The sequence below is a fragment of the Micromonospora sp. NPDC002575 genome, from assembly GCF_042889525.1.
In the GTDB taxonomy this organism is placed as follows: Bacteria; Actinomycetota; Actinomycetes; order Mycobacteriales; family Micromonosporaceae; genus Micromonospora; species Micromonospora carbonacea.
On sequence record NZ_JBIARA010000002.1, the window covers coordinates 1 to 49,637 of the forward strand.

At 74.3% G+C, this 49,637-nt stretch carries 45 protein-coding genes; 22 read left to right on the plus strand and 23 right to left on the minus strand.

The features are described 5' to 3' along the window. Window positions 1–266 precede the first annotated feature (266 nt). Together ACFYWL_RS03550 and ACFYWL_RS03555 are read right to left on the minus strand one after the other, a co-directional pair. Entirely contained in the window at window positions 267–1,634 is a 1,368-nt protein-coding gene (locus ACFYWL_RS03550) for a cytochrome P450 (protein WP_386966798.1), read from the minus strand. Further along, complete coding sequence (locus tag ACFYWL_RS03555) at window positions 1,631–2,617, minus strand: DUF1702 family protein (protein WP_386966800.1); 987 nt, start codon at window positions 2,615–2,617, stop codon at window positions 1,631–1,633. Before ACFYWL_RS03555 ends, ACFYWL_RS03550 begins: the two co-directional genes overlap by 4 nt. Window positions 2,618–2,851: 234 nt before the next feature. Between ACFYWL_RS03555 and ACFYWL_RS03560 the strand changes: the two genes are divergently transcribed. Further along, window positions 2,852–3,943, plus strand: coding sequence for an SDR family NAD(P)-dependent oxidoreductase (locus tag ACFYWL_RS03560; RefSeq protein ID WP_386966802.1), 1,092 nt, complete (start codon window positions 2,852–2,854; stop codon window positions 3,941–3,943). Next, window positions 3,940–4,638, plus strand: a complete 699-nt coding sequence (locus ACFYWL_RS03565; RefSeq protein WP_386966805.1) for a maleylpyruvate isomerase family mycothiol-dependent enzyme — start codon at window positions 3,940–3,942, stop codon at window positions 4,636–4,638. Before ACFYWL_RS03560 ends, ACFYWL_RS03565 begins: the two co-directional genes overlap by 4 nt. Window positions 4,639–4,845: 207 nt before the next feature. On the opposite strand, the gene ACFYWL_RS03570 is transcribed toward ACFYWL_RS03565, so the two are convergent. After that, window positions 4,846–5,625, minus strand: a complete 780-nt coding sequence (locus tag ACFYWL_RS03570; RefSeq protein ID WP_386967751.1) for a helix-turn-helix transcriptional regulator — start codon at window positions 5,623–5,625, stop codon at window positions 4,846–4,848. Window positions 5,626–6,078: 453 nt separating this feature from the next. Continuing rightward, window positions 6,079–7,152: a carboxymuconolactone decarboxylase family protein gene (locus ACFYWL_RS03575; protein ID WP_386966808.1), complete on the minus strand. Its 1,074-nt coding sequence runs from the start codon at window positions 7,150–7,152 to the stop codon at window positions 6,079–6,081. Window positions 7,153–7,478: 326 nt separating this feature from the next. On the opposite strand from ACFYWL_RS03575, the gene ACFYWL_RS03580 reads away from it, so the two are divergent. Together ACFYWL_RS03580 and ACFYWL_RS03585 are read left to right on the plus strand one after the other, a co-directional pair. Continuing rightward, window positions 7,479–8,078, plus strand: a complete 600-nt coding sequence (locus ACFYWL_RS03580; RefSeq protein ID WP_386966811.1) for a carboxymuconolactone decarboxylase family protein — start codon at window positions 7,479–7,481, stop codon at window positions 8,076–8,078. A gap of 25 nt (window positions 8,079–8,103) precedes the next feature. Continuing rightward, window positions 8,104–8,979 (plus strand): SDR family NAD(P)-dependent oxidoreductase, encoded by an 876-nt coding sequence (locus tag ACFYWL_RS03585; protein ID WP_386966813.1) that lies wholly within the window; start codon window positions 8,104–8,106, stop codon window positions 8,977–8,979. Window positions 8,980–9,058: 79 nt separating this feature from the next. Here the strand turns inward: ACFYWL_RS03585 and ACFYWL_RS03590 are convergent, their stop codons facing one another. The 3 genes from ACFYWL_RS03590 to ACFYWL_RS03600 form a co-directional block, all read right to left on the minus strand. Then, complete coding sequence (locus ACFYWL_RS03590; protein ID WP_386966816.1) at window positions 9,059–9,664, minus strand: copper resistance protein CopC; 606 nt, start codon at window positions 9,662–9,664, stop codon at window positions 9,059–9,061. Then, entirely contained in the window at window positions 9,654–10,244 is a 591-nt protein-coding gene (locus tag ACFYWL_RS03595; protein ID WP_386966818.1) for a hypothetical protein, read from the minus strand. The genes ACFYWL_RS03590 and ACFYWL_RS03595 overlap by 11 nt, the downstream gene beginning before the upstream one ends. Before the next feature lie 170 nt (window positions 10,245–10,414). Next, complete coding sequence (locus ACFYWL_RS03600; RefSeq protein ID WP_386966821.1) at window positions 10,415–11,761, minus strand: carotenoid oxygenase family protein; 1,347 nt, start codon at window positions 11,759–11,761, stop codon at window positions 10,415–10,417. 96 nt (window positions 11,762–11,857) lie between these two features. Between ACFYWL_RS03600 and ACFYWL_RS03605 the strand changes: the two genes are divergently transcribed. Together ACFYWL_RS03605 and ACFYWL_RS03610 are read left to right on the plus strand one after the other, a co-directional pair. Then, window positions 11,858–12,508, plus strand: a complete 651-nt coding sequence (locus ACFYWL_RS03605; RefSeq protein ID WP_386966824.1) for a TetR-like C-terminal domain-containing protein — start codon at window positions 11,858–11,860, stop codon at window positions 12,506–12,508. A gap of 146 nt (window positions 12,509–12,654) precedes the next feature. After that, window positions 12,655–14,196, plus strand: coding sequence for a GMC family oxidoreductase (locus ACFYWL_RS03610; RefSeq protein WP_386966826.1), 1,542 nt, complete (start codon window positions 12,655–12,657; stop codon window positions 14,194–14,196). A gap of 600 nt (window positions 14,197–14,796) precedes the next feature. Here the strand turns inward: ACFYWL_RS03610 and ACFYWL_RS03615 are convergent. The 4 genes from ACFYWL_RS03615 to ACFYWL_RS03630 form a co-directional block, all read right to left on the minus strand. Then, on the minus strand, window positions 14,797–16,266 hold the full coding sequence (locus ACFYWL_RS03615; RefSeq protein WP_386966829.1) for an MFS transporter: 1,470 nt from the start codon (window positions 16,264–16,266) through the stop codon (window positions 14,797–14,799). Window positions 16,267–16,468: 202 nt separating this feature from the next. After that, window positions 16,469–17,269, minus strand: a complete 801-nt coding sequence (locus ACFYWL_RS03620) for an SDR family NAD(P)-dependent oxidoreductase (protein ID WP_386966832.1) — start codon at window positions 17,267–17,269, stop codon at window positions 16,469–16,471. A gap of 95 nt (window positions 17,270–17,364) precedes the next feature. Further along, window positions 17,365–18,624, minus strand: a complete 1,260-nt coding sequence (locus ACFYWL_RS03625) for an RNA polymerase sigma factor (RefSeq protein WP_386966835.1) — start codon at window positions 18,622–18,624, stop codon at window positions 17,365–17,367. Further along, the gene (locus tag ACFYWL_RS03630; RefSeq protein ID WP_386966838.1) at window positions 18,621–18,959 is read right to left on the minus strand and encodes a YciI family protein; all 339 of its coding nucleotides are present in this window, start codon (window positions 18,957–18,959) and stop codon (window positions 18,621–18,623) included. The genes ACFYWL_RS03625 and ACFYWL_RS03630 overlap by 4 nt, the downstream gene beginning before the upstream one ends. Before the next feature lie 109 nt (window positions 18,960–19,068). On the opposite strand from ACFYWL_RS03630, the gene ACFYWL_RS03635 reads away from it, so the two are divergent. Next, complete coding sequence (locus ACFYWL_RS03635; RefSeq protein ID WP_386966841.1) at window positions 19,069–19,953, plus strand: alpha/beta fold hydrolase; 885 nt, start codon at window positions 19,069–19,071, stop codon at window positions 19,951–19,953. 129 nt (window positions 19,954–20,082) lie between these two features. Continuing rightward, complete coding sequence (locus ACFYWL_RS03640; protein ID WP_386966844.1) at window positions 20,083–20,970, plus strand: helix-turn-helix transcriptional regulator; 888 nt, start codon at window positions 20,083–20,085, stop codon at window positions 20,968–20,970. Window positions 20,971–21,117: 147 nt separating this feature from the next. On the opposite strand, the gene ACFYWL_RS03645 is transcribed toward ACFYWL_RS03640, so the two are convergent. Next, window positions 21,118–21,867: a DUF899 domain-containing protein gene (locus tag ACFYWL_RS03645; protein ID WP_386966847.1), complete on the minus strand. Its 750-nt coding sequence runs from the start codon at window positions 21,865–21,867 to the stop codon at window positions 21,118–21,120. Window positions 21,868–22,094: 227 nt separating this feature from the next. Here ACFYWL_RS03645 and ACFYWL_RS03650 point away from each other — a divergent pair, with 227 nt between their 5' ends. Then, entirely contained in the window at window positions 22,095–23,279 is a 1,185-nt protein-coding gene (locus ACFYWL_RS03650; RefSeq protein WP_386966850.1) for an acyl-CoA dehydrogenase family protein, read from the plus strand. A 96-nt stretch (window positions 23,280–23,375) separates the two neighbouring features. Here ACFYWL_RS03650 and ACFYWL_RS03655 read toward each other — a convergent pair whose 3' ends face one another. After that, entirely contained in the window at window positions 23,376–24,158 is a 783-nt protein-coding gene (locus ACFYWL_RS03655) for an inositol monophosphatase family protein (protein ID WP_386966853.1), read from the minus strand. Window positions 24,159–24,358: 200 nt separating this feature from the next. Here ACFYWL_RS03655 and ACFYWL_RS03660 point away from each other — a divergent pair, with 200 nt between their 5' ends. Beyond that, a complete protein-coding gene (locus ACFYWL_RS03660) occupies window positions 24,359–25,429 on the plus strand; it encodes an aminotransferase class V-fold PLP-dependent enzyme (RefSeq protein WP_386966856.1) in 1,071 nt (356 codons plus the stop codon). Between the two features lie 259 nt (window positions 25,430–25,688). On the opposite strand, the gene ACFYWL_RS03665 is transcribed toward ACFYWL_RS03660, so the two are convergent. Next, entirely contained in the window at window positions 25,689–26,594 is a 906-nt protein-coding gene (locus tag ACFYWL_RS03665; RefSeq protein WP_386966859.1) for a bile acid:sodium symporter family protein, read from the minus strand. Between the two features lie 349 nt (window positions 26,595–26,943). Between ACFYWL_RS03665 and ACFYWL_RS03670 the strand changes: the two genes are divergently transcribed. Both ACFYWL_RS03670 and ACFYWL_RS03675 read left to right on the plus strand, forming a co-directional pair. Continuing rightward, window positions 26,944–27,162 (plus strand): hypothetical protein, encoded by a 219-nt coding sequence (locus ACFYWL_RS03670; protein ID WP_386966862.1) that lies wholly within the window; start codon window positions 26,944–26,946, stop codon window positions 27,160–27,162. A 51-nt stretch (window positions 27,163–27,213) separates the two neighbouring features. Continuing rightward, window positions 27,214–27,642, plus strand: coding sequence for a YkvA family protein (locus ACFYWL_RS03675; RefSeq protein WP_386966865.1), 429 nt, complete (start codon window positions 27,214–27,216; stop codon window positions 27,640–27,642). Here the strand turns inward: ACFYWL_RS03675 and ACFYWL_RS03680 are convergent. Together ACFYWL_RS03680 and ACFYWL_RS03685 are read right to left on the minus strand one after the other, a co-directional pair. Next, window positions 27,631–28,473, minus strand: coding sequence for a TrmH family RNA methyltransferase (locus ACFYWL_RS03680; RefSeq protein ID WP_386967753.1), 843 nt, complete (start codon window positions 28,471–28,473; stop codon window positions 27,631–27,633). The two genes, ACFYWL_RS03675 and ACFYWL_RS03680, sit on opposite strands and share 12 nt — an antisense overlap. Before the next feature lie 38 nt (window positions 28,474–28,511). Then, a complete protein-coding gene (locus ACFYWL_RS03685; protein ID WP_386966868.1) occupies window positions 28,512–29,282 on the minus strand; it encodes a phytanoyl-CoA dioxygenase family protein in 771 nt (256 codons plus the stop codon). 178 nt (window positions 29,283–29,460) lie between these two features. Here ACFYWL_RS03685 and ACFYWL_RS03690 point away from each other — a divergent pair, with 178 nt between their 5' ends. Continuing rightward, entirely contained in the window at window positions 29,461–30,414 is a 954-nt protein-coding gene (locus ACFYWL_RS03690; protein ID WP_386966871.1) for a cyclase family protein, read from the plus strand. Window positions 30,415–30,581: 167 nt separating this feature from the next. Here the strand turns inward: ACFYWL_RS03690 and ACFYWL_RS03695 are convergent, their stop codons facing one another. Beyond that, the gene (locus ACFYWL_RS03695; RefSeq protein WP_386966873.1) at window positions 30,582–31,475 is read right to left on the minus strand and encodes a hypothetical protein; all 894 of its coding nucleotides are present in this window, start codon (window positions 31,473–31,475) and stop codon (window positions 30,582–30,584) included. Window positions 31,476–31,760: 285 nt separating this feature from the next. Here ACFYWL_RS03695 and ACFYWL_RS03700 point away from each other — a divergent pair, with 285 nt between their 5' ends. Both ACFYWL_RS03700 and ACFYWL_RS03705 read left to right on the plus strand, forming a co-directional pair. Next, window positions 31,761–32,033, plus strand: coding sequence for a hypothetical protein (locus tag ACFYWL_RS03700; protein WP_386966876.1), 273 nt, complete (start codon window positions 31,761–31,763; stop codon window positions 32,031–32,033). A 666-nt stretch (window positions 32,034–32,699) separates the two neighbouring features. Further along, a complete protein-coding gene (locus ACFYWL_RS03705; protein ID WP_386966879.1) occupies window positions 32,700–34,097 on the plus strand; it encodes a hypothetical protein in 1,398 nt (465 codons plus the stop codon). A gap of 86 nt (window positions 34,098–34,183) precedes the next feature. On the opposite strand, the gene ACFYWL_RS03710 is transcribed toward ACFYWL_RS03705, so the two are convergent. After that, on the minus strand, window positions 34,184–34,687 hold the full coding sequence (locus ACFYWL_RS03710; RefSeq protein ID WP_386966881.1) for a hypothetical protein: 504 nt from the start codon (window positions 34,685–34,687) through the stop codon (window positions 34,184–34,186). A gap of 186 nt (window positions 34,688–34,873) precedes the next feature. On the opposite strand from ACFYWL_RS03710, the gene ACFYWL_RS03715 reads away from it, so the two are divergent. The 7 genes from ACFYWL_RS03715 (at window position 34,874) to kynU (ending at window position 42,321) form a co-directional block, all read left to right on the plus strand. Next, a complete protein-coding gene (locus ACFYWL_RS03715; protein ID WP_386966884.1) occupies window positions 34,874–35,806 on the plus strand; it encodes an STM4015 family protein in 933 nt (310 codons plus the stop codon). 7 nt (window positions 35,807–35,813) lie between these two features. Then, window positions 35,814–36,761, plus strand: coding sequence for an STM4015 family protein (locus ACFYWL_RS03720; protein WP_386966886.1), 948 nt, complete (start codon window positions 35,814–35,816; stop codon window positions 36,759–36,761). A gap of 1 nt (window position 36,762) precedes the next feature. Further along, entirely contained in the window at window positions 36,763–37,884 is a 1,122-nt protein-coding gene (locus ACFYWL_RS03725; RefSeq protein ID WP_386966889.1) for an STM4014 family protein, read from the plus strand. Beyond that, window positions 37,872–38,675 carry an STM4013/SEN3800 family hydrolase gene (locus ACFYWL_RS03730; protein WP_386966892.1) on the plus strand — a complete coding sequence of 268 codons (804 nt, stop codon included), beginning with the start codon at window positions 37,872–37,874 and terminating at the stop codon, window positions 38,673–38,675. The genes ACFYWL_RS03725 and ACFYWL_RS03730 overlap by 13 nt, the downstream gene beginning before the upstream one ends. After that, window positions 38,672–39,997 carry an STM4012 family radical SAM protein gene (locus ACFYWL_RS03735; protein WP_386966895.1) on the plus strand — a complete coding sequence of 442 codons (1,326 nt, stop codon included), beginning with the start codon at window positions 38,672–38,674 and terminating at the stop codon, window positions 39,995–39,997. Before ACFYWL_RS03730 ends, ACFYWL_RS03735 begins: the two co-directional genes overlap by 4 nt. Next, window positions 39,994–40,896, plus strand: coding sequence for an STM4011 family radical SAM protein (locus ACFYWL_RS03740; RefSeq protein ID WP_386966898.1), 903 nt, complete (start codon window positions 39,994–39,996; stop codon window positions 40,894–40,896). Before ACFYWL_RS03735 ends, ACFYWL_RS03740 begins: the two co-directional genes overlap by 4 nt. A gap of 165 nt (window positions 40,897–41,061) precedes the next feature. Next, a complete protein-coding gene (gene kynU / locus ACFYWL_RS03745) occupies window positions 41,062–42,321 on the plus strand; it encodes a kynureninase (RefSeq protein WP_386966900.1) in 1,260 nt (419 codons plus the stop codon). Between the two features lie 5 nt (window positions 42,322–42,326). Here kynU and ACFYWL_RS03750 read toward each other — a convergent pair whose 3' ends face one another. From ACFYWL_RS03750 to ACFYWL_RS03770, 5 genes are all read right to left on the minus strand, one after another. Next, window positions 42,327–43,721 carry a sensor histidine kinase gene (locus tag ACFYWL_RS03750; RefSeq protein WP_386966903.1) on the minus strand — a complete coding sequence of 465 codons (1,395 nt, stop codon included), beginning with the start codon at window positions 43,719–43,721 and terminating at the stop codon, window positions 42,327–42,329. Further along, window positions 43,718–44,413 (minus strand): response regulator transcription factor, encoded by a 696-nt coding sequence (locus ACFYWL_RS03755; protein WP_386966905.1) that lies wholly within the window; start codon window positions 44,411–44,413, stop codon window positions 43,718–43,720. The genes ACFYWL_RS03750 and ACFYWL_RS03755 overlap by 4 nt, the downstream gene beginning before the upstream one ends. Window positions 44,414–44,424: 11 nt before the next feature. Continuing rightward, a complete protein-coding gene (locus ACFYWL_RS03760) occupies window positions 44,425–46,605 on the minus strand; it encodes an MMPL family transporter (RefSeq protein ID WP_386966908.1) in 2,181 nt (726 codons plus the stop codon). Next, the gene (locus tag ACFYWL_RS03765) at window positions 46,605–47,354 is read right to left on the minus strand and encodes a DUF2993 domain-containing protein (protein ID WP_386966910.1); all 750 of its coding nucleotides are present in this window, start codon (window positions 47,352–47,354) and stop codon (window positions 46,605–46,607) included. The genes ACFYWL_RS03760 and ACFYWL_RS03765 overlap by 1 nt, the downstream gene beginning before the upstream one ends. Window positions 47,355–47,463: 109 nt before the next feature. After that, on the minus strand, window positions 47,464–49,479 hold the full coding sequence (locus ACFYWL_RS03770; protein WP_386966913.1) for a beta-galactosidase: 2,016 nt from the start codon (window positions 49,477–49,479) through the stop codon (window positions 47,464–47,466). Window positions 49,480–49,637 lie beyond the last annotated feature (158 nt).

Genomic DNA, 49,637 nt, shown 5'->3' on the forward strand with positions numbered 1-49,637 from the left:
GGGGGGGGGGGGGGGGGGGGGGGGGGGGGGGGGGGGGGCCCGGGGCCCCCCCCCCCCCCCCCCCGGCGGCCGGGGCCCCCCCCCCCCCGGGGGCCCCCCCCCGGCCGTCGCCGTCGCCGGACGACTCGGTGCCGCTGCCGACTCGGCGGACACCCGGGCGGGGCAGCGCCACGAGGGACGGTGGGAGCCGACGAGTGCCCCGGGGCACACGACGAGGCGCAACCGGCCGGGGGCACCGGTTGCGCCAGGGTCGCAGTGCAGGCGGGTCAGGCCTCGTGGACGTGCATCGGCAGGCCGCCACGGACCCGCAGGGTCAGCATCGGCTCCGGCGTCACCGGATAGCCGGGTTGCAGCGACAGCCGCAGCTGCCGGGTCACACAGGCGAGGACGAACACCGCCTCCATCAGCCCGAGGTTGTTGCCGACGCAGAAGCGCGGGCCGGCGCCGAACGGGATGTAGGCGTACCGCGGCCGGTCGGCGCGCCGGTCGGGGTCGAAGCGGTCCGGGTCGAAGCGGTCGGGGTCCGGCCAGAACTCCGGGTGCCGGTGCAGGGTGTACGGGCAGAGCACCACGTCCGCGCCGGCGGGCACGTGCCAGCCGCCCACGACGTCGTCGCCCTGGGCGATGCGGGGCAGCAGCCACACCGGCGGGTACAGCCGCATCACCTCGTCGACCACCATCGCGGTGTACCGCAGCCGGTGCAGGTCCTCGTACGTCGGATTGCGGTCGCCGAGCACCTCGACGGCCTCGGCGTGCATCCGCTCCCACACCTCGTGGTGCCGGTCGAGCAGATAGAACGTCCAGGTCAGGGTGCTGGCGGTGGTCTCGTGCCCGGCCAGCAGCAGGGTGACCAGCTCGTCGCGCATCCGCTGCCGGGCCACCCGGGGGTCGGTCTCCCGGCTGGTCGACTCGATGAGCCGGGACACCACGTCGTCGCGGCCGGCGATCCCGCCGGGCTGGGCCCGCCGGTGCGCCACCAGCCGGTCGACGATCTCCTGGAGCTCGACGCGGGCCCGGCGGAAGCGCCGCTGCCGGGGCAGCGGCACCCACGGCGGCACGGCACCCAGCGACATCATCTCGAAGATGGCCTGGTCCTGCACCGCCTCGAACGCCGCGCCGATGCCGCCGAACTCGCCGAGGTCGGCGTCGAGCAGCGTGCGCCCCAGCACGCCGAGGGTCAGCTCGGTCATCTCGTGGCGGATGTCGACGGGGCCCGCGCCGACCGCGCGTTGCAGCCGGGCGGCCATCCGCACCGACTCCTCGGCGACCGCGTCGGCCTGACGGGCGATGCGGCGGGCCTGGAACACCGGCTGGATCACCTTGCGCTGCTTGGTCCACAGCTCGCCCTCGCTGGTGAGCAGGCCGTCGCCGAGGGTACGGCGGGCGTGCACCAGCCCGATGCCCTTGTGGTAGTTGCCCGGGTTCTCGGCCAGCACGTGCTTGGCGTGGTCGGGGTGGTTGAAGAACCACAGCGTCTTCGGCCCCAGCGGCAGCCGCACCGCGTCGCCGTGCCGGGCGGCGACCGCCCGCATGACGTCGAGGCGGTTGCGGGCCATCCGCCCGAGCAGCACCGGGGCGGTCCACGGCGAGGGGCCCGGCGGGCGCACCCGGGCGGGGTCGGCGACGGCGGTCACGGCTGCACCCGGGCGTCGGCCCGGAACCGCGCGGCCACGGCGCGCCGCCACACCTCGTACGCGGGCAGGCCGGAGGCGTCCGGGCCGGCGGGGATCAGCTCGTCGGTGACCCGGCCCGCGTCGGCGGCCGACGCCCGGCAGAACACCTGCGTGGCCAGCTCCGTGTGCGGCACCAGCAGCCCCGCCCGCAGCCGGGCCTGCGCGGCGAACGCGCTGGCCTGGGCGACGAACGGGGCGTGCTCGCCCGAGCGGGCCAGGAACAGCCGCAGCTCGTCGGCGGTGCACCCGCCCGCGTACGTCGCCGCGAGCCCGGCCCCGCTGTAGAGGTCCTCGTGCCGCGCCGCCGGGAACCGGTCGATCAGGTCGGCGGCGACCGTAGGGTCGCAGCCGGCGACGAACCAGGTGGCCCGGCCGATGCCCTGGTCGATGGCGCGGGCGGCGTACGCGGTGGGGCCCTCGGGCGGCCACGGAAAGTCGGTCACGGCGCGCTGGCCGTGCACGTACTCGGCGGTGTGGAAGTACGCCTGGTGGAAGCCGTAGCCGTCGTGCACGAGCCAACGCAGCAGCGGATCGGTGGCCGCGGCCAGGGCCCGCCGCCACAGGAACCTCGGCAGCCGGGCGAGGGCCCAGCCGATGCCGACGTACGCCATGTAGACGTGCCGGTCGCCGGTGCCGGCGAGGAACTCGGCGCTGCGCCGGGGCGTGCCCGGGGTGAGCGCGTCGACCAGCGCGAAGCCCATGGCCGCGCCCTCGTAGGCGAACCCCTGGAAGCGGGTCGGCAGCGGGGCGAGGTCGGTGTCGACGTCGGTCACCCGGCGGGCGCCGGCGGCCGAGGAGAGCCCGGTCAGGAACGACGAGCCGACCGTCTCCAGGATGGTGCGTGACTCCGGGTTCTTGACGTGGAACCCCCGGGTGGAGACGAGGGTCTCCTTGACGTCGGGGGTGAGGACGCGACGCCTGAGCGCGTAAATGGTGCCGGCCACCTGCTGCTCCCATTCATCGGAGGATCGACGATCCAACTGCCCCATCCTCCCGGCCGCCCGACGCCCGCAGCCACTTCCCGATTGCCCTCTGAGCTGCGGCAAAGCGGCCGGGACAACGGCACGCTGGGAGTAGTGCGCCGCCGCCGCGCGGGACACGATCGAGCCGCCCGCCACCCCGGCGGCGGCGTCGCGCCGCGCGGCACCGCGCCGGTCGCGGGCGGAGAGGAGCTCGCGATGTTGGTGCTCGTGACGGGCGGTACGGGGTTCGTCGGCGCGCACACAGTGGCGGCGCTCGTCGCCGCCGGGCACCGGGTGCGGGTGCTGGCCCGCGACCCGCGCCGGGTCGCCCCGGCCCTGACGCCGCTGTCGGTGCCGGACGACGCCGTGCAGGTCGTCGACGGCGACGTCGTCGACGAGACGGCGGTGGCGCGGGCGGTCCGCGGCGTGGACGCGCTGGTGCACGCCGCCTCGGTCTACTCGTTCGACAGCCGGTCGCACGAGGCGACCCGCCGGACCAACGCCCGCGGCACGCAGGTGGTGCTGGCGGCGGCCCGCCGCCTCGGGGTGGGGCGCTCGGTGCACGTGTCGACGTTCGGGGCGCTGGCGCCGTCCCCGGCCGGGACGGTGGGCCCGCAGTCGCCGCCGACCACGGCCCGGGAGACGTACCTGGCCAGCAAGGCCGCCGCCGAGCGGATCGCCCGGGGCCACCAGGCGCACGGCGACCCGGTGGTGATCGCCTACCCGCCCGCCCTGCTCGGGCCGCACGATGCGAAGCTCGGCGACCAGAACGCCCGGCTGCGCAACGTGCTGCGCGGCCTGATGCCCGTGTGGCCCACCGGCGGCTTCCCGGTCGGCGACGTCCGGGACACCGCCGCCCTGCTCGCGGAGCTGGCCACCGCGCCGGCCGAGGACGGCGGGCGGCACCTCGGCCCGGGGCGCTACCTGAGCACCCGCGACTACGTGCGGGCCGTGCGCGAGGCGACCGGTCGCCGGCTGCCCACGCTGTTCCTGCCGGCCCGGGCGATGCTGCCCTTCGCCTACGCCACCGACCTCGTGCAGCGGGTGTGGCCGTGGCACATCCCGGCCGAGTACGGTGCCTGCTACGTCTGCGCCGCCGACGCCCGCCCGCAGGACGTGGCCCGCTCGGCGGGGCCGGTGCCCCGGCCGATCGGCGAGACGCTCGTCGACACCGTGCGCTGGCTGCACCGCATGGGGCTGCTCACCGCCGGCCAGGCCGGCCGGGCCGGCGCGCCTGTCGTACCCGCCGCGCCCGCGGCGGGTCCCGTCGAAGCCGCGGCGCCGCCGCGCAGGGAGGCACGATCATGACCATCGTCGAACCGCACCCGTCAGGCTCCGCCGGGACCGTCGTGGCGGCCTACCGGCAGGTCCGGGAGGCCACGGCGCGGCTGCTGGCCGAGGCGTCGCCCGACGCCGACGCGCTGCCGGTGGCGCACTGTCCGGACTGGACCGTACGGGACCTCGTCGCGCACCTCGTGGAGGTCTGCGCGCGGGTGCACGGCCGGGTCACCGGCGGCGTCCCCGGCCCGACCCCCGACGGCCGGGCGTCGGAGCTGTTCGCCGAGTGGGAGCGGCTGAGCGGGCCGGTGGAGGAGTTCCTCGCCGGTCCGGGCTCGATGGACGGGCACATCCTGGTGATGGACGCGTTCACCCACGAGCTGGACCTGCGTCAGGCGCTCGGCGTCGCCCCGCCGGTCGAGCACCCGGCGTTGCCGGTGGCCTCCGGCGTCCTGCTGAAGGGGTTGTCCGCCTCGCTCGACGGTCACGGCCTGCCGCCGCTGGCGGTGCGGACCGAGCACGGCACGGTCGTGGCGGGGACGGGCGAGCCGACGGTGACCGTGGCTGGCCCGTGGCACGAGGTCTACCTGTCGCTGGCCGGCCGCCGCAGCGCGGCGCAGATCCGGGCGTTGCGGTGGAGCGCCGACCCCGGGCGCTGGCTGCCGGCCTTCACCTGGGGGCCGTTCCGGGTGCCGGAGTCGCCCGTCGCCGGCTCCGTGGCCTGAGCTCACACACCGCTGTCGGCCGCCGGCCGGTGCCCCCACGGCACCGGCCCGCCGCCTTCTTCCGAGAGGGATCGAGCTGGGCGCGTCGCCGGGTCCCGTTCGGCGCGCGCCCTCATCCCCCGTCAGCGGCTGCGCCGCCCGATCCGCGGCCCCGTCGCGCCGGGCCGTGGCCCGGGGTCCGGGGTCGCCGCCGCGCGGGGGCGGCGGTCACGACTTGGCCCGGTGCAGCACCCGTGACGGCCGGGCGGTACGCCGGTCGTTGCGGGCGAAGCCGCGCCGGTTGCGGCCGGCGGGGTCGGTGCTGTCCAGCTCGGGCAGCGCGATCAGGATGGGCAGGTCGAACACGCCGGTGTGGTGCAGCTCCAGGTCCACCGTGAGGTTGACGCCGGCGGCCACGGGGAGCGCGTCGTACGCGCCAACGGCGAGGGGGCGGCGCATGGACGGGCGGGCCGCGATGTCACCGAGCGCGATCGCGGCGGCCCGCAGGTACCACTCGCCCTCCGGCACGTCACGCAGCACGTACTCGCCGGAAGCCTCCAGGATGTCGCAGGAGGCGGGCAGGCCCTGCACGATGGGACTGTCGAAGACCCCGACGTACACCTTGACCGGCACGTCGACGGGCGGCAGGACGAGGCGTCCGGAGATGGTGGCCCGGCGGCGTGGGCCGGCCGTGCGGGTGCGGGAGAGCTGCGGGATGCCGTTCTCGGCGAGCCAGCGGTAGCGGGCCGGCGAGATGCCCACGCTGCGGGTGAACCGGCTGATGAAGGTGCCCAGGCTGTTGTAGCCGACGGCATACGCGATGTCGGTGACGCTCATGTCGGTCTCGAGCAGCAGGTTCTTGGCCTTGTAGAGCCGGATCGCGGTCAGGAAACGGCCCGGCGAAGTGCCCGTCTTGGACCGGAACAGCCGAGAGAAGTAAAAGCGGCTGAGAAAGGCGGAATCGGCCATCGCATCGAGTGACAGGGGTTCGTGGTAACGATCCCACATGATCGAGATGGCTCTTTCGACGGCGTTGTGCACGGCCAATCACTCCATTCGGTGAACACGTTGGGGACACTCGGCCATAGCCGGGCACGACCTGCCCGGGTATGGTGCCGCCGGTCGCGGGATGCATCCCGCGACCGGCGGCGTGGCCCTGTCCAGGGTCGCCACGACATCGTCGTCGCACCGTGACGGAACAGGTGTTCGATCACCCGGCTTGAATTGTGGAGAAATGCCAGTCCACCGGCCTGTTCGGGTGGTGCAAGCGCGGGCAGAAAGGCATCGGGCCGCGCTTACTGTGAGTGTCCTAAGTGGTCCGGATGGAGTAGGACGATACCATGCATGGAGATCAATAAATACGGGACTTTCGAATGTTCCCACAGGCGGCGAGGCGATTTAATCTGACAGACGCAGCGATTATCCGAATTGGTCGGCGATGCGAGCCCTGTCCAAGGTTGATCACCGCGGGCCCGTGAGCTGGCCGCCCAGCCACCGGGCGGCGGCCATCGCCGACCAGGCGGCCACCTCCACCAGTGTCCGGTCGTCCACGCCGGCCAGCCGGCAGGCCCGCACGACCGTCGGGTCCACCTGGTAGGACGCGAAGGCGACCAGCAGGGCCAGCCGGGCGACGGGCCGCTGGGGCTCGGGCAGCCCCTCGACCAACCCCTCCACCCAGGCCCGGCTGATCCCCCGCGGACCGCCGTGCCAGCCGACCAGGTTGACCAGCACCAGGTCGCGGACCGCCTCCGGCACCGAGCGCCGGCCCGCCTCCTCGATCGCGGCGCAGGCCCGGCCGAACGCCTCCGCGATCGTCGGGCTGCCGGCCGCCCAGGACAGGTCCGCCGGCAGCGGCGCGGCCGGCAGCAGGTCCAGCGAGAGGCCCGGCCCGTGCGGACGCCGCGACGCGCCCAGCATGGCCCAGCCGAGCACCCGCAGCACCATCGGCAGCGCCATCTCCGGCACCCCGGGCGGCAGCGGCACGTCGCGCAGGAACACGTTCACCACCCGGTTGAGGTAGTGCAGCAGCACCGCCACCCCGACCAGCTCCGGGGTCTGGGCGGCGGGGAACGGCGGCGGCTGCGGCGGGCTCCCGCCGGCCGGCATCGCCCAGCCGACGATCCCCTCCAGCTCCGCCGAGCCGGGGCCGGACCCGGGGTCGGGCCGGGTACGGCCGTCCGCGCCGACGCCGACCCCGACGCCGGTGAGCAGACCCAGCGCGTTGTTGTGGATGGTCGCGCAGTACGGGCAGGTGTTGCCCAGGGAGACCGCGGTGGCCACCGCCTCCTTGGCCGCCCGCGAGGCGGCCCCGGGAACGACCAGCGTCTCCCGCAGCAGCAGCCACGCGGCGGCCAGCACCTCCGGTGCCGGGGCGTGCAGGGCCATCGGCGGGGCGAGCACACCGAAGTCCCGTTCCACCTGCCTGTACACCTCGGCCACCAGGCCACTGGCCCGCCCCCGACGCACCGCGTCGACGTAACGGATCTGCGTCAAACCGAGCGCGCCCAGCACCGGTCGCAGAACACTTGCCGGCATCACGTACCTCATCCGTCTCTGTGAATTGTAAACAGGTTATCGGCGAAAAGTGCCTTCAGCCAGTAGGCAGTACGGGCCAACGGTGCCGTCGGTTCAACCGCGGGACAGTTCCCGCAGTAGGCAATCTGGGAGAGCACTCCAGCTGCGACGACGTGCCATCATGGGCCAGCGGAATCGCTGCCCGACCGCCGTCGCCAGCGTTTCCGTGTCGCCCCGCAGCCCCGTCGGATATTGCTGCGGCCAGCACCGACAGCGGCCCTACTTCGTCGTGGAACGCAACGTCGTCCGCCTGGCCCCAGATCGCCCGAGCAACGAGGAGATGGCTCATGGAAACGACGACGAGACAGCCGGGAATCAGAGTCCCGCTGATTGACGAGGATCAGGCGCGGGGCCGCACCGCCGAACTCTACGAGGAAATCAAGGCGGTCACCGGGCTCCCATTCGTGCCCGACATGTTCCGGCTCACCTCCACCAATCCGCGGCTGCTCGCGGTGGTGGTCGCCGGATACGGCGGCATCTTCGGCGGGGACACCCTGCCCCGACAGCTCAAGGAGCTGATCTCGGCCTGGACGTCCAAGCTGAACGGCTGCCCGTACTGCGTCGGGACGCACAGCTGGTTCCTGAGCCAGTTCGGCGGCAGCGACGAGCTGCTGGAGGCGGTGTCGGACGCCGACAGCGTCGAGGACCTGCCCGTCGACGAGCGCACCCTGCCGCTCATGCGGCTGGTGACGAAGGTGAGCACCGGCGCGTACAAGATCACCGACGCGGACTGGGAGCAGGCCGCCGCCGCCGGCTGGAGCGACGCCGAGATGCTGGAGGCGGTCTTCTGCGCCTGCCTGTTCGCGTTCATCAACCGGCTGGTCGACGCCACGGGGCTGGGCTCGTCGGTCGACCGCAGCCGCATCGCGCGGCTCGGCGACGAGTGACCCGCGGCCGGGAAGGGACGCCATCATGACCCAGTCACGCGCCATCCTGCTGACCGGCGCCTCGTCGGGCACCGGCATGTCCTCGGGCAGCGGCAAGGCCACCGCGCTGCGGCTGCACCGGGCCGGCTGGCCGGTCTACGCCACCGGACGCAACGTGGCGGCCCTGGCCGACCTGGCCGCCGAGGGCATCACGGTGCTCCACCTCGACGTCAACGACGAGGAGTCGATGGCCGCGGCGGTCAAGCGGATCACCGACGAGCACGGCGCGGTCGGCACGTTGATCAACAATGCCGCGTACAGCCTCAACGGCACCATCGGCGAGACCCCGATGGACGAGGTCCGCGCCCAGTTCGAGACGAACGTCTTCGGGCTGTGCCGGCTCACCCAACTGGTGCTGCCCGGCATGCGGGAGCAGGGCGGCGGCCGGGTGATCATGATGTCGTCGATCTTCGGCATGTTCGCCACCCCGGGCCGGGGCTACTACCAGGCCACCAAGCACGCGCTGGAGGCCATCAGCGACTCCCTGCGCCTGGAGGTCGCCCCGTTCGGCATCAAGGTGGTCGTGCTCCAGCCGGCGCCCATCCTGGGCGGCTTCGTCCCCGACAGCGTCGCCGACCTCGGCATGGACTCCCACGACAACCCCGCGTTGTACCGGGACTTCTGGGAGCACTTCGTCGACTGGCACCAGGCGTACCGCCTCAGCGACAACCCGCCGCTGCGCGGCAAGATCGCCGTCCGCGCCGAGAACGTCGCCAAGGTCCTCGAGACGGCGGTCTCCACCCCGAACCCGCGCATCCGCTACCGGCTCGGCATGCCGCCGCGCCTGCTGCCGAAGATGCGGGCGATGATCGGTGAGCGCGGGTGGGAGAAGTTCGTCCGCGCGTTCTTCCCCATCCCCTGACCGCCCGCACGAGCGGCGCCGACGGATCTCGTCGGCGCCGCTGCGCGTTGCCCGGGCTGCCGTCACGTGCGCTCGCCCGTCAGGCCCGGGATTCGTCGATGCGCAGGGACCCCGCCCGCCCGCCGCGCGGGCGCAGCCACAGCAGGGCGACGACCACGGCCAGGACCGCGCCGTCGACGAACAGCAGGAAGGCGCTAAAGCCGTCGATGCCGTGCCCGTGCGCGTCGACCACCACGTCGGTGCTGGCCCGGCGCGCGGCGTCGTCCAGGGGGGCCGGCGCGACGCCGGTGCCCACGCTGAACCGGTACGCCCCGGTGCTGGTCGTGCCGTCGGCGAAGGTGACGTGGTAGGCGACCGTGTAGTCGCCGGCGGCGTCGACGCGCAGCGGCAGCCGCAGCCGGGTGGCGCCGACGCGGGTCGGCTCGGCGTCGGTGAGCCGCCCGCCCGAGGCGTCGAGCACCGCGACGTGCGACTGTCCCTCGTCGACGCCGGCGGCGAAGCCCAGGGTCACCTCGGCCGGCGCGGTGGTGAGCACCGCGCCGGCCGAGGGCTCGGCGGTGACCGGGCCGTCGGCGGCCCGGGCCGCGCCGGGGGTGAGCGCGAGCAGCCCGGCGACCGCCGCCGCCACGGCGGTGGCCGCCGCCCGGCGACGGCCACCGGGCGGGCGGCTCAGCTCACGCGGCATGGGGCGCGAGGGACCGGCTGGTGACGCGGTGCCCGACGCAGCTGCACGTCATCAGCTCCTGCTCGCGCCGGTTCGGCCGCAGGTGCAGGTACATCGCGATCACCATGGGGATGAAGACCACGGAGTTGTAGAACAGGTGCAGCTCCACCCGCGGCAGCACGAGCTGGAGGATGCTGGTCGGCACCTTCTGGCCGAAGAAGACGGTGCCGGACTGCGCCTGCCACAGCAGCAGGAAGTGCTCGATGTGGTGCCAGAACTGGATGGCCAGCGCCACGGTCCACCAGGTGCGGGCGCGGCCGACGAAGCCCCGCCGCAGCGCGAAGAGGAAGACCAGCATCACGATGGCGTAGCCGTAGTGCAGCCACTCGGAGGAGACCAGCCACGGGTAGAACTGCCCCAGCACCCCCCGCGCCTTCGGCCGGGGCAGGCCGAGCACCCAGATCTGGTACGCCTGCACCAGGTGCTCGGCCCAGTGCGCCAGCACGACGAGGAGGAAGGCGTTGAGGGCGGCCCGGTGGTGGGCCCCGTTGAGCCGCGCGAGCAGCCCCGGGGACGCGGCGGTGGAGAGGGGTTGGGACATCTTTTGCACCTTCCGTGAGGACGCGGGAGAGTGGGATCGCGGGAGAAGTGCCATACGGCCCGTGGGAAACGAGACAGCGGCTGCCGCGAAGCTAACCGGTCGACCCGCGCCGCAGTTCCTCCAGATTGCCCAGGTGCTGTCGGAAACCCGTCCGTTGTCCGGGCCGCTGCTCAGGAGCCGATCCAGTTGGCGTGGAAGCCGCTGGGCACCCGGCCGGGCAGGTGCACGACGGCCACCGGCTCGCCGGTGAAGTCGCCGGCGTCGAGCACGACCAGGTCGCTGCGGCCGGTGCGCCCGTCGTGGACGTACGTCAGCAGCCAGCCGTCGTCCTCGGCCGAGAGCGGCCCGCGCGGGACGAACACCGCCTCCCCCGCCTCCCGGTGCGGCCCGAAGTCGTGCACGGCCACCTCCCGGCGCAGCAGGTCGTGGCGCAGCAGCGCCGAGCCGCCCAGCACCCCCGCGCCGGACTGCATGGCCACCGTGTAGGCGTACCGGTGCCGGGTCGTCTTGCGGCGCTCGTCGATGCGGGGGAACTCCTGGGGGATGTCGTCGAGCTGCTCGGCGGCGACGGCGCCCCGGGTCAGGTCCAGCGTCCAGCGCCACAGGGTCGGCGCGGACTCCCCCGGGGCGTGCAGGTCGCGGTCGAAGACCCGGTCGTGGCGCACCACGTCGACCACGCAGGTGTCGTCGACCTCGTAGGCGTTGACGGGGTGGAAGACGTAGCAGGGGTCGACGTCGAACCAGCGCACGTCGGCCCCGCGCCCCTCGCGGGGCAGCAGCCCGAGCCGCGCCGCGCGCCCGGGCTGCCAGGCGTACGGGAAGCGGGAGCCCGCGCGGGCCAGCGCCGGCGAGAAGGTGACCGGCAGGTCGAACAGCACCGAGTGCCGGTCGGTCAGCGCCAGCGAGTGCATCAGCGGCGGCCCGGAGACCTCGATCCGCTCGCTGCGGCGCACCCGCCCCTCGGGGGTCAGCACGAGGTGCTCGACGTAGGGCAGCTCGTGGTAGTAGGCCACCGCGAACAGCTCGCCGGTGACCGGGTCGCACTCGGCGTGGGCGGCGAAGCCGTGCGGCAGGGTGGCGTCGAAGTCGATGCGGGCCACGGAGCCCAGCTCGTCGTCCAGCTCGACCGGCAGCACGCCGGCCTCGCCGAGGGCCAGGGTGCGCCCGCCGTGCCGGATGACGTTGGCGTTGGCGTTGTCGGACAGCCCGTGCCGCGGGCCGGGCAGGGCGAGCTCGCCCAGGGCGCGGGTGGTGCGGTCGGTGCGGATCCACCGGTTGCGGTACCACAGCGCGCGGCCGGAGCGCAGGCGCACGCCGTGCACCATGCCGTCGCCGACGAGGGCGTGGCCGGGCCGCTCGCCGCCCATCGGGTTCGGTCCGATGCGCACGAAGCAGCCGTCCAGCTCGGCGGGCAGCCGCCCGGTGACCGTCAGGTCGAGCTCCGTCGCCTCGGTGGCGACGGGGCGCCGGTTGTCGTTCCGGGAGAGGGTTCTGGGGGCGAGGGCGACGACGCTCATTGCGGCCTCCACGAGCTGGGACGATCCTTTTGCGTATCGCAGTTACGTAACAGCGTTACTTCATCGAAGGTACGCCGGGCGTGAGATCATGTCAACGTGAGTCCGCGCCGCATCGACCCGACCCTGGCGACCGCCCTGCTGGAGGCCGCGGCCCGGCTGCTGGCCGAGGAGGGCGCCGCCGGCCTCACCACCCGCCGCCTCGCCGCCGCCGTGGGCGCCTCGACCACGGCCGTCTACACGCACTTCGGCGGCATGGACAACCTGGTCCGGGCGATGGTGCACGAGGGCTTCGCCCGCCTGCACCGGCGGATGTCGACCGTGCGGGCCACCTCCGACGCGGTCGCCGACGTGATGGCCCTCGGGTACGCGTACCGGGCCAACTCCCTCGACCACCCGCAGCTCTACCAGGTCATGTTCGGCAGCGCCGCGCTCGGCGGGTTCGCCCTGGCCGACGGCGACCGGCAGCACGGCAAGTACACGCTCCAGCCGCTGGTCGACGCGGTGGCCCGGGCCACCGAGCAGGGCCGGTTCCGCGCCGGGGACCCGCTGCTGGTCGCGCAGAACATGTGGATCGCCCTGCACGGGCTGGTGAGCCTCGAACTCGGCGGCTACCTGATCGACCCGTACGACGCCGACGTCTGCTTCGAGGCGCAACTGCGCTCGCTGATGGTCGGCGCGGGCGACGACTACGAGGCGACCGCCGCCTCGCTGGCCCGGGCCCGACGCCGGCGCTCCCTGCGCGCCTGACGGCGCACGGCAACGGCGGAGAAGCGAGGCGCATCCCCCGGTGTGATGCTCAGGACGGGTCCCGAGCACGTCCGCAATGGAAGCGCATCCACTCCTGTCCGCCCAGGCGACAGGATCGCCCATCCCCCACGCACCGAAGGACGCCGATGATGCACGGAATCGATTATCTGGTGGTCGGATCCGGCTCCGCCGGAGCGGCGCTGGCTGCCCGGCTCAGTGAGGACCCCGCCCGCCGGGTGCTGCTGCTGGAGGCGGGCCCCGACTTCGCGACGGTGGCCGAGACCCCGACCGACCTGCTCGACGGCAGCGCCATGTCGATGGACCGCCACGACTGGCACTTCAAGGCCGAGATCACCGACCGCCGGCGGATCATCTTCCCGCGTGGGAAGGTCACCGGCGGCTCCTCCGCCGTCGGCGCGACCATCGCCCTGCGCGGCACCCCGAACAACTTCGACGAGTGGGCCGAGCTGGGCAACCCGGCCTGGGCCTGGGACGAGGTGCTGCCGTTCTACAAGCGGCTCGAGGACGACCAGGACTTCGACAACGAGTACCACGGCAAGGGCGGCCCCATCCCGATCCACCGGTTCACCCACGACGAGATGACCCCGGTGCAGCACGTGTTCCGCGACGCCTGCGTCAAGGCCGGCTTCCCCGAGGTCGAGGACCACAACCACCCGGAGGCCACCGGCGTCGGCCCCGTCCCGTCCAACCGCCAGGGCAGCCACCGGTTCTCCACCGCGATGGGCTACCTGGCCGAGGCACGGGGCCGGGAGAACCTGGAGATCCGCTCCGGGGTCCAGGTCAACCGGGTGCTGTTCGCCGGCAACCGGGCGCGCGGCGTCGAGGTCGCCAGGCCCGGCGGCGGCACCGAGGTGATCGAGGCCGCCACCGTCGTGCTGGCCGCCGGGGCGGTCAACTCGCCCGCCATCCTCATGCGCTCGGGCATCGGCCCGGCCGGGGACCTGCGGCGGCTGGGCATCGACGTGCTGCTGGACCGGCCCGGGGTGGGCGCCGACCTGATCGACCACCCGCGCACCGGCGCGTTCATGGTGCCGCAGGAGGGCAGCTTCAGCCCCGAGGACCCGTTCCTGCAGACGATCCTGCGGACCACCGCGCCGGGGTCGACGGAGTTCAACGACCTCCAGTACTACATGATCAACCACTTCGACCTGACGCTCTTCCCGGAGCTGCAGATGCTGGCCGCCGCGAAGACCATCTTCGGGGTGATGGTCGTGCACCAGCGGCCCGAGTCCCGGGGACGGCTCACCCTCACGTCCGCCGACCCCACCGCCCCGCCGGACGTCGTGCTCAACTTCCTCGACACCGAGCGCGACGTCCAGATCCTCGTCGACGCCGTGCGCCAGTGCTGGCAGTTCATGCAGACGGCGGGCATCCAGGACCAGGGGCAGCGGTTCGTGGTGCTCGGCGAGGACATGGTCGCCGACGACGAGCTGATGCGCCACTACGTCAGGCTCAGCCTCGACAGCGGCTACCACCCCGTCGGCACCGCCCGGATGGGCGCGGCCGGCGACGAGGGGGCGGTGGTCGACGAGCGGCTGCGGGTGCACGGCACCGAGAGCCTGTACGTCTGCGACGCCTCCGTCATGCCGTCGATCGTCAACTGCAACACCAACCTCACCTCCATCATGATCGGTGAGCGGCTCGCCGACTGGCTTCGGCAGTCCTGACCGGTCCCACCGACACGGGCGTCCCGCGGTGCGAAACCCCGCGGGACGCCCGTCTCGTCGTGCGCCCTGGGGCGTGCCAGGGGCGTGGGGCGTGCCAGGGGCGTGGGGCGTGCCAGGGGCGTGGGGCGGCCCGGGGGCGAGGCACGGCCCGTCCTGCTCCCCGACACCCCTCATGCGCCGCCTATGGAGCTGACTCGCCTACGACATCACGCCGGCCGCGTCGACCACGCGCCCACCGCCACGACGGACCCGGGCCGGTCCGGGGCCCGAAGGGTCCCGGGAGCAGTCGGAGCCGCGATGGGCCGGGGCCGGGTGCACGGCGGACGGCGTGATGTCGTAGGCGACTCAGCTCCATAGGCGCCGGCAGGGACGACCGCTGCGGCGGGTTCCCCGCGCGCCTCCGACCGGTGCCGTCAGCAGGCCCGGCACCGCCAGCAGGCCAGGCCAAGCGGTGCGCGGGACAGCCGGCCGCCCGACGTGGCGCGGGCCGCCCGCCGGGTGGCGGACGGCCCGAGACGCGGACATGCGGTGTACGGAGCGCCCAGGGGGGTGTGGGACCGACGCTCCGTACACCGCGGCCGACAGGCGCGCTGGGGGCGCCTAGACCGTGTTCTCGCTGACCTTGCGCGGCACCGGCACCGGGGCCGGCTGCTGCGCCTCGGCGGTGGGCGCCGGCTCCTGCCGGTCGGCGGCGGACGGCGACGGCCCGGCCGGGACGCCCCGGTCCCGCAGGCCGACCCAGATCAGCGCCACGGACACCAGGATCACCACGATCTGCACCTGCATGGCGAAGTGCACGCCGTCCAGCACGTCCGTGCGGGCGGCCACGAGCGCCCCGAAGATCGGGATGCCGATGGTCACCGCGATCTGCTGGGCCAGGGTGGCCAGGCCGGTCGCCAGGCCCTGCTGCGAGTCGTCCAGGCCGGAGGTGGCGGTCACCGTGTAGGCGACGACGGCCGTGACGTGCCCGAAGTACATCAGGAACAGCGACGGCACGATCAGGGCCAGGCTCGGCGTGGTCGACGTGCCGGTCAGCAGCAGCGGGACGGTGGTCAGGCCCTGCGCCAGCAGGCCGACGGCGAGGACGTTGCGGTAGCCGTACCTGCCGATCATGCGGCCGGCGATGACGCCGGCCACGACGGCGACCAGGCCCGGCCCGCCGAACACCAGACCGGTGGTGAACGGGGCCATCTTGAGCACGTCCTGCATGTAGAGGGTGAGGCCGAAGTTGACGCCGCTGGCCATCACGAAGGCGACGATGCCGCCGTAGTTGCCCCACTTGATGTTCGGCCGGTTGAGCAGGGTCAGCGACACCAGGGGCGCCTTGGCCCGCAGCTCGACGAACCAGAAGGCCGCGATGAGCACCGCGCCGACGACGAGGGCGATCCAGCTCTGCATGCTCACGCCGTAGACCAGGGCGAGCAGGCCGGCGGTGACCGTGACGGCGCCGGGCACGTCGAGCTTGACGCCGGCGGGACGGACGCTCTCCCTGATCACCAGCGGGGTCAGCACCATGATGGCGACCGCGACCGGCACGTTGATCCAGAACGCCCAGCGCCAGTCCAGGGCGCTGACCAGGCTGCCGCCGACCAGGGCGCCGACGGTGAAGCCGCCGGAGAGCAGCGCGCCGTTGAGGCCGAGCACCCGGGCGCGGGCCCGCTCGTCGGAGACGGTCGTGATCAGCAGCGCCATCGCGGCCGGGATGGCGATCGCGTTGGCGAAGCCCTGGAGCACGCGGGCGCTGAGCAGCATCGCCGCGTTGTTCGCGAAGCCGCCGAGCAGCGAGGCCACGGTGAGCAGCGCGATGCCGGTCAGGAACAGCCGCCGCCGGCCGAACAGGTCGGCGACCCGGCCGAACAGGAGCGTGAAGCCGGCGGCGGGCAGCGCGTACGCGCTGGCCACCCACGGCAGGTCGGCCAGCGAGAGGCCGACGCCCTCGCCCATCCGGGGCAGCGCCACGTTGAGGATGGAGAAGTCGACCGACAGCATGAACTGCGCGCCGAGCAGGACGAATAGGGCAAGTTTCTGCGCGGAGCTGAGCTGCTCCGACGTGCTCTGGTTCTCCGCCATGACCACGAACCCTAGGTAGCCACGGCCCCGCTACCCATCTCCCTGCCATGCGTACCACTGGCAGTGGCACCCTCGGCCCCCGCCGTGCCGGCCCCGCCCCACGCTACCCGGTCGGCGCGCTCTTCGAGCTTGCTCTATTTCCTGCCCGCCGTCGAGGGGCGCCGGCCGCCCGGGGACCGCGCCCCGGGCGGCCGGCGGGCGATCAGTCGACGAGCACTCCACACCCGACGGTGGTGATCGAGCCGGTGAGGCCGCTGGACAGGTCCGAGGCCAGGTACACGGCGGTGCCGGCCACGTCCGCCAGGGTCACCGCCCGGCCCAGCAGCGGGTTCGGCATGCCCGGCTTGGCGGCGAGCATGTCCTCGAGCGTCGCCCCGTTCGCCTCGGCCGCGCGCCGCCACGTCTCGCGGACGTACGAGCCGTGCTGCACGCTCTCCGGGATCGCGTCGGGACGCAGGCAGACCACCCGCACCCCGAACGGGCCCACCTCGCCGGCCAGCTCCCTCGCCAGCGACTCGATGCCGGCGCAGGCCACGCCGAAGCCGCCCGAGGGCATGGGCGCCCGCGCGGCGGACGTCGACAGCACCACGATGGCCCCGCTGCGCTGCTCCACCATGCGCCGCGCCGCCGCCGTGGTGGTGAGGAACTGGGTGCGCACGAAGGTGTTCATCGGCAGCAGGAAGTCGTCCAGGCCCAGCTCGCGCAGCGGGACGCCCTGCACGTGGTCCAGGCCGACGGCGTTGAACGACACGTCGATGCTCCCGGCCCGCTGGGCGACCAGCTCCGCGTGGGCGTCGACCGCCTCCGGGTCGAGCGCGTCGACCTGGTGGGCGTACGCCCGGCCCCCGTCGGCGGCGATCTCCTTGGCGAGCATCTCGACCCGGTCGAGGTGGTGGCCGGCCAGGTGCACGGTGGCGCCTTCCCGGGCGTAGGCGCGCGACACGGCGCTGCCCAGCGCGCCCGCGGCGCCGTAGACGATCGCCGTCCTGTTCTCCAGCAGCATGTCTGATCCCCTCGTCGTGGGCGGGTCCGGCGACGCCGGACCGGGTTCGTCAGACCGACGGGCGACCCTCGGGGAAATATACATTTGCTGCCGATTTATTTGGCTTGATCCGCAGAGCTGCCGGTGACCTCCGCCAGCCGGTCCCGCAGGTAGCGGCGTTCGACGTCGTTGCCGGCGAGCTCCAGCGCCCGCCGGTACGCCCCTGCCGCGTCGTCCCGCCGGTCCAGCCGGCGCAGCAGGTCGGCGCGGACCGCCGGGACGAGGTGGTGGCCCGCCAGCTCGCCGGAGCGTTCCACCTCTTCCAGCAGCTCCAGGCCCCGCTGCGGGCCGTCCGCCATCGCGACCGCCACCGCCCCGTTGAGCCGCACCACGGCCGACGGCGTCAGCTCGGCCAGCTCGGCGTAGAGCCCGGCGATCTGGGCCCAGTCGGTGCGCGCGGCGTCGGGGGCGTCCGCGTGGCAGGCCGCGATCGCCGCCTGCACCTGGTAGGGGCCCGGCCGCCCGTGGCGCAGGGCCCGTTCCAGCAGCCGCGTCCCCTCGGCGATGCGGCCCCGGTCCCACCGCCGGCGATCCTGCCGCTCCAGCGGCACCAGGTCGCCGTGCGCGTCGGTGCGGGCGTCGCGCCGGGCGTCGTGCAGCAGCACCAGCGCGAGCAGCCCGAGGGTCTCCGGATCGTCGGGCAGCAGCCGGGCCAGCAGGCGGGCCAGCCGCACGGCCTCCGCGCACAGCCCGTGCCGCAGCAGGTCCGCGCCGGCCGTGGCCGCGTACCCCTCGGTGAACAGCAGGTACACCACCGCGCGCACCGCGGCGGCCCGGCCGGGCAGCTCGGCGGCCGGCGGCAGGTCGCCGCGCAGGCCGGCCGCGCGGACGGCACGCCGGGCCCGCGCCAGCCGCTGCGCGAGGGTGCCCGGCGGGACCAGCAGGGCACGGGCGATCTCGGCCGGGCCGAGCCCCACGACGGTACGCAGGGTCAGCGCGACCTGCGACGTCAGCGACAGCGCGGGATGGCAGCAGGTGAAGATCAGCCGGAGCTGGGCGTCGCGGATGACCGGCGGCAGCGGCGGGGCGTCGTCGTACGCCGGGAGGGTGGCCGCGGCCTCGCGCAGCCGGGCGGCGGCCACGCTCTCGTGCCGCAGCCGGTCGACGGCCCGGTTGCGCGCCACGGTCGTCAGCCACGCCCCGGGCCGGCGCGGCACGCCCTCGCCGCGCCAGCGTTGCAGCGCGGCGGCGAACGCGTCCTGCACGCAGTCCTCGGCCAGGGCCCGGTCCCCGGTGAGGGCGACCAGGGTGCCGACGAGCTGGCGGTATTCCCGGCGGAACGCGCCGGCCACGGCGGCGTCGACCGGGAAGGTCACCGGGTCCAGACCGGCCTCACCTCGATGACGCCCAGCTCGGCGAACGGGTGCAGGGCGGCCAGCTCCGTCGCCTCGTCGAGGTCGGCGCAGCGCAGCAGGACGAACCCGCCCACCTGCTCCCGGGCCTCGACGAACGGCCCGTCGCAGACCAGCGCGTCCCCGGCCCGGGAGCGCACCGTGCGGCCGGCGCGGCCGGGGCGCAGGCGCTGCCCGCCCGCGAACGCCCCGCGGCGGCGCACCTCGTCGAGCCAGGCCCGGTGCCGGGGGTCCTCGTCGATCTCCGCGGGGCTCAGCTCGCCGGCCTCGTCGTGATAGATCACCAGTGCGTACTCCACCGTCGCCTCCCGGGTCCGCGCGTTACAACGAGGCAGCACGCAGGAAGAAGCGGGGGGTCGCCGGCTCGGCCAGTCTTGGTGCAATCCATGCCCGCCGAGGAGGCATCCCATGCGTCAATCTCAGGTCACCGTCAACGGGGTCGACATCGCATACCGTGAACTGGGCGAGGGCCCGCTGGCCCTGCTGGTGCACGGCTTCCCGTTCACCCCCAACTCGTTCCGGCACCTGGTGCCGGTGCTGGTCGACGCCGGCTACCGGGTGGTGACGCCGTGGACCCGCGGCTTCGCCCCCAGCTCCGTCCCGCCGCCCGGCCGCGAGCACATCCGCGACATGGTGGCCGACGTCAACGCCCTGCACGAGGTGCTGGGCGGCGACGAGCGGGCGGTGCTGATCGGGCACGACTTCGGGGCCGCGGTGGCGTGGGCCGCGGCCGTGCAGGCGCCGCAGCGCTGGTCGCGGCTGGTCGCCTGCGACGTGCCGCCGTTCCAGTTCTTCGGCGAGTATCTGCTCGACCCCCGGGGCATCAACGTCCAGGCCCACTTCTGGTTCTTCCAGATGGCCGCCGCCGACGAGCTGGTCGCCGCCAACGACCTGGCCTTCCTGGAGTTCATGCTGCACAAGTACTCCCGCGACGGCTACGACGTCACGCAGGACCTGGCCGACATCCGGGCCGCCCTGGGCCGGCCGGAGAACCTGCGCGCCGCCCTGGGCATGTACCGGACCAACTTCCCCCCGGCGACGTTCGGCACGCCGGAGTGGGCGGCCGAGCAGGGTGCGCTGTGGGGCGCCCTGCCGACCCAGCCGACGCTGAACATCTTCGGCGTGCAGGACGTCGCCTTCGCGATGAACGAGGAGAAGCTCGCCCGGATCGTCGAGGCCCTGCCGAAGGGGTCGGCCGGCGCGCTGGTCCCCGACTCGCGGCACGTCCCGCTCACCGAGCAGCCGGAGATCACCAACGCCCACATCCTGCGCTTCCTGGCCGAGACGGCCTGACCGTCCGATCAGGACACTCGTCCGGCTCCGGCCGGGCCCGGCGCGATCCGCCCGCCCGGCCGGAAACCGTTGGTACTCCCACGGTGGGTACCACTGACAGTGTCATGCTCGTCGGCCATACTGAGTCGCATGAATCCGCTGGGCGAGTTTCTCCGATCGCGTCGCGGCGTCATCCGCCCGCAGGACGCCGGCCTGACCCGCTACGGCGAGCGCCGGCGGGTCTCCGGGCTGCGCCGCGAGGAGCTGGCCCAGCTCGCCGGCGTCAGCGTCTCCTACTACACCCGGCTGGAGCAGGGCCAGGCGCACAACGTGTCCGACGAGGTGCTCGACGCGGTCGCCCGGGCGTTGCAGCTCGACGGCGACGAGCGGGCCCACCTGTTCGTGCTGGCCCGCCCCGGCCGGGCGGCGACCGACCGGCCCGCACCGGCCCACGCCGCGCCGCCGGCCCTGCGCCAGATGCTCGCGATGATGCCCGACGTGCCGGCGATGGTGCTCGGCGCCGCGACCGACGTGCACGCCTGGAACCCGCTGGGCCACGCGCTGCTCGCCTGGCACCTCGACGAGGCGCCCAACATGAGCAGCTCGGTCTTCCTCGACCCCCGGATGCGCGAGCTGTACGCCGACTGGCCGGGCAAGGCCCGCTCGGTGGTGGCCTACCTGCGGATGGCGGTGGGTCGCTACCGGGGCGACCGCCGGGTCGTCGGGCTGGTCGAGGAGCTGCTGTCGCGCAGCCCGGAGTTCGCCGGCATGTGGGCCGAGCACCCGGTGAGCACCTGCGAGTCGATGACCTACGACATGGCCCACCCGGTCGTCGGGGCGCTGACGGTCAACCAGCACACGCTGCGGCTGGAGGAGACCCCCGACCTGATGCTGGTCACCTTCACCGTCGAGGCCGGCTCGCCGTCGGCCGCGGCGCTGCGCATGCTCGGCGGCATCCCCCGCCGCGCCCCCGCCCCCGCGTCCGCCCCGGCCCCGGCCCCGGTGCCCACGCCCCGGCACAGCGTCGCCATCCCCTGAGCCGCCCGGCCCCGCGAAGCCGCCGCGCCCGCCCGGCGCCTCCCGCGCACACGGCGGCGGCCGGCTCCCCGGGGGCGGCCCGCGCCGCCCGGCCGGGAACCGGCCGCCCCGACGGGTGGAGCGCCGCCGCGCCCCACCGCGCCGGCGTCACTGCGTCCCGGCCTCCGCCGGCTGCGCGGGCGCGCCGTCCTGGCGCACCCGGAACTTGTTGACCCCGGTCCACCAGTTCTCGCCCGGGTTGGCGGCCTCGTCGGAGTCGTAGCGGTCGTGGTGACGCCACCAGTCCCACGGGTGCGCCAGCCCCTCCTCCTGCCGCCCCAGCGGGGTGACGTCGAGGTAGTTGTAGGTGTTGATGAACACCTCGCCGCCCCGGTCGAACACGGAGCTGGCGTGGTAGATCTTCTCGCCGTCGCGGATGAACGAGCTGACCGCCGGCAGCTCGCCCTTCTCCATGGAGACGTTGAAGTCGTAGTTGAAGTCACTGCCGAACGACGAGACCCACGGGATGTGGCTCCAGCCCATCCGGGCCTTGAACTGCTCGATCTTCTCGATCGGCGCGCGGGCGATCATCACGAACGAGGTGTCCCGGGCGTGCATGTGCGACAGGTTCCCGACGTTGTCGGCCTGCATCGAGCAGCCGACGCAGCCCTCCTTCGCCTCGGGAGCGAACATGAAGTGCCGCACGACGAGCTGACGGCGGCCCTGGAACAGGTCGAGCAGCGTCACCCGCCCCGACGGCGAGTCGAACACGTACTCCTTCTCCACCGGCACGACGGGCATGGCCCGGCGGGCGGCGCTGAGCTTGTCGCGGGCGCGGGTCAGCGCCTTCTCCTCCTCCAGCAGCTTCTCCCGGGCCGTGGTCCATTCCTCACGCGAGACGATCTGCGGAAAACTCATCGTTCCTCCCTCGACGGTCGCCGCCTGGCCGCGGGGAGGCCGGGCGACACCTGCGAGCCTGGCACGGGCCCCGCCTGCCGACTTCTCCTCTCGTGCCCTCCCACCGCCCGTCCTGTGTGGACGCCGGGCAATCCGGAAGAGGCTATGGCGCACGAGGTGTGACAGCGTCGATGGCGCCTGGCCGACACGACCCCGGTCGATCCGGTCGCCTGCGTTGAGGAGGACACGTGTCCACGACCACCGAAGCACCCACCCGCGAGGAGCTGGTCCAGCGGGCGGCGGGTCTCGTCCCGCTGATCCGCAAGCACGCGGCGTGGCAGGAGGAGAATCGTCGGCTGCACGACGAGACGGTAGCCGCGATCGAGGAGGCGGGGCTGTTCAGGCTCCGCACGCCCCGCCGCTACGGCGGGTACGAGGTGGACGCCCGCACGCTCGTGGCGGTCGCCACCGAGCTGGGGCGGGGCGACGCCAGCACCGCCTGGGTCACCTCGGTGCTGTGGATCCCCACCTGGATCGCCGGCCTGTTCCCCGACGAGGCCCAGGACGAGGTGTTCGCCGTCCCCAACGCCCGGGTGTGCGGCACCAACAGCGTCGGCGGCACGGCGGTGCCCACCGACGGGGGCGTCGTCGTCAACGGCAGCTGGCACTTCATCAGCGGGGCCCACCACGCGCAGTGGCAGGAGATCGCGGTGGTCGTGCTGCGCCCGGACGCCGAGCCGGAGCCGATCATGGCGCTGGTGCCGATCGGCAGCCTGGAGATCGTGGACGACTGGTACACCACCGGCCTGACCGCCACCGGCAGCGTCACCACCGTGGCCCGGGACCTGTTCGTCCCGAACAGCCACATTATCCCGATGAGCGCGGCGATGATCCCGCAGGGCCTGTCGCAGGGCAACGCCGACTCCCCCGTCTGGCGTACCCCGGCGGCGCTGAACGCGGCGGCGTCGGGCGTGGGGGCGGCCGTCGGCGTGGCCAAGGCCGCCCGCGACGAGTTCTTCGACCGGCTGCCCGGCCGGAAGATCACCTACACGGAGTACGAGAACCAGAGCGAGGCCCCGGTCACCCACCTGAAGGTCGGCACCGCGCTCATGAAGATCGAGCAGGCCGAGTTCCACGCGTACCACGCCGCCGACCTCGTCGACACGAAGGCCGCCACCGGCGCCGAGTGGACCCTCGAGGAGCGGGCCCGGGTGCGCGCCGACCACGGCTGGGCGACCCGGCTGGCCAAGGAGGCGGTCGACCTCTTCGCCTCCGCCAGCGGCGGCACCTCCATCTACCGCGACGTGCCGATCCAGCGGATCGTCCGCGACGTCAACGCGATGAGCCTGCACGGGCTGATCAACCCCGACACCAACACCGAGCTGTACGGCCGGATCGCCTGCGGCCTGGGCCCGAACACCCTGTTCGTCTGAGCCTTCCCCGCACGTGGCGGGCCGCCCGGCGCACCCCCTCGCCGGGCGGCCCGTCGCACCTTGCGGGCGCCGGGGAGGCCGGCTCCGCGGCGGCGGTCAGCCCAGCGCGGCGACCCGGGGCCGCAGCCCGTCGATCAGCTCCGGCGGGGCGGCGAGGACGCGGCTGCCGCTCACCTCGACGGCCGCGCCGGCCTCGACGGCGATCACCAGCCCCGCCGCCCAGTCCCACCGGAAGGTGCGGTCCTCGACGTACGCGTCGCAGCGGCCCGCCGCGATCCAGGCCAGGGCCAGCGCGGTGGAGCCGAGCATCCGCACCCCGCGCACGTCGCCGGCCAGGTCGGCGACCACGGCCGCCTGCACCTTGCGGTGGGCCACGTCGTAGGCGTACCCGGCGGCGAGAATCACCTCGTCGAGCGCGACGCCGGCGGGCCGGGCCAGCGGAACGTCGTCGCGGTACGCGCCCCGGCCCCGGACGGCGTGGAACAGCTCGTCGTGCACCGGGTCGAGCACCACCCCGAGCACCGGCCGCCAGCCGTCCGGCGTCTCCTCCTCGCAGGCCACGCTCACGCACCAGAACGGGATTCCGGAGACGTAGTTCACGGTGCCGTCGAGGGGGTCCAGCACCCAGCGCAGCCCGGAGCTACCGGTGCGGCCGCTGCCCTCCTCGGCGACGATGCCGTCGTCGGGCCGGCGGGCGCGCAGCAGCTCCACGATGCGCGCCTCGCTGGCCCGGTCCGCCTCGCTCACCAGGTCGGTGGAGGCCGTCTTGTGGTCGACCCGGCCGTGGTCGCCGAAGCGCCGCAGCAGCTCCCGGCCGCCGAGCCGCGCCGCCTCCTCGGCGACCCGCCGGCAGTCGTCCAGCTCGGCACCGCTGACCATCGCGTTCTCCTCGTGTCGGCCGCAGGGACGGTCGTGATCGTCGCACCGGGACCCGCCCCGGCACCAGTCGCGCGACGTCCGAGCGCCATGCCCGGAGCCGGCCCTCCCGGTCGGTTCGGGCACACTGGGGACCGACGCCCGGGGCATCGACGCCCGCCGGCCTGCCCCGACGCCGTCGCGCCACGGGCAGGCAGCGCCCCATGGACACATCGGGCACTCCGGGCACGGCCGAACGGCTGTTGACCCGGATCCGGGACGGGATCATCGGCGAGGGCGAGGTGCTGGACGGGCCCTACGGGCCGCGGCGGATCAGCTACGCCGACTACACCGCCTCCGGGCGGGCACTGGACTTCGTGGAGGACGCCGTCCGGGACTGGGTGCTGCCCCGCTACGCCAACATTCACACGGGGAGTTCCGCCACCCGCCTGGCCACGGGGCGGCTGCGCGAGGACGCCCGGCGGATCGTCCACGACGCCGTCGGCGGGAGCGACGAGCACGTCGTCGTCTTCCGCGGTTCGGGGGCCACGGCGGCGGTCGACAAGCTGGTCGGGATGCTCGAACTACGGCTGCCGGACGGGCCGGCACACCGCCACGGCCTGCTCGACCGCATCTCGCCCGGGCAGCGGCCGGTGGTGTTCGTGGGCCCCTACGAGCACCACTCCAACGAGTTGCCGTGGCGCGAGACGTACGCCGACGTGGTCGTCATCGGCGCGGACCGCGACGGGCAGATCGACCGCGCGGAGCTCGCCGCCCAACTGGCCCGGTACGCGGACCGGCCGCTGCGCATCGGCAGCTTCTCCGCCGCCTCCAACGTCACCGGCATCCTCTCCGACACCGACGCGATCGCCGCGCTGCTGCACGCCCACGGCGCCCTGTCGTGCTGGGACTACGCCGCCGCCGGCCCGTACGTGCCGATCCGGATGGGCGAGTCGACGCCGGGCGCCGCCGACGGCAAGGACGCGGTCTTCCTGTCCCCGCACAGGTTCGCCGGCGGCCCGCAGACGCCCGGCGTCCTGGTGGTGCGCCGGGACCTGGCCCGCAGCCGGGTGCCGACGACCCCGGGCGGCGGCACCGTGGCGTTCGTCGACCCGGTCGGTCACCGCTACCTCGACGATCCGGTCGCCCGGGAGGAGGGCGGCACGCCGGCGATCGTCGAGTCGATCCGGGCGGGGCTGGTGTTCGCCCTGAAGCAGGCCGTCGGCACCGACGTCATCCGGGCCCGCGAGGAGCGGCTGTGGTCGCGGGCGCTGCGCCGCTGGTCGGCGACCTGATCGCCCGCCACGGGCACCGGCTGCTGACCGACTACCGGTTCGACGCCCGCAGCGGCCTGTGGCGGCACCGCAGCGGCCCGGGACGGTCGCTGCGCCTGGCCGACCTGGGCCCCCTGCTGGTCGGCGAACCGATGCCGGCCGGTGGCGCGCCACCCACCGGCCGGCGGGAACGGGTCGGCGAGGAGGCCCTGGCCGGGTACCTGCGCGCGGCGCCGCGCCGGACCCGACCGGATCGATCGGATCCAGCGCGGGGCCGGGGTCACACCCGGGTCGGGGCCACCGAGAAGTCGCCGGTGGCGGTGCCCGCGCGCACGCGCCGGGAGACGACGACGCCGAAGACGGCCGCGGTGAAGAACATGACGAAGCCGTACGTCACCGACGGCATCGCCATCGTCGAGTTGTCGAGCAGCGTCGGGCTCATCCCGATGGTGATGGCCAGGCTGGCGTTGTGCAGGCCGATCTCGAAGGCCGAGGCGATCGACTCCCGCTCGCCGACGCGCAGCAGGCGGGGGCCGAAGTAGCCGAGACCCATGCTGATCAGGTTGAACGCCACCACCGCGACGATGATCTCGCCGAGGATGTCGAACACCTCCTCGCCGAGGCCGGCGATCACGCTGGAGATCATCAGGATCAGCACCACCACCGAAAGGATCTTGACGGCGCGCTCCATGCGCGTCGCGGCGTTGGTGAATCTCGCGCGGATCGCCATGCCGATCGCGATCGGGATCAGCACCAGGGCGAACACCTGGATCACCTTGTCGAACTGGAGCCCGATCGAGCTGTCCGAGCCGACGAAGCCCGCCACCGACAGGTTCACGATGACCGGCAGGGTGAACAGCGCGAGCACCGAGTTGACGGCGGTCAGCGAGATGTTGAGCGCCAGGTCACCCTTGAACAGGTGGCTGTAGAGGCTGGCCGTGCTGCCGCCCGGCGAGGCGGCGAGCAGCATCATGCCGACCGCCAGCTCGGGTCGCAGGTCGAACGCGACGACCAGGCCCAGGCAGATCGCCGGCAGGATCAGCATCTGGGAGACCAGGCAGACGACCATCGCCTTGGGGAAGCGCACCACGCGGCGGAAGTCGTCGAGGGTCAGCGTGAGGCCGAGCCCGAGCATGACGATGCCGACGGCGATAGGGAAGAGTATGAGCACGGTGTCGTTACTCATGATGGCTCCGCCTTCCGGGGGTAAGAGATCCATGAGTTTCACACCGCCGGCCACCGCGCCGGTTCTCGAAGATTGCCCTATACGCGGCAGGAATCATGCGCCCACGCCACCGCCGAGTGCTTGACCGCTCAACCTTTCGGCGTTAATTTGACGTACGTCGATTAATTGTCGAGAGGAAGCCATGCTGCTGAGGTCCCTTGCCCTTGCCGCATCCGCCGCGAGCCTGCTGGCCACCGCGCCGGCCGTGTCGGCGGCGCCTTCCGAGGCGACAGAAGCATGGCCGCCTGGGAATTGCGCGCAGGGCACCTTCTGCGTCTGGCCCAACTGGGCGCACCCGAATCCCGCCCCCGTGGAAACTCCGTCTCTGGTGACCTCCGGCGAGTGGTCCGGCAGCGTCCCGGCGAAGACCTACTACAACTACACGCCCCGCAACGTCGACATGAAATACTCCTACACCTGGCCGGACGGGTCGACGAGCCACTACACGCTCTGCACGCCCCCCGGCGGCAACATCTTCTATCTTCCGGTGACCGTGACGCAGCTCAGCTGGCACGAGGGCTCCTGCTGACACCCGCACCCCCTGCCCACGTCCCCGGGAGCGCGACTACGTTGGCCAGTCGTGCACGTCGTACCCGATTACGACCTGGCCTGGCGCGACTGGGCCGTCGCCCTGGCCGGCGCGGTCGCGCTGCTGCTCGCCTCCTGGGCGCTGCTGATCCTGCTGGCCCGCCGGCTCCCGCCCGGCCTGCTGCGGGACCTCGCCGCCTTCGTCCCGGACTGCGTCACCATGCTCTGGCGGCTGCGCCGGGACCCCCGGGTGCCCCGCCGGGCGAAGCTCGCCGTCCTCCTCGCCGGCCTGTGGGTGGCCAGCCCCGTCGACCTGATCCCCGAGTTCCTGCCCGTCATCGGCCCCCTCGACGACATCGTCGTGGTGGCGCTCGCCCTGCGCTACGCCGGCCGGCAGGTGCCCCGGGACGTCCTGCTGGCCGCCTGGCCCGGCGAGACCCGGCTCATCGAGCGGCTCCTCGGCACGCCGTCAGCCCCGTAGGGCGCTGTCCGCGCCACGCCGGGCGGCAGCGCCGCGCTGGCGGGCCGACTCGTAGAGCACGACGGTAGCGGCTGCCGCCGCGTTCAGGGAGCTGGCGGCCCCGGACATCGGGATCCGGACGAGTTGGTCGCAGGCCGCCCGCCAGCCGGCGCTGAGACCGGTGGTCTCGTTGCCGATCAGGAGCAGCGTGGGCTGTGTGAGGTCGTGCTCGGCGGCCTCCACCGCGCCGTGTTCGTCGGTGCCCACGACGCCGACGCCGATGCCGCCGGCGCGTAGGTCGCCGACCCAGGACAGCACGGCCTGGTGCGCGGGCACTCGGACCACGGGCAGCGCGAACAGCGAGCCGGTGCTCGCCCGCACCGCCTTCGGGTCGTACACGTCGGCGGCATGGCCGGTGACGATCACACCGGACGCGCCGAAGGCGTCCGCGGACCGGACGAGCGTACCGATGTTGCCGGGGCTGGTGGGCCGGTCGAACACGACGGTGAGCATGGTCGGCCCGGCCGGGATGCGGCGCAGGTCGTCCTCGGGCAGGGCGACCACGGCCAGCAGCTCCGGAACCGCGTCCGCCTTGCCGCCCAACTCGTGCATCAGCTCACGGGAGACGGCGAACTTCTCGGCCCGGACCGTGTCCAGCGCCTCACGCGCCCAGCCGGACAACTGCACGTCGGCGTCGTAGAGCAGCTCCCGGATCTGCCAGCCGTGTGCGATGGCCAGGGCGATCGGGCGTACGCCCTGCACGAGGAACTCGCCACGACGCTGCCGCTTGGTCCGGTTGTGCAGCAGTGCCTCCCACTGCTGGAATCGCGCGTTGCGGCCACTCACCCGCAGACCCACCGTCGTCCCCGCCTTCCTCGTGTCCGCGCCGCCTATTCCTGCCCGAGGCCCCGGCGGATCGCGATCTCCACAGGAGAGTACGCACCGTCGGCCCGTTCCAGCTCGTACGGCGCGGCCGGCATCAGCGGCGGCTGGGCCAGGAAGCGCGGCCGTGTCCCGTGGTGCGGCTGCGCCGCGTGCACCAGGAACGGATGGCACAGGAAGACGTCGCCCGGGGAGCCGGTGGCCAGGGCGAGTGGCCGGTGGTCGGACGCCGCCACCAGGTCGGGCGCGAGGTCCAGCCCGCTCGCCCCGGCCTCCCCGTACTTCTCCAGCACCTGCGGCACGTCGAGGTGTGAGCCGACCCGGATCCGGGTCGGGGCGTCCTCCTCGCCGACCTCGCTGAACAGGAACAGCATCAGCAGCGCCCGGCCCCGGGAGCGCAGATTCGTGAAGTACCAGGTCGCGCCGTCCGGCAGGTAGCTGCCCTCGATGTGCCAGCCCGCGTCGTTCGGCTCCTCCGGGTGCGGGAACCTCAGCGGGAAGGTGCCCAGCGAATAGCGGGGCTCCCAGCGTCCCGGGCCGACGAGCAGGTCGTACGCGTGGTGGAGGAACGGCGAGTTGGGCGCGGCGGCGAACGGCCCCTGCGCCATGCCGGGCACCCAGTGCACGGGCTTCGTCCACGTGGCCGGGTCGTCCGGGTCGCAGCCCGCCTCCCGCCACAGCAGCCGCGCGCAGTCCGCGGCCACGCGCGGCGCGACGGCGCCCGGCAGCTTCACGAAGCCGTCGCGAAGGAACCGGGATACCAGGGTCGTGTCGTCCATGGCCCCATCGTGCGGCGGCACCGGCCCCGAGCACCCGACACTTTCCGCGCCGTTTCGATCGGGTGTGGCCGCGACGACGCCGGACACGATACGGAGCCGATCAGCACGGTCCTCGATCCTGCGGACGATAACCTGCCTACGGTGCCTCGAACCGCATGACCGGAAGGAGCCGGCTGGGATGACGGCAGGCCGAGCGATGCCGACGCAGGACGACGTGCTCGGGTACTTCCACACGCTGTCGAACTGGGGACGGTGGGGCGACGAAGACCAGCTCGGCACCCTGAACCACATCACCGACGACGTCCGGCTGGCGGCGGCGCGGGCCGTGCGCCACGGCAGGAGCGTGTCGTGCGCGTGGGAGGTTGCCGCACCGGAGGAGATGGAGCGGTCGACGACGACGTGCCCGTGCGCCGCCGAGATGCCGGGTGCCGAGAACATGCCGCCCGGCTTCCACGCCGACCGACGCTGGGGCTTCTCGTCCGAGCGGATCGGCATCACGTTCCACGGCAACACGCTCACCCACGTCGACTCGCCGTGCCACGTCTTCTGGGACGGCACGATGTACAACGGGCGGTCACACTCGTTGGTCGACGCCGCAACGGGGTCGGCGTGGGCGGCCGTCACGGCGGCGGCGAACGGGATCATCACGCGGGGCGTCCTGCTCGACGTCGCGAGGGCCCGCGGTGTGCCGTGGCTGGAGTCGGGGCAGGGTGTGACGCCCGACGATCTCGAGGAGGCCGAGCGCCGCCAGGGAGTACGGGTGCGGTCCGGCGATGCGGTGCTCCTTCGGACCGGCCATGGCCGCTTCCGGCACGAGGGCGGCGCGGCCAGCGGTTTCACGCAGGCCGGCTGGCACGCGTCCTGCCTGCCCTGGTTGCACGAACGCGGCGTCGCGCTGATCGGCGCCGACACGCCTCAGGACGTTCAGCCGTCGGGGTACGACGACGTGTTGATGCCGGTTCACGCCGTGGGTCTCGTCGCGATGGGTCTGTGGCTGCTCGACAACTGCGACTTGGAGGCGTGCGCGACGACGGCTGCCGCGCTCGGCCAGTGGGACTTCCACCTCGCGGTCGCGCCGATCCGCTTCGCCGGTACGTCCGGCAGCCCGGTCAACCCGATTGCGACGTTCTGACCGCGTGTCCTCGGGCCGGAAGGGGGCCAGACCTCGATGGCCGACGCCGGCCGGTCCTGCGGGTCCTTGGCGAGCAGCCAGGTGACGAGCCGGAGCACGTCGTCAGGCACGCCGGCCCGGCGACCGCGACCGACGGGTCGCGCTCGGTTCGGTCGTCGGCTGCCTGGCTAGGACTTGCCGCCGCCGTACAGGTCGTTCAGCTCGCGGTAGGCCGTCAACACGGCCGTCGTCTCGTCGGCGAGCTGCTCGCCCGCGTAGGCCCCGGCATGGGAGCCGTCGAGCGACAGCTTGTTGAGAGCAGCCTCCGTGCGCTGCAACGTGTCTTCGAGATCCTGGTCCCGGACGAACCTTTCCCCCGCCTCGGCAGTGGCCGTCAGATGGGACGTCAGTCTTGCGAGGTCCGCATTGGCCTCTTCCCACAGCTCGTCGGCCCGCCGCTGCTGGCTCTGGAGGTCCAGGTGGGCGCGTTTCGACTCGAATGAGCCGTCCGAAGCGTGCCGGCCCAAGTCGTCGCGCACCTCACGGATTTCCTGCCTGCGCGCCAGAACCCCCGCCCCCTCCCAGAGGCTCTCCGCCACCAGCTCGGCGGCTTCGTTCGGGTCGACGAGGCTGTCCAGAGCGGGCAGGGTCCTGCCGATCCGCTCGGCCAAGGTTTGCAGATCCCGGAACGCCAGCCGCTCCTCGTGGGTGGCGATGAGGCGGTGGATGTCCGGATAGATGTCGATGTCGGGAGCGACCACGGTGCTGCGGCTGGCCGCTTTGCGTGCAGCGGTAACCGCCAACAGAACGAGGGCCAGGTCTACGGCCAGGAGCAACCACCAGTAGGCGGCGGACGACAGGCCGCAGACGTACAGGGACACGATGGCCACCACGATGAGCTGGATGGTGACGCGTTTGCTCGCCGCGCTCCCGGTGATGTGCTGACCGGGGGTCACCTCCGTGATGCTGCCCCACTCGTGCACATTCGCCCTGCCGCTCATCCGCATTTCGGTCAGGGCGACGGCGGTCACCTGCGAATCGCGGCCGATCCAGAGGTGGAAGGCGTGGTCGGACGGGGACAACCGTCCTCCTCTCGGGGTGTGAGGCTAGGCGATGCCTTGCGCCGGCGGATCATCTGGTACCGCTTGCGGGCGAACTGGTTACCTGCGGACAAAGGATTATGTCCGCCGCTCCGCGTCGGGCAAGCCCGTCGACCAGCGGGGATGCCGGTCCGTTTCGTCGGCGGCGATGGACTTTCGGGCCTTGCCGGCCGGCTCGTTCGGTGCCGCTCGGCTGGTCGGGGCGATCAACGCCGCTGGCCAGGCCGTCGGCGGCCAGTTTCACCAGCTCCACTCCAGCTCGACAGCATGTCGGATTGCCGACTCGAACGCGCCGAGCCGTCGGAGCGCCTTCCCCAGCGCTCGCTGCTCCGCCACCGGCAGCCGCCGCACATGCGCCCGCCGCATGTCGAAGCGCAGCATCCCCGACAGCTCCCCGACGGTGAGGTCTTCGTCCAGGTGGCGCTCTACCGGGCCATGAGGTCGCTGCACAGCGAGGGCGTCAACGTCGAGGGCGTGGACATCCCCACCGCCCGACGGTGCCTGGGCACCCCCAATCCGAGACAAGGAGGAAGTCTGTGAATGATCGCCGGCTCAACCCCACCGCGTCTCTTACGGGCTCGACCGCCCCCGACCGCTTTGCCTGCGGTGACATCGGACCCGGCCCCAGGGTCGCCGGTGGAACGACCTGTGCAACCGTCCCGCTTCACCTCGCCTCACCCCACGAGGCGGGGTGAGTCCAGCAACCGATAACGTTCCGTTACTGGCTGTGGCCGGCGCTTCCCGGTGCCGGTCGGCGTGACTCTGGGTCATGCCCCGTCGACCCCGCAGGACATCCCGCCTCTCCTTTGCTCTGCACCCATATCCGCAACACCACAGTCGACCTGCGCGCATGCGAGATCGCGAATGGCCGGGGCCCGCGTCGGACCGTCGCGCTGCGTGGAGCGTTGCGTCCGTGGGTGCAGAGCAAAGGGGCCAGACCGAGGGGTGGTGCGGCCGGGCCGGACGGTCGCGTTGTGTCACGTACAACGGGCGGGTTCAAGCGCGGGGCGCGGCGGCCCGGCCCGGCGGCGGGCCCTGCGGGGGGCGGTCGGGCCCCGGCCTGGGCGGTCGCGGCCCGGCCGCGACAGCGGGCCCGGGCGGGGTGGGGTGTTCGGCGGGCGGCGACGCCGGTAACGTTGCGCCCCATCACGCCCGGCGGCCGCACCGCCGGCTCTCGGATAGGTCCGACTCTACGGAGGATGCCGGATGTCCCACGGCGGGGAAACCTTCGCGGTACGCAACGAGCCGAACGGGCGGCCGAGCTTCGAGCAGGCGTTGCGCGGCTACGACAAGCGGCAGGTCGACCGGTACGTCGAGCAGGTCGAGGCCGGGGCCTCGGCACTGACTGCCGAGCGGGACCGGGCGCAGCACCAGCTGCGCAACCTGACCCTCCAGTTCCAGGCGCTACAGGCGGAGGTGTCCGAGCTGCGCCAGCGGCCGGCGCAGGTGGACCGGGCGTCGTTCCGGGACCTGGGGCCGATGGTCGACCAGATCCTCGCGCTGGCCGAGAAGCAGGCCGCAGCGATAACGGAGACCGCCGCGCAGCGCGCCGGCGACCTGCAGGCCGAGGCGGAGCGGATCCTGGTGGAGGCGCGGGAGCACGCCGCCCAGGCGCTGCACGACCTGGAGGCGGAGCTGTCGGCGCGCCGCGCCGAGCAGGAGAAGGCGTACGAGGAGCGGCGTTCGGCGGCGGAGGCGCAGCTCGCGGATGTGCAGGAGCTGGTGGAGCAGCTCCGGACCGACGGCGAGGCCGCGCACGAGCAGGCCCAGCAGGAGGCGAAGCGGATCAACGAGCTGACCGCCCAGCAGGTGGAGCAGGCGCGGGCGGCGGCCGAGGCGTTGACCAAGGCGGCCCGCACGCAGATCCAGCAGGAGGTGCAGGCGGCGCGCGCGCAGAGCCAGCAGGAGCTGGCGCAGTGGCGGGTCAACGTGGAGCGGGAGATCAACGAGCGGCGGGCGGCTGCCGAGCAGGAGCTGGCCGAGCACCGGGCGGCGGCCGAGCGGGACGTCGCCGGGCAGCTCACCGCCGCCGAGGAGAAGATCGCCACGCTGATCGCCGAGGCGCAGCAGTATTCGACGGAGGTGCGCAAGCGCGCCGACGAGCAGGCGACGGCGCACCAGGAGCAGTTGACCGCCGTGCAGCAGGAGGTGGGCAGCCAGCGGCAGGCGTTGACGCAGCTGCACACCGAGTTGGACACCGCACAGCAGCAGCTCGCCCAGATCCGCCGGGAGGGGTCGGCGCTGGAGAACGAGGTCCACCAGTTGCAGCAGCGGCTGGCCGAGGTCCGTCAGGAGCTGACGGCGGAGGCGAACCGGCTGGAGGAGGCGCGCAACGCCGCCGACTCGGCCGAGCGGCACGCCAAGGACGTGCGGGCCCGGGTGCAGCGGGAGGCGAAGCGGGTGGCCGATCTGGCCGCCGCCGCCGTGATGGCCGCCGCGGCGGGGGGCGGGGAGACCGCCGAGTTCCCGACGGTGAAGCCGCGGCAGGCGGCCGGGGCGGACCGCCTCGCCGCCGAGATCGCCGAGCTCAGCGAGGTGGGCGAGGCCGCCGAGCAGCCCGCCGAGGAGGCCGCGGCGACGGCCCCGGAGACGGCCGTCCGGTGAGGTGCCCGGCGGCGCCGGCAGCGTAGCCGACAGCCGCCGCCCGGCGGGTGGATGTCGTGCCGGGCGGCGGCTGTCGGCGTACGAGGTCAGCAGCCGCAGGTGTAGTACAGGATGTCCCAGTGGTTGCCTTCCTTGGTGTACAGGTTGCCGGAGGCGGACCGGTACTGGTAACCGAAGCCGGGGATGTAGCCGACGTAGGCGAAGTGCGCCGAGATGTAGTTCTGCGCGCAGGTGGTCAGGCCGATGTCGAGCTTGTAGCCGTTCCAGTGGCTGTAGGTGCCGTCGGCGTGGCCGACCTCGGTGCCGGCGGTGATGGTGATCGCGCAGCCGCTGACCCGCTTGAACGTGATGATCCCGTCGATGGTGGCCTGTCGGATGCCGTCGAACGACGTGCAGGTGGGGGTGTAGCGGTCGCTGCAGTTGCCGCTGGAGGTCCAGGAGATGCCGGCGGCCGACAGTTGGGACGCGGCGCTGGAGTGGGTGATCGCCAGGGCGGGGCTGGCGAAGCCGAGCGTGACGCCGAGGGCCGCGAGGGCGGCGACGAGCAGGGTCACCGCTCGGCGGCGCAGCGTGGGGCGGGTCGTGGACATGGTTCTCCCGTATCGCCGTGAGAAGGGTTGGATTTTTGCGGTTCAGGGGGCCGGCCTTGCAGGATTTCTACCAGACATCGACGCTCATGACTAGATACAGGCGACTGCGGGTCGGTCGGTGACCAGGTTGTCGGCACGGCCTGTTACGGTCGCGCCGCCGCTGCACCAGTCGAGCCGGAGGTTGGCGTGTTCCGCTCCCACTTGTCGTCGTTCGCCGGGCTGCCCGTGCTGCCCTTCACCCCTGGGATCAAACTGCCCAACGACCCGTCGGCCGTCGCGTGGCGGCTGGAGGTGGAGGACTTCGAGGCCGACCCCGAGGAGTTCGCCGCCCTGGTCGCGGCCCTGCGCGACGAGGTGCCCGCCGACGCGGTGCGGGCCCTGGTGATCGGCGAGTGGGGTTCGGCGTACGAGCGGGCGCTGCCGGTGGAGCTGCTGGTCGAGGCGGCGCAGCGGTGGACGTCGCTGCGGGCGGTCTTCCTCGCCGACCTCGTCAGCGAGCAGTGCGAGATCTCCTGGCTCACGCACGGTGACATCACCGGGCTGCTGACGGCGTACCCGTCGTTGGAGGCGCTGTGGGTGCGCGGCGCCAACGAGCTGCACCTGACGCCGGTGCGCCACGCCGGCCTGCGGGAGCTGGTCTTCCAGACCGGCGGGCTGCCCGGGGCGGTGGTCCGCGCCGTCGGCGGCTGCGACCTGCCCGCCCTGGAGCGCCTGGAGCTGTGGCTCGGCCGGTCCGACTACGGCGGCGACACGACCACCGACGACCTCGCCGAGGTGCTCGCCGGCACCCGGCTGCCGGCCCTGCGCCGCCTCGCGGTGTGCAACGCCGAGGGCGCCGACCGGGTCGCCGCGGCCGTCGCCGCCGCGCCGGTGGTCGAGCGGCTGGACGTGCTCGACCTGTCCAAGGGGGTGCTCACCGACGCCGGGGCCGAGGCGCTGCTGGCCGGTCGGCCGCTGACCCACCTGCGCCGCCTCGACCTGCACCACCACTTCCTGTCCGAGGAGGCCGCCGGGCGGGTCGTCGCCGCCCTGCCCGGCGTCGAGGTCGACCTGTCCGAGCCACAGAAGGCCGACGTCTACAACGGCCGCGAATACCGCTTCACCGCGGTCGGGGAGTGAGGCTGCCATGAGCGTCCTGTCGCACGCCGAGTCCTTCGCCGGCCTCCGGGTCGTCCAGGTCCCCGCCGACGGCCCGCTGCCGGCCGTCGACGGGCCCGTCGCCTGGCGCATCGACCACCCCGACTGGGACGGCAGCAGCAAGCAGAAGCTCTCCCCCGGCTTCCGGGACGCGTTCGACCGGTTCGTCGACGCCGCCGGAGAGTCCGTGCAGGCCCTCGTCGTCGGCGCCTGGGGGTACGCGGCGTTCAACGTCGCCCCGATCGACCAGCTCTGCGCCGCCGCGCCGCGCCTGCCGAACCTTCGGGCGCTGTTCCTCGGCGACATCCTCAGCGAGGAGTGCGAGATCTCCTGGATGCGGGTCGGCGACGTGAGCCGGCTGCTGACCGCGTACCCGAAGCTGGAGGCGCTGCGGGTGCGCGGCGGCGAGGACTTCCGCTTCTCGCCGGTGCGCCACGAGCGGCTGCGCCGCCTCGAGGTGGAGAGCGGCGGCCTGAGCGGCGACTTCGTCCGCGCGGTGCTCGACTCCGAGCTGCCCGCGCTGACCGACCTGGAGCTGTGGCTCGGCGTCGAATACTACGGCGGCGACACGACCGTCGACGATCTGGCTCCGCTGCTGGCCGGGCAGCGGTTCCCCGCGCTGCGCCGGCTCGGGCTGTGCAACGCCGAGCACGCCGACGAGATCGCCGAGGCCCTGGCCACCGCGCCGGTGGTGCGGCGGCTGGAGCTGCTGGACCTGTCGCTGGGCACGCTGTCCGACCGGGGCGCGCTCGCCCTGGCCGGCGGGCAGCCGCTGACCCACCTCACGAAGCTGGACCTGAGCCACCACTACGTCTCCGACGAGGTCGTCGCGGCGGTCCGGGCCGCCCTGCCCGGCGTGACGCTGGACGTGTCCGACCCGCAGGCGCCCGACATCGACGACGACGAGGAGCACCGGTACACGGCGGTGTCGGAGTGACATGCGCCTGACCGTCGTCGGCAACCCCGACAACCGCCGCGTCGGCCTGTTCACCGCCGCCGTGCTCGCCGCCGGGCTGCCCCGGCCGGCGGTGCTGCCCTGGGCCGACGTGCTCACCGGGGCGGCCCCGCCGCCGGCCGGCGCGCTGGTGCGCGTCGACTCCCCCGGCGAGGACCCGCACGTGGACCGGCTGTTGCGGCGGGCGGCCGTCCCGGCTCGGCACGGCGAGCTGGTCGGCCTCGCCGACGCGTACGCCGGGCTGGTCGACGGCCTGGCCCGGGTCGCCGCCGGCGGCGCGAAGCTGCTCAACGACCCCGGCGACGTGGCGGCGCTGTGCGACAAGCGCCGCTGCCACGCGCGGCTGTCCGCCGCCGGGGTTCCGGTCCCGGCGGCGCTGCCCGGGGTCGACGGGTATGCGTCCCTGCGGGCCGCGATGGCCGCCGCCGGGTGGGCGCGGGTGTTCGTCAAGCCCGCCCACGGCTCGTCGGCGGCCGGGGTGCTGGCCCTGGCGGTGGGCCCGCGCGGCGTGCGGGCGGTCACCCCGATCGAGGTCGCCCCCGACGGGCTGTTCAACTCGCTGCGGGTGCGCGCCTACGACGACGAGGCGACCGTCGCCGCGCTGGTCGACCGGATCGCCGGCGAGGGGCTGCACGTGGAGCGGTGGCTGCCCAAGGCGGGGCTCGGCGACCGGGTCGTCGACGTGCGGGTGGTGGTGGTCGCCGGGCGGCCCACCCACGCGGTGGTGCGGGCCGCCACCGGGCCGCTGACCAACCTGCACCTGGGCAACGCGCGCGGCGACCTGGCCGAGCTGCGGGCCGCCGCCGGCCCGGCGGCGTGGTCGGCGGCGATGGAGACCTGCGTACGGGCCGCGGCGTGCTTCCCGCGCAGCCTGCACGTCGGGGTGGACCTGATGTTCCTGGTCGGCTGGCGGCGGCACGCGGTGGCAGAGGTCAACGCGTTCGGCGACCTGCTGCCCGGGGTGCTGGCCGACGGCCGGGACACCTACGCCGAGCAGGTGCACGCGCTGACCAGCGGCCGGTGGGAACGCTGGCGGGCTACCGCCACAGCAGCGGCCCCGCAGTCCGGCACGCGGGCGGCGGAGGTGGTCGCGTGCGGGACCTGATCGGAAGCCACGACGTCTGCCTGGTCACCCTGGACACGCTGCGGTTCGACGTGGCCGATCGCCTGGCCGCCGCCGGGCGTACCCCCGCCCTCGCCCGGGTGCTGCCTGGCGGCCGGTGGGAGCGGCGGCACTCTCCCGCCAGCTTCACCTACGCCGCGCACCACGCGTTCTTCGCCGGTTTCCTGCCCACCCCGGCCGCGCCGGGGCGGCACGAGCGGCTGTACGCGGCGGCGTTCCCCGGCAGCGAGACCTCCGGCGAGCGCACCTGGGTGTTCGACGCGGCGGACCTGCCGACCGCCCTCGCGCGGGAGGGCTACCACACTCTCTGCCTGGGCGGGGTGGGCTTCTTCAACCGGCGGGGCGCGCTCGGGTCGGTCCTGCCCGGCCTGTTCGCCGAGGCGCACTGGGAGCCGGAGTTCGGCGTCACCGCCCCCGGCTGCCTCGACGCGCAGCTCGACCGGCTCGCCGAGACGCTGCCCCGGGTCCCGGCGCGGCAGCCGCTGTTCACGTTCCTCAACGTCGCGGCGCTGCACCAGCCCAACCGGCACTACCTGCCCGACGCCGACGCCGACGACCTGGCCAGCCACGCCGCCGCCCTGGAGTACGTCGACAGCCGCGTGGGCCGGCTGTTCGCCCTGCTCACCGGGCGGGGCCGGCCGGTGTTCACGATCGTCTGCTCCGACCACGGCACGGCGTACGGGGAGGACGGCCACACCGGCCACCGGGTCGGCCACGACGTGGTGTGGACCGTCCCGTACGCCCACTTCACCCTGCGACCGGGAGAATGGTGACCAGCAACCTCGCGGGCCTCGACGGCTCGCCGTACCAGCAGTACCTGTACGCCTACCCGCACAAGACGTCGTACCGGGCGCTGCGGCCCCGGCCGCTGCTCGCCGACGTGTGGCGGGCCGAGCCCCGCGACGCGCTGTTCCTCTACGCGCACGTGCCGTTCTGCGAGATGCGCTGCGGCTTCTGCAACCTGTTCACCCGCACCGGCGCGCCCGCCGAGCAGGTCACGGCGTACCTGCGGCAGCTGCGCCGGCAGGCCGAACGGGTCGCCGACGCCGTCGGCGGCGACGCCGGCTACGCCCGGGTGGCGTTCGGCGGCGGCACGCCGACGTACCTGACGGCCGGCGAGCTGACCGAGCTGTTCGACATCGCCACGTCGACGCTGGGCGCGCGGCTGCCCGGCGTGCCGCTGTCGGTGGAGACGTCGCCGGCCACCGCGACCCCGGACCGGCTCGCGGTGCTCGCCGCGCACGGCACGACGCGGGTGAGCATCGGGGTGCAGAGCTTCCTCGACGCCGAGGCCCGCGCCGCGGGCCGGCCGCAGCGGCGCGCGGAGGTGGAGGCGGCGCTCGGCGCGATCCGCGACGCGGCGATCCCGCTGCTCAACGTCGACCTGATCTACGGCATCGACGGGCAGACCGCCGACACGTGGCGACAGAGCCTCGACGCGGCGCTGGCGTGGCGGCCGGAGGAGCTGTACCTCTACCCGCTGTACGTGCGCCCGCTGACCGGGCTGGGCCGGCGGGCGCACGCCCGCGCCGACTGGGACGCCCAGCGCCTCGCCCTGTACGCGCAGGCGGTGGAGGTGCTCGGCGCGGCCGGCTACCGGCAGGAGTCGATGCGGCAGTTCCGCCGCGCGGACGTGCCCGCGCCGGACGGGCCGGACTACTGCTGCCAGGACGACGGGATGGTGGGGCTGGGCTGCGGTGCGCGGTCGTACACGACGGGCCTGCACTACTCGTTCGACTACGCGGTCAGCGTGTCCGAGGTGCGGGCCGTGCTGGACGACTATCTGGCCCGCCCGGCCGACGACTTCGCGCACGCCGAGTTCGGCTACCACCTCGACGGCACGGAGCAGCGCCGCCGGTGGCTGCTCAAGTCGCTGCTGCGCGCCGAGGGCGTCGACGCGCCCGCCTACGCGGCCCGGTTCGGCACCGCGCCGGGCGAGGACTTCCCCGAGCTGGGGCGGCTGGTCGAGCGGGGCTGGGCCACCGACGGCGGGCTGCGGCTCACCCCGGCCGGGCTGGCCCGCTCCGACGCCGTCGGCCCGTGGCTGACCTCCGCCCGGGTGCGCCGCGCGATGACCGGGTACGTGCCCCGGTGAACGACGCGGACCGGTGCGGCGGGGGCAGGGTCAGCGGCGCAGGCAGCGGGCTGGCGGTCCTCTACCGGGGTCCCCTGGCCAGTTGCAACTACGACTGTCCGTACTGCCCCTTCGCGAAGCGGCGCGACCCGCCGGACGTGCTCGCCGCCGACCGGGCGGCCCTGGAGCGGTTCACCGGCTGGGTGGCCGCGACCGGCGACGTGCGGCTGTCGGTGCTGTTCACCCCGTGGGGCGAGGGGCTGACCCGGCGCTGGTACCGGGAGGCGATGGTGGCGCTGTCGCACCTGCCGCACGTCGACCGGGTGGTCATCCAGACCAACCTGGCCGCCCGGGTGGACTGGCTGGCCGACGCCGACCCGACCCGGGCCGCGCTGTGGACGACGTACCACCCGGGGCAGGTCACCCGGGAGCGGTTCCTGGCCCGCTGCGCCCGCCTGGCCGAGCTGGGGGTGCGGTTCTCCGTCGGGGTGGTGGGGCTGCCGGAGCACCTCGGCGAGGCGCGGGCGCTGCGGGCGGCGCTGCCGCCGCACGTGTACCTGTGGGTCAACGCCGCCGAGGGCCACCGCTACGACGCCGCGCAGGAGGCGTCCTGGACGGCGCTGGACCCGCTGTTCGGCTACAGCGTGCGCCCACACCTGTCGCTGGGCCGGCCCTGCCACGCTGGGGAGACGGCGATCTCCGTGCGCGGCGACGGGACGGTGCGCCGCTGCCACTTCGTCGACGAGCCCATCGGCAACCTGTACGACGGCTCGTGGCGGGCCGCGCTGCGGCCCCGCACCTGCGTGAACGGGGCCTGCGACTGCCACATCGGGTACGTCCACCTCAAGCCGCTCGGGCTGCGCGACGTGTTCGCCGGTGGGCTGCTGGAACGCATCCCCGCCGGCTGGCCGCCCGGCTGACCGGGAGCCGACCGCCGGACCGTCCGGCCCGGCCGTTGCGTCCACCGGCCGGGACGCCGACCCGCCGCCGGCCGGCCCGGGGAGCAGGCCGGCTAGCTTGGGCCGCCGTGACTGCGCCGGTCGGCGTTTGCCGGGGCCGGGGCAGGTCGGAGAGGGGAACTGCACGTGCGTGACGACTTCCCGCGCCACCTGGCCAAGGAGCTGGACGCCGAGGATCCTCTCGCCGACCTGCGCGACCGGTTCGTGATCGCCGACGACGACCTGCTCTATCTCGACGGCAACTCCCTCGGCCGGCTGCCGGCGGCCACCCCGGCGCACCTGGACCGGCTGGTCCGCGAGGGTTGGGGCGGCGGGCTCGTCCGGTCCTGGCCCACCTGGATCGAGTGGGGCCGGCGCATCGGCGACCGGCTCGCCGCGCACGCGCTCGGCGCGCGTCCCGGCGAGGTGGTGGTCTCCGACTCCACGTCGGTGAACCTCTACAAGCTCGCCGCCGCCGCGCTGGACGACGCCGGCGACCGCCGCACGGTGCTCGTGGACGCCGAGGACTTCCCCACCGACCGGTACGTCCTGGAGGGGCTGGCCGCCGCGCGCGGGCTGACGCTGCGGCTGCTCCCCTCCGACCTCGACGAGGGGCTTCGGCTCGACGAACTGCGCGCCGCGCTCGACGGGGACGTGGCGCTGGTGGTGCTTTCGGCGGTGGCCTACCGCTCGGGGGCGCTGCTGGACATGGCGGCCGTCAACGCCGCCGCCCGGCAGGTCGGCGCGACCGTGCTGTGGGACCTGTCGCACGCGGTCGGCGCGGTGCCGATCGAGCTGGCCGCCACCGGCGCGGACCTCGCGGTCGGCTGCACGTACAAGTACCTCAACGGCGGCCCCGGCGCGCCGGCCTTCCTGTACGTCCGGCGCGAGTTGCAGTCCCGGCTGCGCCAGCCGATCCAGGGCTGGTTCGGCCGGCGCGACCAGTTCGGCATGGGTCCCGGCTACGACCCGGCACCCGACCTGGACCGGTTCCTGGTCGGCACCCCGTCGATCCTCGCCCTCGCGCCGCTCGACCCGGCCCTGGACGTGCTCGCCGAGGCCGGCATCGAGCGGGTACGCGCCAAGGGCCGTAGCCTCGGCGAGCTGATCGTGACACTGGCCGAGGCGTGGCTGACCCCGTACGGCTTCCGGGTGGCCTCCCCGCGCGAGGCGGACCGGCGCGGCAGTCACGTCTGCCTCTATCACCCGGAGGCCCTGCGGATCTCCCGGGCCCTGGCCGGGGTGGGCGTGGTGGGCGACTACCGGGCCCCGGACCGGTTGCGGCTGGGGCCCGCGCCCCTGTACACGCGCCACGTCGACGTGTGGGACGCCCTGGACCGTCTGCGCCGCCTGGCCGAGCGGCGCGGCTGGGAACGGGTGCCGGGCGGGCCGTCCCGGGTCACCTGAGGGCGTCAGCAGCGCGGACGTTCCATGGCCTTCGGCAGCGCGGGCAGCGCGAACCAGACCTCGGTCCCGCCGCCCGGCGGGGACGCGATGCCGACCCGGCCGCCGTGGGCGGCGACGATGCCGGCGACGATGGCCAGGCCCAGCCCGCTGCCGCCGCCGCGCCCCGGCTCGGCCTGGGTGAACCGGTCGAACGCCCGCTCGGCGAGCGCGGCGTCGACGCCCGGCCCGCCGTCGGTGACCCGGACCGTGACGCCGTCGGCGTCGGGCTCGACGGCGACGGTGACGGGTGCGTCGGCGGGGGTGTGGGCGCGCACGTTGGCCAGCAGGTTCGCCAGCACCTGCCGCAGGGCGTGCTCGTCGCCGGTGACGGGCGCGGGCGCGGGGGCCAGCAGCCGGGCCGGCCGGCCGGGCTGGGCGGCGAGCAGGTCGGCGACGGAGTCGCGGGCCAGCACCGACAGGTCCACCCGGTCGCGGCGCAGCTGCGGCTCGGCGTCGAGGCGGGCCAGGTAGAACAGGTCGTCGAGGATCCGGCCCATCCGGACGGCCTCGTCCTCGCTGCGGGCCAGCACCTCCGCCCGGCGGCCGGGCTCGACCATGTCGTGCCGCAGGATCTGCAGGTAGCCGCGGATCGAGGTCAGCGGAGTGCGCAGCTCGTGGGAGGCGTCGGCGGCGAAGTCCCGCAGCCGCTGCTCCGAGCGGGTGCGGGCGGCGATCGCCGCCTGGAGCCGGGTGAGCATGCCGTTGACCGCGAAGGTGAGCCGGTCCACCTCGGTGCGTGGGTCGTCGACCCGTACCCCGTGCAGGGGGACCCGGCGGTCGAGGTCGCCGTCGGCGATGGCGGTCGCGGTGGCGGTGATCCGGTCCAGGGGGCGTAGCCCCCGCACCAGCAGCAGCCGGGCGGAGCCGGCCAGCAGGAGCAGCACCGCCGCGCCGCCGGCCAGCTCGACCAGCACCAGCCGGCGGACGGTCTGCGCCACCGGGGCCAGCGGCAACGCGATGAGCACGACGGCGCCGCCGGCGCGTACGGTGACCACCCGCCACTCGCCCGCCACGGTGGCCGGCGCCGACGGACCGTCGGCGGGCGGCGCGGGCAGCCGGTCGAGCAGCGGAGTGGCCGGCGGGGTGGCCGCCGAGAACCGGGTGAGCGTGCCGCGGTGGCGGATCTCCACCAGGTAGTCCGACGGGGCGACGGCGGCCCGGACCGTGCCGGGGGTCTGCCCGGCGAGCTGCTCCACCCGGGTGGCGACCACGGCGGCGGCGGAACGGAGCTGGTCGTCGGTGCGCTGCATCAGGTAGGCGTGCAGCGCCAGCGCGCTGACCAGCCCGGCGGACACGAGCGCGGTCGCGGTGAGCCCGACCAGGCCGAGCAGCAGGCTGCGGCGCAGCGGCAGCCGGTTCACCCGGGCGCGCGCAGGGCGTAGCCGAAGCCGCGCCGGGTCTCGATCAGGGGCGGCCCGAGCGGGTCCAGCTTGCGTCGCAGGTAGCCGATGTAGGTGTCGACCACGTTGGACGCGCCGTCGAAGTCGTAGCGCCAGACGGCGTCGAGGATCTGGGCGCGGGAGAGCACCCGGCCGGGGTTGAGCATGAGGTGGCGCAGCAGCTTGTATTCCGTCGGCGACAGCGACAGCAGGTGGCCGCCCCGGCGGACCTCGCAGGTCTCCTCGTCGAGTTCGAGGTCGGCGTAGCGGAGCACGCCGGTGGCGGGCACGGGGGCGGAGCCGATGCGGCGCAGCACCGCCCGCACCCGCGCGACCAGCTCCTCGACGGAGAACGGCTTGGTGACGTAGTCGTCGCCGCCGTAGGTGAGGCCGGCGATCCGGTCGCGCGGGGCGTCGCGGGCGGTGAGGAAGACGATGCCGATCTCGTGGCCGGCGGACCGCAGCGACCGGCACACCTCGAACCCGTCGCCGTCGGGCAGCAGCACGTCGAGGACGACGAGCCGGGGGCGGCTCTCCCCGGCGCGGCGCAGCGCCTCGGCCGCGGTGGTCGCGGTCACCACGTCGAAGCCGTGGAACCGCAGCACGGTGGCGAGCATGTCGACGATGTTGGGCTGGTCGTCGACGACCAGGACCCGGACGGCGGCGGCGTTCATCTCGACCAGGATCAGACCACGGGCGGCTGGGAATTCGATGAGAGTCCGGCGAGAGCGTCCGCCTTCCCCGGCTCCGGGGCGGGCCGGCGTCGGCGGCCGGGGTGCCACCAGTTGGCCCGGCCGAGCAGCGCCATCGTGGCCGGCACCAGCAGGCCCCGGACCACGGTGGCGTCCACCGCCACGGCGACGGCCATGCCGAGGCCGAACATCTTGATCACGGGGTCGGTGTGCAGGACGAACCCGGCGAAGACGGTCACCATGATCAGTGCGGCGGAGGTGATCACGCGGCCCGTGCCGGCGAGCCCGGCGCGGACGGCGGCCCGGTTGTCGCCGGTCGCCCGCCACGCCTCCTGCACGGCGCTGAGCAGGAACACCTCGTAGTCCATGGAGAGGCCGAACAGCAGGGCGAACAGCATCATCGGCACGTAGCTCTCCACGGGCACCGGCCCGGACAGGCCGGTCAGCTCCACCCCCCAGCCCCAGGAGAAGACGGCCGTCAGCACCCCGTACGCGGCACCGATCGAGACCAGGTTCATCACGGCGGCCTTGACCGCCACCACGGGGGCGCGGAACGCCACGTACAGCAGGACGGTGGACAGCCCGACGACCACGGCGATCACCCACGGCATCCGGTCCCGGACGCGGTCGGCCAGGTCGGCGCGGGTGGCGGTCGCCCCGCCGACGTGCACCTGCACGCCGCCGACCCGCACGTCGCGCAGGTCGGCGACCAGGGCGGCGGTGGCGGGGTCGCTGGGGCCGGTGTCCGGCTGCACGCCGGCCGTGGCGACCCGGCCGCCGTCGGCGAGGCGCACCGGGGCCACCGACGCGACGCCGGGCGTGGCGGCCAGCTCGCGGGTCAGCTCGGCGAGCCGGGGGTCGGCGGTCCCGGCCGCCGGGGGGTCGACGGCGGCGACGACGCTGAGCGGGCCGTTGACGCCGGGCCCGAACCCCTCGGCGAGCAGGTCGAAGCTGGTGCGGGTGGCGCTGCCCGGCGGGTCGTCGCCGGCGTCGAGCTGGCCGAGACTGAGCGTGGCGGCGGGGGCGGCGAGCACGGCGAGCAGCGCGGCGGCGAGCAGGGCCCACCGCCAGGGCCGCCGGGTCACCCGCTCGGCCTGCCGGGCCCAGCCGGTGCCGCCGTCGGCGCGGCGGCGCAGGCGCAGCGGCAGCGCGTCGAGGCGGGGGCCGAGCACGGCCAGCAGGGCCGGCAGGAGGGTCACCGCGCCGAGGACGGCCACCACGACCACCAGGCCGGCGGTCCAGCCCAGCGTGCCGAGGATGGGCACGCCGGCCACGGCGAGGCCGCCGAGGGCGATCACCACCGTGCCCCCGGCGAACACGACCGCCGCGCCGGCGGTGCCCATGGCGGCGACCAGCGCCTCGTCGGTCGGCGTGCCGACGGCCCGCAGCGCCCGGTAGCGGGTGATCAGGAACAGGGCGTAGTCGATGCCGACGCCCAGCCCGATCATCGTGGCCAGGTTCCCGGCCACCGACGGCACGGCCACCAGGTGACCGGCGAGCCCGACCGTGGCGAGCGCGCAGCCCAGGGTGAACAGGGCGGTCACCAGCGGGACCGCCGCGGCGACCAGGCCACCGAAGGCGAACAGCAGCACCACGGCGGCGACGAGCAGGCCGACCGCCTCGGCGGTGTGGGAGCCGCCCCGCTCGGCCGCCGTGGCGAGCACCCCGCCCGGCGTCGTCTCGACGCCCGCGTCGCGGGCCGGCTTCGCGGCGTCCAGCACCGCCCGGCTGAGCGCCTTGTCCACGTCGCGCACGCGCACGTCGAGGCGGACGGTGAGGTAGCCGGTGCGGCCGTCGGGGCTGAGGGTGCCGGCGCGGGCGTCGACGCCGTCGACCCGAATCACGTGCTCCACCTCGGCGAGCGCGGCGGCGGCGCGCTCCAGCGCCGCCCGGCGGTCCGGCTCGTCGAGACGGCCGGCGTCGACGCGCACCACGACCTGCCCGCTGCTGGCCGGCCCGCCGCCGTCGCGTTCGCCCAGGTCGCGGGCGAGCTGGGCGTCGCTGCCGGGCAGGGCCACGTCGTTGTCGACCGGCCGGCCGAAGGCGGCGACGCCGCCGACCAGGGCGACCGCGACGAGCAGCCAGGTGGCGAGGACCCGCCACGGCCGGCGTACGCACCAGCCGCCCAGCCGCTCCAGCGTCCGGTGGGTCCAACCGTCGGTACGGGCGTGCATCAGTCTCCTCCGCAGGCGCCGGAACGGCGGCCGTCGCCGCCCCCGGGCAGGGTCAGGTCGTGTCCGGTCAGGCGCAGCCGCAGGCCGTCGGCGGCGACGTCGACGCCCTGCCAGCTCAGGCCGGCGGGCAGGGTGGGCAGCGGCCGGGACAGGTCACGGCCGCCGGTGAGCCGCTCCACCAGCTTGGCGCCGGCGGGCCGCCGCATGCCCAACACCTCGATCTCGGTGGGGGTGACGGTGAGCCGGCCGGCGTCGATCGCGGGCCGGGCGAGCACGGTGACGGGGAGCTGCTGCCCGGCCATCGGCGCGGTGGTCTCGACGGCGAGCAGCCCGCCGACGCCCCGGTAGCGCACCGGGCGGTCGCCGACCGCGCCGGGCAGGGCGTCGAAGCCGACGCGGATCCGCAGGTCCAGCGCGCCGACGCGGGCCGGCTGCTCGCCGGGCAGCCGCACCTGGGACAGCTCGGCGTCCACCTCGGCGGCCCGCACGTCGCCGCGCGTGACGTCGGCGGCCCGCACGGTCACCCGGCCCAGCTCCCCGGTGAGCACGCCGGGCAGCACGGGGAACCCGCCGAGGTCGACCCGGGGCGGCCGGTCGAGGTCGACGGCGCACGCCAGCCGGTCGGACAGCCGCTGCGCGGCCGTCCGCGCGACCCACCGGTCCGCCACGACCGCGCCCGAGAGCAGAACCGCCACGCAGGCGGCGGTCAGCAGGACGGCTCTGCGCCGCCGGACAGTTCGCAATCGCACCGGTAGAGCAGAACAGGCTGGCCTGGACCCACCACCCGAGGACGATGAGAGGAACGTGGGAGTTCGAGGTGGCCCACCTGCGGGATCGCCCGCGCAAGGATGCCGACGGTCAGCGGGCGGCGGGGGCCTCCCGGACCACGGCGACGCCCCCGGCCGGCACCTCCACCGCCGTCTCGACCGCGACGCCGGTGAGCAGCTCCACGCCGGCGGCCGGCACCCGGTGCGCCCGGTCGGTGTGGTTGAGCAGGAACAGCCAGCTCCCCGCCGCGCCCCGCCGGCGCACCGCCTCCACCCCGGCCGGCGCGGCGGGGCAGGTCGGCGTCGCGCCGGCGGCGAGGGCCGCGTCGGTCAGCAGCCGCCGGTACGTCTCGTCGTCGGGCCGGGTGGAGACGTACCAGGCGGTGCCCGCGCCGCGGCGGTGACGGGTCACCGCCGGCTGCCCGGCGAGCGCCCCGGCGGCGTACGCGCGGACGACCTCGGCCCCGGCGAGCCCGACGGCCTCGGCCCAGATCCGCCCGACGCCGCCCCCGGCGAGGGGGATCTCGTCGCCGTCGGCGAGCGGGTGGAACTCCTCCACCCGGACGCCGAGCACGTCGCGGAACGCGCCGGGATAGCCGCCGGTGCGCACCCGGGCGTGCTCGTCGGCGACGCCGCTGAGCCAGGTCACCACGAGGTGCCCGCCGCCCTCGACGTAGCTCCGGGCCCACGCGGCGGCGGCGTCGGAGGCGAGGTAGAGGGCCGGGAGCACCAGCAGCGCGTACCCGTCGACGGGGTCGCCGGGCAGCACCACGTCGCAGCCGAAGCCGGCCCGCCACAGCGCCCGGTGCGCCGCCGCGACCTCCTCGTGGTGATTGAGGTGCCGCGCCGGCAGGCCCGGGTGTTGCAGGGCCCAGCCGCTGGCGGCGTCCCAGCCGACCGCCACCGACGCCTCGACCCTCGCGCCGTCGGTCTCGGCGATCCGGTCCAGGGCCGCGCCCAGCTCCACCGTCTCGCGGAACACCCGGCTGTCGGGGCCGGCGTGCGGCACGAGCGCGGAGTGGAAGCGTTCCGCCCCGCCGACGGGGGCGCGCCACTGGAAGTACATCGCGCCGCGCGAGCCCCGGGCGACGTGGGCCAGGCTGTGCCGGGCCATCCGGCCGGGCTCCTTGGTGTGCATCCGCCCGGCCGTGTAGATCAGGTTCGGGGCGCTCTCCATGAGCAGCCAGGCTCCGTCGGCGGCGGTGGCCCGGGCGCGCGCGCCGTGGCGGGCCCAGCCCCGGGCCAGGTCCGCTGCGAGGGCCGTCTGCTCCTCGGCCCCGCCGTCGACGGCCGACGGGTAGTGGTCGATGGCCACCAGGTCGACCTCGGCGGCCCAGCGGGCGTGGTCGACGGGCACCCAGTCGCCGAGGACGTAGTTGGTGGTGACGGGCACCGCCGGGTTCGCCGCCCGCAACAGGTCCCGCTGCTCGGTGTACGCGGCGAGCAGGGTGTCGGACCAGAACCGGCGGAAGTCGAGCAGCTGGCCGGGGTTGGCCAGGTACTGCGTCGCTCGCGGGGTGCTGATCTGCGCCCAGTCGGAGTAGTGCTGGCTCCAGAAGCTGGTGGTCCAGGCGTCGTTGAGGGCGTCCAGGCCGCCGTGCCGCTCGGCCAACCAGGCCCGGAACGCCACGGCCGCGTGCTCGCAGTGGCAGACGGTGCCGTACTCGTTGTGCACGTGCCACAGGGCCAGCGCCGGGTGGTGTGCGTAGCGCTCGGCGAGGACCCCGGCGATCCGCCGGGCGGCGGCCCGGTACGCCGGCGCGGCGGCGCAGTAGGTGTCCCGGCTGCCGTGGTGCAGCCGCACCCCGTCGGCGGTCACCGGCAGCGCGCCCGGGTGGGCCAGCGAGAACCACGGCGGCGGCGAGGCGGTCGGGGTGGCCAGCGCCGCGCCGATGCCGTTGTCGGCGAGCAGGTCCAGCGCCCGGTCGAGCCAGCCGAAGTCGTACCGGCCGGGCGCGGGTTCGAGGCGGGACCAGGCGAACACGCCGACGGTGACGAGGTTGACCCGCGCCCGGCGCATCAGGGCGACGTCCTCGGCCCAGACCCGCTCGGGCCACTGCTCGGGGTTCCAGTCGCCGCCGAAGCGGAGCCGGGCCTCGTCCCACATGCCGCACCGTCCGTTCGTCGAGGTGGTGGTGTCCGGGTACACCGGCCGGGGGGGGGGGGGGGGGGGGGGGGGCGGCCCCCCCCCCGGGGGGGGCGCGCCCCCCCCCCCCCCGCGCCGGGGCGCCCCCCCCCCCCACACCCAAAAACCAAAAACACACC

Bases quoted from the DNA above. Each gene is read 5' to 3' on its own strand.
- ACFYWL_RS03560 (WP_386966802.1), top strand. From the start codon at position 2,852: ATGTTGGTGCTCGTGACGGGCGGTACGGGGTTCGTCGGCGCGCACACA.
- ACFYWL_RS03565 (WP_386966805.1), top strand. From the start codon at position 3,940: ATGACCATCGTCGAACCGCACCCGTCAGGCTCCGCCGGGACCGTCGTG.
- ACFYWL_RS03570 (WP_386967751.1), bottom strand. From the start codon at position 5,625: ATGTGGGATCGTTACCACGAACCCCTGTCACTCGATGCGATGGCCGAT.
- ACFYWL_RS03575 (WP_386966808.1), bottom strand. From the start codon at position 7,152: ATGCCGGCAAGTGTTCTGCGACCGGTGCTGGGCGCGCTCGGTTTGACG.
- ACFYWL_RS03580 (WP_386966811.1), top strand. From the start codon at position 7,479: ATGGAAACGACGACGAGACAGCCGGGAATCAGAGTCCCGCTGATTGAC.
- ACFYWL_RS03585 (WP_386966813.1), top strand. From the start codon at position 8,104: ATGACCCAGTCACGCGCCATCCTGCTGACCGGCGCCTCGTCGGGCACC.
- ACFYWL_RS03590 (WP_386966816.1), bottom strand. From the start codon at position 9,664: ATGCCGCGTGAGCTGAGCCGCCCGCCCGGTGGCCGTCGCCGGGCGGCG.
- ACFYWL_RS03595 (WP_386966818.1), bottom strand. From the start codon at position 10,244: ATGTCCCAACCCCTCTCCACCGCCGCGTCCCCGGGGCTGCTCGCGCGG.
- ACFYWL_RS03600 (WP_386966821.1), bottom strand. From the start codon at position 11,761: ATGAGCGTCGTCGCCCTCGCCCCCAGAACCCTCTCCCGGAACGACAAC.
- ACFYWL_RS03610 (WP_386966826.1), top strand. From the start codon at position 12,655: ATGATGCACGGAATCGATTATCTGGTGGTCGGATCCGGCTCCGCCGGA.
- ACFYWL_RS03615 (WP_386966829.1), bottom strand. From the start codon at position 16,266: ATGGCGGAGAACCAGAGCACGTCGGAGCAGCTCAGCTCCGCGCAGAAA.
- ACFYWL_RS03620 (WP_386966832.1), bottom strand. From the start codon at position 17,269: ATGCTGCTGGAGAACAGGACGGCGATCGTCTACGGCGCCGCGGGCGCG.
- ACFYWL_RS03635 (WP_386966841.1), top strand. From the start codon at position 19,069: ATGCGTCAATCTCAGGTCACCGTCAACGGGGTCGACATCGCATACCGT.
- ACFYWL_RS03640 (WP_386966844.1), top strand. From the start codon at position 20,083: ATGAATCCGCTGGGCGAGTTTCTCCGATCGCGTCGCGGCGTCATCCGC.
- ACFYWL_RS03645 (WP_386966847.1), bottom strand. From the start codon at position 21,867: ATGAGTTTTCCGCAGATCGTCTCGCGTGAGGAATGGACCACGGCCCGG.
- ACFYWL_RS03655 (WP_386966853.1), bottom strand. From the start codon at position 24,158: ATGGTCAGCGGTGCCGAGCTGGACGACTGCCGGCGGGTCGCCGAGGAG.
- ACFYWL_RS03660 (WP_386966856.1), top strand. From the start codon at position 24,359: ATGGACACATCGGGCACTCCGGGCACGGCCGAACGGCTGTTGACCCGG.
- ACFYWL_RS03665 (WP_386966859.1), bottom strand. From the start codon at position 26,594: ATGAGTAACGACACCGTGCTCATACTCTTCCCTATCGCCGTCGGCATC.
- ACFYWL_RS03685 (WP_386966868.1), bottom strand. From the start codon at position 29,282: ATGGACGACACGACCCTGGTATCCCGGTTCCTTCGCGACGGCTTCGTG.
- ACFYWL_RS03690 (WP_386966871.1), top strand. From the start codon at position 29,461: ATGACGGCAGGCCGAGCGATGCCGACGCAGGACGACGTGCTCGGGTAC.
- ACFYWL_RS03700 (WP_386966876.1), top strand. From the start codon at position 31,761: ATGTCGGATTGCCGACTCGAACGCGCCGAGCCGTCGGAGCGCCTTCCC.
- ACFYWL_RS03705 (WP_386966879.1), top strand. From the start codon at position 32,700: ATGTCCCACGGCGGGGAAACCTTCGCGGTACGCAACGAGCCGAACGGG.
- ACFYWL_RS03710 (WP_386966881.1), bottom strand. From the start codon at position 34,687: ATGTCCACGACCCGCCCCACGCTGCGCCGCCGAGCGGTGACCCTGCTC.
- ACFYWL_RS03720 (WP_386966886.1), top strand. From the start codon at position 35,814: ATGAGCGTCCTGTCGCACGCCGAGTCCTTCGCCGGCCTCCGGGTCGTC.
- ACFYWL_RS03725 (WP_386966889.1), top strand. From the start codon at position 36,763: ATGCGCCTGACCGTCGTCGGCAACCCCGACAACCGCCGCGTCGGCCTG.
- ACFYWL_RS03755 (WP_386966905.1), bottom strand. From the start codon at position 44,413: ATGAACGCCGCCGCCGTCCGGGTCCTGGTCGTCGACGACCAGCCCAAC.
- ACFYWL_RS03760 (WP_386966908.1), bottom strand. From the start codon at position 46,605: ATGCACGCCCGTACCGACGGTTGGACCCACCGGACGCTGGAGCGGCTG.
- ACFYWL_RS03770 (WP_386966913.1), bottom strand. From the start codon at position 49,479: ATGTGGGACGAGGCCCGGCTCCGCTTCGGCGGCGACTGGAACCCCGAG.